The 56502-nt window shown below is 60.2% G+C and carries 52 protein-coding genes, 1 other RNA gene and 2 pseudogenes (1 of these 55 only partly in view); 22 read left to right on the top strand and 33 right to left on the bottom strand.

From position 1 onward, the window contains the following. The 6 genes and pseudogenes from ACR52_RS29660 to ACR52_RS21540 all read right to left on the bottom strand — a co-directional run. Positions 1–153, bottom strand: a pseudogene (locus tag ACR52_RS29660) (putrescine ABC transporter permease PotH); the annotation flags it as partial. Continuing rightward, positions 150–1292 carry an ABC transporter ATP-binding protein gene (locus tag ACR52_RS21520; RefSeq protein ID WP_048729236.1) on the bottom strand — a complete coding sequence of 381 codons (1143 nt, stop codon included), beginning with the start codon at positions 1290–1292 and terminating at the stop codon, positions 150–152. The pseudogene ACR52_RS29660 and the gene ACR52_RS21520, both read right to left, overlap by 4 nt. A gap of 74 nt (positions 1293–1366) precedes the next feature. After that, positions 1367–2461, bottom strand: a complete 1095-nt coding sequence (locus ACR52_RS21525; protein ID WP_048729237.1) for a polyamine ABC transporter substrate-binding protein — start codon at positions 2459–2461, stop codon at positions 1367–1369. Between the two features lie 164 nt (positions 2462–2625). Continuing rightward, positions 2626–3720 carry a polyamine ABC transporter substrate-binding protein gene (locus tag ACR52_RS21530; RefSeq protein ID WP_048729401.1) on the bottom strand — a complete coding sequence of 365 codons (1095 nt, stop codon included), beginning with the start codon at positions 3718–3720 and terminating at the stop codon, positions 2626–2628. A 196-nt stretch (positions 3721–3916) separates the two neighbouring features. Continuing rightward, positions 3917–5281, bottom strand: a complete 1365-nt coding sequence (locus ACR52_RS21535) for an aspartate aminotransferase family protein (protein ID WP_048729240.1) — start codon at positions 5279–5281, stop codon at positions 3917–3919. A 58-nt stretch (positions 5282–5339) separates the two neighbouring features. Continuing rightward, positions 5340–6698, bottom strand: a complete 1359-nt coding sequence (locus ACR52_RS21540; RefSeq protein ID WP_048729241.1) for a glutamine synthetase family protein — start codon at positions 6696–6698, stop codon at positions 5340–5342. A gap of 607 nt (positions 6699–7305) precedes the next feature. Here ACR52_RS21540 and ACR52_RS21545 point away from each other — a divergent pair. Both ACR52_RS21545 and ACR52_RS21550 read left to right on the top strand, forming a co-directional pair. Beyond that, positions 7306–8682, top strand: coding sequence for a glutamine synthetase family protein (locus ACR52_RS21545; RefSeq protein ID WP_003213894.1), 1377 nt, complete (start codon positions 7306–7308; stop codon positions 8680–8682). Between the two features lie 251 nt (positions 8683–8933). Then, positions 8934–9560, top strand: a complete 627-nt coding sequence (locus ACR52_RS21550; protein WP_048729243.1) for a TetR/AcrR family transcriptional regulator — start codon at positions 8934–8936, stop codon at positions 9558–9560. A 122-nt stretch (positions 9561–9682) separates the two neighbouring features. On the opposite strand, the gene ACR52_RS21555 is transcribed toward ACR52_RS21550, so the two are convergent. The 8 genes from ACR52_RS21555 to ACR52_RS21590 all read right to left on the bottom strand — a co-directional run bounded on the left by ACR52_RS21555 (position 9683) and on the right by ACR52_RS21590 (position 16914). Beyond that, the gene (locus ACR52_RS21555; protein ID WP_003213899.1) at positions 9683–9898 is read right to left on the bottom strand and encodes a TOBE domain-containing protein; all 216 of its coding nucleotides are present in this window, start codon (positions 9896–9898) and stop codon (positions 9683–9685) included. Positions 9899–9926: 28 nt separating this feature from the next. Next, on the bottom strand, positions 9927–10733 hold the full coding sequence (ssuB, locus tag ACR52_RS21560; protein ID WP_048729246.1) for an aliphatic sulfonates ABC transporter ATP-binding protein: 807 nt from the start codon (positions 10731–10733) through the stop codon (positions 9927–9929). Beyond that, positions 10730–11518 (bottom strand): aliphatic sulfonate ABC transporter permease SsuC, encoded by a 789-nt coding sequence (gene ssuC / locus ACR52_RS21565; protein ID WP_048729247.1) that lies wholly within the window; start codon positions 11516–11518, stop codon positions 10730–10732. Before ssuC ends, ssuB begins: the two co-directional genes overlap by 4 nt. 9 nt (positions 11519–11527) lie before the next feature. Next, complete coding sequence (ssuD, locus tag ACR52_RS21570) at positions 11528–12676, bottom strand: FMNH2-dependent alkanesulfonate monooxygenase (protein ID WP_048729249.1); 1149 nt, start codon at positions 12674–12676, stop codon at positions 11528–11530. Between the two features lie 25 nt (positions 12677–12701). Continuing rightward, entirely contained in the window at positions 12702–13670 is a 969-nt protein-coding gene (locus ACR52_RS21575; protein WP_048729251.1) for a sulfonate ABC transporter substrate-binding protein, read from the bottom strand. A 93-nt stretch (positions 13671–13763) separates the two neighbouring features. Beyond that, the gene (gene ssuE, locus ACR52_RS21580) at positions 13764–14357 is read right to left on the bottom strand and encodes an NADPH-dependent FMN reductase (protein ID WP_048729253.1); all 594 of its coding nucleotides are present in this window, start codon (positions 14355–14357) and stop codon (positions 13764–13766) included. A 255-nt stretch (positions 14358–14612) separates the two neighbouring features. After that, complete coding sequence (locus tag ACR52_RS21585) at positions 14613–15251, bottom strand: peroxiredoxin (RefSeq protein WP_048729255.1); 639 nt, start codon at positions 15249–15251, stop codon at positions 14613–14615. Positions 15252–15543: 292 nt separating this feature from the next. Beyond that, positions 15544–16914, bottom strand: a complete 1371-nt coding sequence (locus ACR52_RS21590; protein WP_048729256.1) for an OprD family porin — start codon at positions 16912–16914, stop codon at positions 15544–15546. 370 nt (positions 16915–17284) lie between these two features. Here ACR52_RS21590 and tauA point away from each other — a divergent pair. Further along, a pseudogene (tauA, locus tag ACR52_RS21595) lies at positions 17285–18267 on the top strand (taurine ABC transporter substrate-binding protein). A 50-nt stretch (positions 18268–18317) separates the two neighbouring features. On the opposite strand, the gene argA reads toward tauA, so the two are convergent. Then, positions 18318–19616: an amino-acid N-acetyltransferase gene (gene argA, locus ACR52_RS21600; protein WP_048729259.1), complete on the bottom strand. Its 1299-nt coding sequence runs from the start codon at positions 19614–19616 to the stop codon at positions 18318–18320. A gap of 133 nt (positions 19617–19749) precedes the next feature. Continuing rightward, positions 19750–20898: an acetylornithine deacetylase gene (argE, locus tag ACR52_RS21605; RefSeq protein ID WP_048729261.1), complete on the bottom strand. Its 1149-nt coding sequence runs from the start codon at positions 20896–20898 to the stop codon at positions 19750–19752. A gap of 158 nt (positions 20899–21056) precedes the next feature. On the opposite strand from argE, the gene ACR52_RS21610 reads away from it, so the two are divergent. Beyond that, positions 21057–22424, top strand: a complete 1368-nt coding sequence (locus tag ACR52_RS21610; protein WP_048729263.1) for a CYTH domain-containing protein — start codon at positions 21057–21059, stop codon at positions 22422–22424. Positions 22425–22488: 64 nt separating this feature from the next. Here the strand turns inward: ACR52_RS21610 and ACR52_RS21615 are convergent, their stop codons facing one another. Further along, positions 22489–22959, bottom strand: coding sequence for an Lrp/AsnC family transcriptional regulator (locus ACR52_RS21615; RefSeq protein WP_048729266.1), 471 nt, complete (start codon positions 22957–22959; stop codon positions 22489–22491). Positions 22960–23086: 127 nt separating this feature from the next. Between ACR52_RS21615 and ACR52_RS21620 the strand changes: the two genes are divergently transcribed. From ACR52_RS21620 to ACR52_RS21650, 7 genes are all read left to right on the top strand, one after another. After that, the gene (locus ACR52_RS21620; RefSeq protein WP_048729269.1) at positions 23087–23425 is read left to right on the top strand and encodes a hypothetical protein; all 339 of its coding nucleotides are present in this window, start codon (positions 23087–23089) and stop codon (positions 23423–23425) included. Positions 23426–23504: 79 nt separating this feature from the next. After that, a complete protein-coding gene (locus tag ACR52_RS21625) occupies positions 23505–25193 on the top strand; it encodes a GspE/PulE family protein (RefSeq protein ID WP_048729271.1) in 1689 nt (562 codons plus the stop codon). A 77-nt stretch (positions 25194–25270) separates the two neighbouring features. Next, entirely contained in the window at positions 25271–26191 is a 921-nt protein-coding gene (locus tag ACR52_RS21630) for an SPFH domain-containing protein (RefSeq protein WP_027608388.1), read from the top strand. 10 nt (positions 26192–26201) lie between these two features. Continuing rightward, a complete protein-coding gene (locus tag ACR52_RS21635) occupies positions 26202–26648 on the top strand; it encodes an NfeD family protein (protein ID WP_048729274.1) in 447 nt (148 codons plus the stop codon). Between the two features lie 68 nt (positions 26649–26716). Continuing rightward, positions 26717–27034, top strand: a complete 318-nt coding sequence (locus ACR52_RS21640; RefSeq protein WP_041161049.1) for a DUF2388 domain-containing protein — start codon at positions 26717–26719, stop codon at positions 27032–27034. 191 nt (positions 27035–27225) lie between these two features. Continuing rightward, positions 27226–27891, top strand: a complete 666-nt coding sequence (locus ACR52_RS21645; RefSeq protein WP_048729279.1) for an outer membrane protein — start codon at positions 27226–27228, stop codon at positions 27889–27891. Between the two features lie 160 nt (positions 27892–28051). Then, positions 28052–29191 carry a DegT/DnrJ/EryC1/StrS family aminotransferase gene (locus tag ACR52_RS21650; protein WP_048729281.1) on the top strand — a complete coding sequence of 380 codons (1140 nt, stop codon included), beginning with the start codon at positions 28052–28054 and terminating at the stop codon, positions 29189–29191. Between the two features lie 100 nt (positions 29192–29291). Here ACR52_RS21650 and gcvH read toward each other — a convergent pair whose 3' ends face one another. The 9 genes from gcvH to ACR52_RS21695 form a co-directional block, all read right to left on the bottom strand. Further along, positions 29292–29675, bottom strand: coding sequence for a glycine cleavage system protein GcvH (gene gcvH, locus ACR52_RS21655; protein ID WP_048729284.1), 384 nt, complete (start codon positions 29673–29675; stop codon positions 29292–29294). Positions 29676–29726: 51 nt separating this feature from the next. After that, positions 29727–30809: a glycine cleavage system aminomethyltransferase GcvT gene (gene gcvT / locus ACR52_RS21660; protein WP_048729286.1), complete on the bottom strand. Its 1083-nt coding sequence runs from the start codon at positions 30807–30809 to the stop codon at positions 29727–29729. A 156-nt stretch (positions 30810–30965) separates the two neighbouring features. After that, positions 30966–32582 carry an ABC transporter permease gene (locus tag ACR52_RS21665; RefSeq protein ID WP_048729288.1) on the bottom strand — a complete coding sequence of 539 codons (1617 nt, stop codon included), beginning with the start codon at positions 32580–32582 and terminating at the stop codon, positions 30966–30968. Between the two features lie 149 nt (positions 32583–32731). Then, a complete protein-coding gene (locus ACR52_RS21670; protein ID WP_048729290.1) occupies positions 32732–33736 on the bottom strand; it encodes an extracellular solute-binding protein in 1005 nt (334 codons plus the stop codon). 130 nt (positions 33737–33866) lie between these two features. Beyond that, positions 33867–35087, bottom strand: coding sequence for a 2-octaprenyl-3-methyl-6-methoxy-1,4-benzoquinol hydroxylase (locus ACR52_RS21675; RefSeq protein WP_173439316.1), 1221 nt, complete (start codon positions 35085–35087; stop codon positions 33867–33869). A 9-nt stretch (positions 35088–35096) separates the two neighbouring features. Further along, entirely contained in the window at positions 35097–35582 is a 486-nt protein-coding gene (locus ACR52_RS21680) for a DUF4442 domain-containing protein (RefSeq protein WP_048729294.1), read from the bottom strand. Next, positions 35575–36762, bottom strand: a complete 1188-nt coding sequence (gene ubiH / locus ACR52_RS21685) for a 2-octaprenyl-6-methoxyphenyl hydroxylase (protein WP_048729295.1) — start codon at positions 36760–36762, stop codon at positions 35575–35577. The genes ACR52_RS21680 and ubiH overlap by 8 nt, the downstream gene beginning before the upstream one ends. Then, entirely contained in the window at positions 36759–38081 is a 1323-nt protein-coding gene (gene pepP / locus ACR52_RS21690; protein WP_048729297.1) for a Xaa-Pro aminopeptidase, read from the bottom strand. Before pepP ends, ubiH begins: the two co-directional genes overlap by 4 nt. 20 nt (positions 38082–38101) lie before the next feature. Next, positions 38102–38659: a YecA/YgfB family protein gene (locus ACR52_RS21695; protein WP_048729300.1), complete on the bottom strand. Its 558-nt coding sequence runs from the start codon at positions 38657–38659 to the stop codon at positions 38102–38104. Between the two features lie 138 nt (positions 38660–38797). On the opposite strand from ACR52_RS21695, the gene ACR52_RS21700 reads away from it, so the two are divergent. The 4 genes from ACR52_RS21700 (at position 38798) to ACR52_RS21710 (ending at position 40216) form a co-directional block, all read left to right on the top strand. Further along, positions 38798–39007 (top strand): TIGR02449 family protein, encoded by a 210-nt coding sequence (locus ACR52_RS21700; protein ID WP_003177365.1) that lies wholly within the window; start codon positions 38798–38800, stop codon positions 39005–39007. After that, complete coding sequence (locus ACR52_RS21705) at positions 39004–39321, top strand: cell division protein ZapA (protein WP_048729302.1); 318 nt, start codon at positions 39004–39006, stop codon at positions 39319–39321. The genes ACR52_RS21700 and ACR52_RS21705 overlap by 4 nt, the downstream gene beginning before the upstream one ends. Positions 39322–39351: 30 nt before the next feature. Next, positions 39352–39530, top strand: a non-coding RNA gene (ssrS, locus tag ACR52_RS29670) — 6S RNA. Positions 39531–39586: 56 nt separating this feature from the next. Continuing rightward, complete coding sequence (locus tag ACR52_RS21710) at positions 39587–40216, top strand: 5-formyltetrahydrofolate cyclo-ligase (protein WP_048729303.1); 630 nt, start codon at positions 39587–39589, stop codon at positions 40214–40216. Positions 40217–40223: 7 nt separating this feature from the next. On the opposite strand, the gene ACR52_RS30990 is transcribed toward ACR52_RS21710, so the two are convergent. Then, positions 40224–40373, bottom strand: a complete 150-nt coding sequence (locus ACR52_RS30990) for a hypothetical protein (RefSeq protein WP_010207387.1) — start codon at positions 40371–40373, stop codon at positions 40224–40226. Between the two features lie 194 nt (positions 40374–40567). Between ACR52_RS30990 and ACR52_RS21715 the strand changes: the two genes are divergently transcribed. From ACR52_RS21715 to ACR52_RS21730, 4 genes are all read left to right on the top strand, one after another. Then, positions 40568–41017, top strand: coding sequence for an EVE domain-containing protein (locus ACR52_RS21715; RefSeq protein WP_048729305.1), 450 nt, complete (start codon positions 40568–40570; stop codon positions 41015–41017). Between the two features lie 69 nt (positions 41018–41086). Next, a complete protein-coding gene (locus ACR52_RS21720; RefSeq protein WP_048729306.1) occupies positions 41087–42052 on the top strand; it encodes an HlyD family secretion protein in 966 nt (321 codons plus the stop codon). Next, positions 42049–44766, top strand: coding sequence for a ribosome-associated ATPase/putative transporter RbbA (gene rbbA, locus ACR52_RS21725; protein WP_048729308.1), 2718 nt, complete (start codon positions 42049–42051; stop codon positions 44764–44766). The genes ACR52_RS21720 and rbbA overlap by 4 nt, the downstream gene beginning before the upstream one ends. Then, positions 44766–45884 (top strand): ABC transporter permease, encoded by a 1119-nt coding sequence (locus tag ACR52_RS21730; RefSeq protein ID WP_048729310.1) that lies wholly within the window; start codon positions 44766–44768, stop codon positions 45882–45884. Before rbbA ends, ACR52_RS21730 begins: the two co-directional genes overlap by 1 nt. Positions 45885–46038: 154 nt before the next feature. Here ACR52_RS21730 and ACR52_RS21735 read toward each other — a convergent pair whose 3' ends face one another. Next, positions 46039–46455 (bottom strand): flagellar basal body-associated protein FliL, encoded by a 417-nt coding sequence (locus tag ACR52_RS21735; RefSeq protein ID WP_048729312.1) that lies wholly within the window; start codon positions 46453–46455, stop codon positions 46039–46041. A gap of 150 nt (positions 46456–46605) precedes the next feature. Here ACR52_RS21735 and ACR52_RS21740 point away from each other — a divergent pair, with 150 nt between their 5' ends. Continuing rightward, entirely contained in the window at positions 46606–47583 is a 978-nt protein-coding gene (locus tag ACR52_RS21740; RefSeq protein WP_048729314.1) for an NADPH:quinone oxidoreductase family protein, read from the top strand. 269 nt (positions 47584–47852) lie between these two features. Continuing rightward, positions 47853–49190, top strand: coding sequence for a glycerol-3-phosphate transporter (gene glpT / locus ACR52_RS21745; protein ID WP_048729316.1), 1338 nt, complete (start codon positions 47853–47855; stop codon positions 49188–49190). On the opposite strand, the gene ACR52_RS21750 is transcribed toward glpT, so the two are convergent. Beyond that, on the bottom strand, positions 49187–49840 hold the full coding sequence (locus ACR52_RS21750; protein ID WP_048729318.1) for a gamma-glutamylcyclotransferase: 654 nt from the start codon (positions 49838–49840) through the stop codon (positions 49187–49189). The two genes, glpT and ACR52_RS21750, sit on opposite strands and share 4 nt — an antisense overlap. Before the next feature lie 461 nt (positions 49841–50301). On the opposite strand from ACR52_RS21750, the gene ACR52_RS21755 reads away from it, so the two are divergent. Continuing rightward, positions 50302–50784: a hypothetical protein gene (locus tag ACR52_RS21755; protein WP_048729320.1), complete on the top strand. Its 483-nt coding sequence runs from the start codon at positions 50302–50304 to the stop codon at positions 50782–50784. 174 nt (positions 50785–50958) lie between these two features. On the opposite strand, the gene ACR52_RS21760 is transcribed toward ACR52_RS21755, so the two are convergent. The 4 genes from ACR52_RS21760 to rho form a co-directional block, all read right to left on the bottom strand. Beyond that, positions 50959–51927: a CDP-6-deoxy-delta-3,4-glucoseen reductase gene (locus ACR52_RS21760; RefSeq protein WP_048729322.1), complete on the bottom strand. Its 969-nt coding sequence runs from the start codon at positions 51925–51927 to the stop codon at positions 50959–50961. Continuing rightward, a complete protein-coding gene (gene ubiD, locus ACR52_RS21765; RefSeq protein ID WP_048729324.1) occupies positions 51927–53393 on the bottom strand; it encodes a 4-hydroxy-3-polyprenylbenzoate decarboxylase in 1467 nt (488 codons plus the stop codon). Before ubiD ends, ACR52_RS21760 begins: the two co-directional genes overlap by 1 nt. A gap of 59 nt (positions 53394–53452) precedes the next feature. After that, entirely contained in the window at positions 53453–55435 is a 1983-nt protein-coding gene (locus tag ACR52_RS21770; RefSeq protein ID WP_048729326.1) for an acyltransferase family protein, read from the bottom strand. 156 nt (positions 55436–55591) lie between these two features. Next, positions 55592–56502 carry the 3' portion of a transcription termination factor Rho gene (rho, locus tag ACR52_RS21775; protein WP_048729328.1) on the bottom strand. Its footprint extends 349 nt past the window's final position, so only the last 911 of its 1260 coding nucleotides appear in the window; the start codon falls outside the window, past its right edge — the gene reads right to left on this strand; its stop codon occupies positions 55592–55594.

Consider the following 56502-nt stretch of genomic DNA (forward strand, 5'->3'; position numbering starts at 1 on the left):
CGCTACGTCGGCTTCGGCAAAGCTGATTTTCAGGACGATGAAAAACGGCAGTGCGAAAAACATGAACAGCCACAGGAATGGAATCCCAATGACCACCTGCTTGCCATTGGGAATGATGCGGTGCAGGCGCCGCTTGAACTTCTTCATGTTCATGAGCGAAGTACCACGCCGCTGTCGTCTTCCCACCACACGTAAACCTGGTCACCCCAGGTTGGCCGCTGGCCACGGCGCTCGGCGTTGGCGACGAAGGACTGCACCAGCTTGCCGCTCGGCAGTTCCACGTAGAACACCGAGTGCCCGCCGAGGTAGGCGATGTCGTGCACCTTGCCGCTGGACCAGTTGTGCTCGCAGGTCGGCATTTCGGTGGTGACCAACAGTTTTTCCGGGCGGATGGCGTAGGTCACCGACTTGTCTTCCACCGAGGTGGCGATGCCGTAGCCCACGTAGATATCGCGGTCCAGGTCTGGGCACTTGAGCACCGCGTGGCCCTCGGCGTCGTCCACTACCTGAGTGTCGAAGATGTTGACGTTGCCGATGAACTCACACACCAGGCGGCTGGTAGGCGTCTCGTAGATGTCCACCGGGCTGCCGATCTGGGCGATCCAGCCCAGGTGCATGATCGCGATGCGCTCGGCCATGGTCATGGCCTCTTCCTGGTCGTGAGTCACCATCACGCAGGTCACGCCGACGCGCTCGATGATCTCCACCAGTTCAAGCTGCATTTGCGAACGCAGCTTTTTGTCGAGGGCGCCCATCGGCTCATCGAGCAGCAGCAGTTTCGGACGCTTGGCCAGGGAACGGGCCAGGGCCACACGCTGACGCTGGCCGCCGGACAACTGGTGCGGTTTGCGCTTGGCGTATTCGCTCATGCGCACCAGCTTGAGCATCTCGGCCACGCGGGCGTCGATTTCCGCCTTGGGGATCTTGTCCTGTTGCAGGCCGAAGGCGATGTTCTGCGCCACGGTCATGTGCGGGAACAAGGCGTAGGACTGGAACATCATGTTGATCGGCCGCTCGTAGGGCGGCATGTCGGTGATGTCCACACCGTCCAGGTAGATACGACCTTCGGTTGGGCGCTCGAAGCCTGCGAGCATACGCAGCAAGGTGGACTTGCCCGAACCCGAACCGCCGAGCAAGGCGAAGATCTCGCCTTTCTTGATTTCCAGGGACACATCGTCCACGGCAATCGTCTCGTCGAACTTCTTCGTGACCCGGTCGATTTTGACCAGCACCTTTTTCGGTGTCTGGTCGCCCTCGAGGGCTTTCTTATAGGCGCCGGAGGCAACTGCCATTTACGAAACTCCCAACAAAAAAGAGTGCAGTTCGCCCGATGCGGGCGAACTTTGGATAGTTTGAGCTTTAAGCCTTACTTGCCCGTCTTGACCTTGGTCCAGCTACGGGTCATCAAACGTTGCACTTTCGGGGGTAGCTCGAAGTTGACGAATGTCCTGTCGAGAACCGCCTGCGGTGGGTAAACCGCTTCGTCGGTGCGTATCGATTGCTCCATCAGTGTGTCCGCCCCCGGGTTAGGGTTGGCATAACCGACGTAATCACTGACCTGAGCGATCACCTCAGGTTGCAGTAAATAGTTGATGAAGGCGTGGGCCTCTTTGACGTTGGTCGCGTCCGCCGGGACCGCCAGCACGTCAAACCACAGGTTGCCGCCTTCTTTGGGAATCGCGTAGGCGATGTTCACGCCTTTGCCCGCCTCGCTTGCGCGAGCCTTGGCCTGGAACACATCACCGGAGAAACCTGCCGCCACGCAGATGTTGCCGTTGGCCAGGTCGGAGATGTATTTCGACGAATGGAAATAGGTCACGTAGGGCCGCACTTTCAGCAGCTTCGCTTCGGCCTTCTTGTAGTCTTCAGGGTTCTGGCTGTTGGGGTCCAGGCCCATGTAGTTGAGCACCGCCGGCAGCATTTCATCCGCCGAGTCCATGAAGGACACGCCGCAGGTGGCCAGCTTCTTCATGTTCTCCGGCTCGAACAGCACCGCCCAGGAATCGATCTTGTCGATGCCCAGCACTTCCTTCACTTTATCGACGTTGTAACCGATGCCGTTGGTGCCCCACAGATACGGCACAGCGTACTGGTTGCCCGGGTCGTTTTTTTCCAGGCGCTTGAGCAACGCCGGGTCGAGGTTGGCGTAGTTCGTCAGCAATGACTTGTCGATCTTCTGGAACGCCCCGGCCTTGATTTGCTTACCGAGGAAGTGGTTGGACGGCACGACCACGTCGTAACCGGTACGCCCGGCCAGCAACTTGCCTTCCAGGGTTTCGTTGGAATCAAACACGTCATACACAGGCTTGATGCCGCTGGCCTTTTCGAAGTTGGCCAGGGTGTCGGGGCCGATGTAGTCCGACCAATTATAAATATGCACCGTCGATGCGGCCTGCACGCTGACAGCCAGCGTGATACCTGCACCCACCAGCATGGCCTTGCGAAATAAAGAAATTGGCAAGTGGAGGTCCTCTTAAATAGTTGGGCCTGAAGTTGTTACCCGGCAACAAAACCGGCGCGCAACTTACCCTCGATAAACCGATCCGGCAAAACGTTCTGTCATTTAATTATTTCGTTAACCACCGTGCGCATCACGGCAGTTAACGAAACGGCAACCTTCGCTGCTTACTTGCCCGACTTGATCTTGGTCCAGCTGCGCGTCATTTCACGCTGGGTTGCAGCCGGCAAGTCCGCGATGGCGTAGAGCTTGGCTTGCACATCAGCGGACGGGTAGATGCCCGGGTCGCTGGTGATGTCTTTCTCTACGTAGGCAGTGGCCTTCTCGTTACCGTTCGGGAAACGCACGCTGTTGGTGATGGCGGCCATCACTTTCGGCTCGAGCAGGTAGTTCATGAACTTATAGGCCGCTTCGACGTTTTCGGCATCTTTAGGGATGGCGACCATGTCATAGAAGCTGCCAGCGCCTTCTTTCGGAATGTCGTAGGCCACTTTGACTTTGCCACCGGCTTCAGCCGCACGGGACTTGGCCTGCTGGATATCACCCGAGTAACCCACGGCCACGCAGATGTTGCCGTTGGCGAGGTCGGAGATGTACTTGGACGAGTGGAAGTAGCCGATCGAAGGACGGATCTTGAGAAACAGCGCTTCGGCTTGTTTCAGGTCGTCTTTCTTCTGGCTGTCGGTCGGCAGACCGAGGTAATGCAGGGCGATCGGCAACATTTCAGTTGGCGAATCGAGGAAGCTCACGCCACAGCTTTTCAGCTTGGCGATGTTCTCAGGCTTGAACAGGATGTCCCACGACTCGATCTTGTCGACGCCCAGTGCGGCCTTGACCTTCTCCGGGTTGTAGCCAATACCGATCGAGCCCCACATGTACGGGAAGGCGTGTTTGTTGTCCGGGTCGCTGACCGACACGGCTTTAAGCAGGGATTTGTTCAGGTTGTCGTAGTTGGACAGCTTGGACTTGTCCAGCTCCTGGTAGACACCGGCCTTGATCTGCTTGGCGAGGAAGTTGTTCGACGGTACGACGATGTCATAACCCGACTTGCCTGCCAGCAACTTGGCCTCGAGGGTCTCGTTGCTGTCGAAAACGTCGTACACCACTTTAATGCCCGACTCTTTTTCAAAGTTGGCGATGGTGTCCGGTGCAATGTAGTCGGACCAGTTGTACACGTGCAGCACTTTATCGTCTGCCTGGGCCGCGCCCGCCATTGCGCCCATCAGGGACAAGGCGAGGAGAGTCTTGCCAGCGTTCTTCAAACCTAATGCCTTCATTTTGGTAATGCTCCAATTTTTCTTTTTTGGGCCACAAGCTTTGTTATGTTTCGCGGCCCACAAAGGGCAACAAAACAGGGCGACAGTCTGGCAAGTTAGAGGGCCGGCTTTCAACCAAAGCCCCTACATTTGTAACCGTTCAGACGCAGTGCCCGAAGCCACTGCGCACTGAGCCTAGCACTTAGCCCTGCAATGCCGCCAAAGTCAGGTCCAGGCAGTGACGAGCCTTGGTCACCAACTCGTCAATTTCAGCCTTGCTGATCACCAGCGGCGGCGAAATGATCATGGTGTCGCCCACGGCGCGCATGATCAGGCCATTCTCGAAGCAGAAGGTTCGGCAAATCATGCCAACGCCGCGGCCTTCGTAACGCTTGCGCGTCGCCTTGTCCTGAACCAGCTCAATCGCACCGAGCATGCCGACACCGCGCACTTCACCCACCAGAGGGTGATCAGCCAGCTCCCTCAGACGTTTCTGCAAATAGGGTGCCGTTTCATCATGTACGCGCTTAACAATTTGTTCATCGCGCATGATGCGGATGTTTTCCAGCGCCACCGCAGCAGCCACCGGGTGACCGGAGTAGGTGAAGCCGTGGTTGAAATCGCCGCCTTCGTTCAATACGGCCACCACGTCGTCGCGCACAATCAGGCCACCCATGGGGATGTAACCCGAGGTCAGGCCCTTGGCGATGGTCATCATGTGTGGCTTGAGGTCATAGAAATCGCTACCGAACCACTCACCGGTGCGGCCGAAACCGCAGATCACTTCATCGGCGACGAACAGAATGTCGTATTTGGCGAGAATTTCCTTGATGCGCGGCCAGTAGCTGTCAGGCGGTACGATCACGCCACCAGCGCCCTGGATCGGCTCGGCAATAAAGGCGCCGACGGTGTCCACGCCCAGTTCCAGAATCTTCTCTTCCAGCTGGTTCGCGGCCCACACGCCGAACTCTTCCGGGCTCATCTCGCCGCCTTCGCCGAACCAGTACGGCTGCGCGATGTGGACGATACCCGGGATCGGCAAGTCGCCCTGTTCATGCATATAGGTCATGCCGCCAAGGCTAGCGCCGGCCACGGTGGAGCCGTGGTAGCCATTCTTGCGGCTGATGATGGTTTTCTTGTTTGGCTGGCCCTTGATCGCCCAGTAGTGGCGGACCATGCGCAACATGGTGTCGTTGCCTTCGGAGCCGGAACCGGTGAAGAACACGTGGTTCATGCCGGTGGGTGCGATGTCGGAAATAGCCTTGGCCAGTTCCAGCACCGGCGGGTGAGCGGTCTGGAAGAACAGGTTGTAGTACGGCAGTTCTTTCATCTGCTTGGCGGCCGCGTCAGCCAGTTCATCGCGACCGTAACCGATCGCCACGCACCACAGGCCGGCCATGCCGTCGAGGATCTTGTTGCCTTCGCTGTCCCACAGGTAAACGCCGTGGGCTTTAGTGATGATCCGTGGGCCCTTCTCTTTCAATTGCTTGAAATCGCTGAACGGTGCCAGGTGATGATCGCTGCTCAAGGCTTGCCATTCACGGGTTTGCGGGTTGTTGCTGGACATACCAATCTCCTAGACTTTTCAGTGAAGGGCGCGCTGTTCCCACAGCGCGCCCGGCGCATCAGACGGCGAAGAGCAGGAATTCCCGCTCCCACGAACTGATCACGCGCTTGAAGTTTTCATGCTCGGCCCGCTTGACCGCGACGTAGCCTGTGATGAATTTCTGACCCAGGTATTTCTCGATGGTCTTGCTGTTTTCCATGCGTTCCAGGGCATCTTCGATGGTCAACGGCAGGCGCAGGTTGCGGCGCTCGTAACCACGACCCACCACCGGGGCGCTCGGGTTATGGCCTTCGACCATGCCGATGTAGCCGCACAACAGGCTGGCGGCAATCGCCAGGTACGGGTTGGCGTCGGCGCCCGGCAGGCGGTTTTCCACGCGACGGTTCTGCGGGCCGGCATCCGGTACACGCAGGCCGACAGTGCGGTTTTCTTCGCCCCACTCCACGTTCACCGGCGCCGAAGTGTCGGGCAGGAAGCGGCGGAACGAATTCACGTTGGGGGCAAACAGCGGCAGCAATTCGGGGATGAATTTCTGCAGGCCACCAATATGGTTAAGGAACAGCTGGCTCATGCTCCCGTCTTCATTGGAGAAGACGTTCTTGCCGGTGGCGATGTCAATGATGCTCTGGTGCAGGTGCATCGCGCTGCCGGGCTCGCCGGTCATCGGCTTGGCCATGAAGGTGGCGGCCACGTTGTGCTTGAGCGCGGCCTCACGCATGGTGCGCTTGAACACCAGGATCTGGTCGGCCAGGGACAAGGCGTCGCCGTGACGGAAGTTGATTTCCATCTGCGCCGTGCCGTCTTCGTGGATCAGCGTGTCGAGGTCCAGTTCCTGCAGTTCGCACCAGTCGTAGACGTCTTCGAACAACGGGTCGAATTCGTTGGCCGCTTCTATAGAGAAGGACTGGCGACCGGTCTCCGGTCGTCCGGAACGGCCGATCGGCGGTTGCAGCGGAAAGTCCGGGTCTTCGCAGCGTTTGGTCAGGTAGAACTCCATCTCCGGCGCCACGATGGGCTGCCAGCCTTGGTCGGCGTAGAGCTTGAGGACTTTCTTGAGCACGTTACGCGGCGACAGCTCGATCGGGTTGCCTTGCTTGTCGTAGGTGTCGTGGATCACCTGAGCGGTGGGCTCGATGGCCCAAGGCACCAGGAAGACCGCGTTCTGGTCGGGGCGGCAGATCATGTCGATGTCGGCCGGGTCGAGCAATTCGTAATAGATGTCGTCTTCGACATAGTCGCCGGTCACGGTCTGCAACAGAACGCTCTCGGGCAGGCGCATGCCTTTTTCGGCGATGAACTTGTTGGTCGGCGAGATCTTGCCCCGGGTGATACCGGTCAGGTCGCCAATCATGCATTCGACTTCTGTGATCTTGTGGTCTTTCAACCAATCGGTGAGCTGGTCGAGGTTGTTACTCATAAATGCCTCTGGGCTGGGTTTCCTGACATCCATTAAAGGCCAGGCGTTGTTTGACGCAGCATCCGCGTCGTTTTGTGGTTCAGGGTAGGAGCTTACCTGCCATTTGCTGCAGCGTTGCATTCCTCAAGCAAAACCCGTGCAGAATCATGAGCGGCACCTTGGGCTAGAGCTGTCCAGGGGCAGACACGAGGCAAGCGAGGGGGTAAAGAAGAGGTCGTACAAGCCGTCAAGAATATTGGCCGGGTCGCGGGTATTCACGCGGGAGGGATTGACTGATGACAAGACCTGTCTGAAGCAGGTCGAGACGCCGAGTAGCGGCAGGCGAGACATGAAGCACCCCGGTATTATTGCTGTTATGGGTTTGAATCGAGCTTAGCCTTGTTCATTTTTTTACACAACACTCCCGTAAAAAATACAACACGGCCCGCTCAAGCCTGCTAGTCCCAAGCCGATCAAACCTGAAAAATCGCCCCAAAAAGCCCCAAAAAAGCCTTCACGGCGCTTTTTTAGGGCAAAAAAGGCCTCGCTTGACTTCGGCATGCCGTTCGGGTTGACTGAAACCAGAAAGATCAATGATTGATATTTTTAACAACAAAGGTGTTGCATCATGTCGGTACCCCCGCGTGCCGTTCAGCTTAACGAAGCGAACGCGTTCCTTAAGGATCATCCTGAGGTTCTGTACGTAGACCTTCTAATTGCGGATATGAATGGTGTGGTGCGCGGTAAGCGCATCGAACGCACCAGCCTCCACAAGGTTTACGAGAAGGGCATTAACCTGCCTGCCTCTTTATTTGCCCTGGATATCAACGGCTCGACGGTGGAAAGCACTGGCCTGGGTCTGGACATCGGTGATGCTGACCGAATCTGTTATCCGATCCCTGACACCCTGTGCAATGAACCCTGGCAAAAGCGCCCTACCGCGCAACTGCTGATGACCATGCACGAACTTGAAGGTGAACCTTTCTTCGCCGATCCTCGCGAAGTGCTCCGCCAAGTCGTAAGCAAATTTGACGACCTCGGTCTGACCATCTGCGCCGCCTTCGAGCTTGAGTTCTACCTGATCGACCAGGAGAACGTGAACGGCCGCCCACAACCGCCCCGCTCGCCGATCTCCGGCAAACGCCCGCACTCGACACAGGTCTACCTGATCGACGACCTCGACGAATACGTCGATTGCCTCCAGGACATTCTGGAAGGTGCCAAAGAGCAAGGCATCCCGGCCGACGCCATCGTCAAGGAAAGTGCCCCGGCGCAGTTCGAAGTGAACCTGCACCACGTGGCCGACCCGATCAAGGCATGCGACTACGCCGTATTGCTCAAGCGCCTGATCAAGAACATCGCCTACGACCATGAGATGGACACCACCTTCATGGCCAAGCCTTACCCAGGCCAGGCAGGCAACGGTTTGCACGTACACATTTCGATCCTGGACAAGGACGGCAAGAACATCTTTGCCAGCGAGGATCCCGAGCAGAACGCCGCATTGCGTCACGCGATCGGCGGTGTGCTCGAGACCCTACCCGCCCAAATGGCGTTCCTGTGCCCTAACGTCAACTCCTACCGTCGTTTCGGCGCACAGTTCTACGTGCCGAACTCGCCGTGCTGGGGCCTGGACAACCGCACCGTGGCGATTCGCGTACCGACCGGCTCGTCCGATGCGGTCCGTATCGAACACCGAGTGGCCGGCGCCGACGCCAACCCTTACCTGCTGATGGCTTCGGTCCTGGCAGGCGTGCATCACGGTCTGACCAACAAGATCGAACCTGGCGCACCGGTGGAAGGCAACAGCTACGAGCAGAACGAACAAAGCCTGCCAAACAACCTGCGCGATGCATTGCGCGAGTTGGATGACAGCGAGGTGATGGCCAAGTACATCGATCCTAAATACATCGATATCTTCGTCGCCTGTAAGGAAAGTGAGCTGGAAGAGTTTGAACACTCCATCTCCGACCTTGAATACAACTGGTATCTGCATACCGTGTAAGCGGTTGCTTGATTAAAGGAACGCCGCAGGCTTTTGGCCTGCGGCGTTTTTTTATGCCTCTTGTGGCGAGGGAGCTTGCTCCCGCTGGGCTGCGAAGCCGCCCCCATAAGAACACCGAGCTCTTTCAGGCAGAACCGGGGTGCCGGTTTTGTGTCTGCTGCGCAGCCCAGCGGGAGCAAGCTCCCTCGCCACAAGGTATGGATCATCCAGTGGCTCTGCGTACAATGCCCGCTGCCCTGTAGGAGACTTCAATGAATCGCCCCGCCGCCCCTCGCAAACCCCGCGCCCGCAGCCAGGCCCGGATCGACGCGATCCTCGACGCCGCCCGCACGTTGCTGGCCGCCGAAGGCGTGGCCAGTTTGTCGATCTACAGCGTGGCCGAGCGCGCACAAATTCCGCCATCGTCGGTGTATCACTTCTTCGCCAGCGTGCCGGCGTTGCTGGAGGCGTTGACCGCAGACGTCCACGCGGCATTCCGGGCGGCCATTCAGGCGCCCATCGACCATGATTCACTCAAGCACTGGCGCGACCTGTCCTACGTGGTTGAACAGCGCATGCTCACCGTCTACAGCAACGACGCCGCCGCCCGCCAGTTGATCCTGGCCCAGCACGGCCTCACCGAAGTGACCCAGGCCGACCGCCAGCATGATCTGGAATTAGGCGACCTGATGCTGGCCGTGTTCAACCGCCATTTCGAAGTGCCGACTTTGCCTACGGATGTGGATGTGTTCGCCTTGGCGCTGGAGCTGAGCGACCGCGTGTATGCGCGCTCGGTGCATCAGCACGGGCTGATTACGCCGCGCATGGCGGAGGAAGGGATGCGGGTGTTTGATGCGTATGTGGGGCTTTATCTGCCGGCGTATTTGCCTAAGCGTTGAGTCTTATGCTGGCTGGGCCGGCCTCATCGGGAGCAAGCCCCCTCCCACATTTGACTGCATTCCAAGGTTGAAACTCGGTCGAATGTGGGAGGGGGCTTGCTCCCGATAGCGGTCTCAAATGATCACAACTTGGCGATCGACACCTCGGTGGATTTCACGAACGCAATCACTTCACTGCCAATCACCAGCTCCAGCTCTTTGACCGAGCGGGTGGTGATCACGGAAGTGACGATGCCGGACGCGGTCTGCACGTCGATTTCCGACAGCACGTCGCCTTCGACGATTTCCTTGATGGTGCCTTTGAACTGGTTACGCACGTTGATAGCTTTAATAGTCATAGTGTTCTTCCTTCATCGGACAAGTGAGTTATTGCGCCCAACGCAATTGCGTAGGCAGCGGTGAAACAGGTTCGGGTTCCGGCGGCGTGCCGGGCAGCGACAGCACACGGTTAAGCACTTCGGCCTCCAACGCAGCCAGGCGATGCGAGCCACGGGCGCGTGGGCGCGGCAGATCGACGATCAGGTCGAGACCGATTTCGCCGTCTTCGATCAGGATCACCCGGTCGGCAATGGCCACGGCTTCGCTGACGTCGTGGGTCACCAGCAACACGGTGAAGCCGTGCTTCTGCCAGAGATTCTCGATCAATTGCTGCATCTCGATGCGAGTCAGCGCATCCAGCGCACCCAGCGGTTCGTCCAGCAGCAACAGGCGCGGTTGATGGATCAGCGCACGGGCCAGGGCCACACGTTGCTTCTGGCCACCGGACAAAGCTGCTGGCCACTCATTGGCACGCTCGGCCAGGCCTACCGCTTCCAGGGCTTCCAGCGCTTTGGGACGCCAATTGCCTTTGAGACCCAGGCCGACGTTGTCGATGATCTTTTTCCATGGCAGCAAGCGCGCTTCCTGGAACATCAATCGCGTGTCTTCAATCGCTTCGCTCAGCGGCGCGGAACCGGCCAGCAGCTCGCCGCCGCTGGCTTTGTCCAGGCCGGCCAACAGGCGCAGCAGCGTACTTTTGCCGCAACCACTGCGGCCGACCACGGCCACGAACTGGCCGGCAGGGATATGAAGGTCAATCTCTTTGAGCACTTCCCGTGCACCGAAGGACTTGCGCAACTTGCGCACGGCCAGCGGGATGCCCTTGAGCAGGCGTGGCGGTTGTTGAGCTGTCATGCCGCACCTCCTTTATTCACTTGATACGCCGGGTGCCAACGCAGCCACACCCGCTCCAGGCCGCGCGCCGCCAGGTCGGCCAGTTTGCCGAGGATGGCGTACATCACGATGGCCAGTACCACCACATCGGTTTGCAGGAATTCACGGGCGTTCATCGCCAGGTAGCCGATGCCGGAGCTGGCCGAGATGGTTTCCGCCACGATCAGCGTCAGCCACATAAAGCCCAGGGCAAAGCGCACGCCCACCAGGATTGAAGGCAGCGCGCCCGGCAGGATCACTTGGCGGAACAGGCTGAAGCCGGACAGGCCATAACTGCGCGACATTTCTACCAGCGCCGGGTCGACGTTGCGGATGCCGTGATAAGTGTTCAGGTAGATCGGGAACAGCGTGCCGAGGGCGACCAGGAAAATCTTCGCGGTCTCGTCGATGCCGAACCACAGGATCACCAACGGAATCAGCGCCAGGTGCGGCACATTGCGAATCATCTGCACCGAACTGTCGAGCAGGCGTTCGCCCCACTTCGACAGGCCGGTGATAAACCCCAGGGCCAGGCCGATACTGCCGCCGATCACAAAGCCCAGGCCCGCACGCCAGCCGCTGATGGCCAGGTGGGTCCAGATTTCGCCGCTGCGCACCAGGTTGACCCCGGCTTCAATCACGGCACTCGGCGCCGGCAAAATGCGTGTCGACAACCAGCCCGCCGACACCGACAACTGCCACACCGCCAGCAATAAAATCGGCAGCACCCAGGGCGCCACGCGATGGCTCAGTTTTTCAAAATTCATGACGGCGCCTCAGCTCTGTGACGCAGCTTTGGGAAGGATGTCGTTGGCGACCATTTCGCCGAACGGGCTGACGTAGCCGGCGCTTTTCGGCAGCTCGGGACGTTCGATATCCAGGTGGGGAAACAACAACTCGGCGACCCGATACGACTCTTCCAGGTGTGGATAACCGGAGAAGATAAAGGTGTCGATGCCCAGTGCCGCATACTCGTTGACCCGCGCCGCAACCGTTGGGCCATCGCCCACCAGCGCGGTGCCAGCACCGCCACGCACCAGGCCGACGCCGGCCCACAGGTTGGGGCTGACTTCCAGGTTGTCACGATTGCCGCCATGCAAGGCGGCCATGCGTTGCTGGCCGACGGAATCGAAGCGCGCCAGGGAAGCCTGCGCACGGGCGATGGTGTGGTCGTCCAGGTGGGAGATCAGTTTATCGGCGGCCTTCCAGGCTTCATCGTTGGTTTCGCGCACGATCACATGCAGGCGAATGCCGAAGCGCACGGTGCGCCCGAGTTTCGCGGCCTTGGCCCGTACCTGCTCGATCTTTTGCGCCACAGCGGCCGGAGGCTCGCCCCAGGTCAGCACCATTTCCACCTGTTCGGCTGCCAGGTCCTGGGCTGCTTCGGAGGAACCGCCGAAGTACAGCGGCGGACGCGGTTGCTGGATCGGCGGGTAGAGCAATTTGGCGCCTTTGACGCTGATGTGCTCGCCGTCGTAATCCACGGTCTCGCCTTCCAGCACACGGCGCCAGATGCGGGTGAACTCCACCGAGGCCTGGTAGCGCTCTTCGTGAGTGAGGAACAGGCCGTCGCCAGCGAGCTCTTCCGGGTCACCGCCGGTCACCAGGTTGAACAACGCGCGGCCACCGGACAGACGATCCAGGGTCGCGGCCTGACGCGCGGCCACCGTCGGGGAAATGATCCCGGGGCGCAGCGCGACGAGGAATTTCAGCCGCTGGGTCACCGGAATCAGCGAAGCAGCCACCAGCCACGAGTCTTCGCAGGAGCGGCCGGTGGGGATCAACACCCCGCCGAAACCAAGGCGGTCAGCCGCCTGGGCCACTTGCTGCAGATAACCGTGGTCAACGGCGCGAGCGCCTTCGGCGGTGCCAAGGTAATGGCCGTCGCCGTGGGTAGGCAGGAACCAGAAAATATTGAGGCTCATGGAGTTGTCTCCTGAAGAAATCGGATTACGGCGCTTTGGCCACGGCGGCGGGTGGCGTCCAGATCACGTCCTTGATGCTCAAGGGTTTCGGGATCAATTTGAGTTGGTAGAAGCTGTCGGCGATTTTTTGCTGGGCGGCGACCACTGCCGGGGTCAGGAACAGTGCGCCGTAGCCCTGGCGTTTCACCGAGGTGAGGGTGATGTCAGCCGGCAGGCCGAGCAGCGGTGCGACTTGCTCGGTGACTTCCTGCGGGTTGGCCTTGGACCATTCGCCCACGGCGCGCACTTCTTCCACCAGCGCCTTGATCACGTCCGGATGCTGTTCGGCGTAAGGCTTGGTGGCCAGATAAAACTGATGGTTGTCGGCAATGCCGGTGCCGTCACGCAGAGTGCGGGCTTGCAGTTGTTTCTCGGCGGCGGCCTGGTACGGGTCCCAGATCACCCAGGCGTCCACGCTGCCACGCTCGAACGCGGCACGCGCATCGGCGGGCGGCAGGAACACAGTTTGTACGTCGGTGTATTTCAGGCCAGCGTCTTCCAGGGCACGTACCAGCAGGTAGTGCACGTTGGAGCCTTTGTTGAGCACGACTTTCCTGCCCTTGAGCTCGGCTACCGATTTGATCGTCGAATCTTTCGGCACCAGGATCGCTTCACTGGTCGGCGCGGGCGGCTCGTAGGCCACATAGAGCAGGTCGGCACCGGCGGCCTGGGCGAATACCGGCGGGGTTTCGCCGGTGACGCCGAAGTCGATGGAGCCGACGTTCAGGCCTTCAAGCAATTGCGGGCCGCCGGGAAACTCAGTCCATTGCACCTGCACGCCTTGCGACGCCAAGCGTTTTTCCAGCGTGCCCTTGGCCTTGAGCAGCACCAGCGTGCCGTACTTTTGATAACCGATCCGCAGGGTCTCGGCGGCTTGAGCTTGAACAATGGCGCCGAAGGACACAGCCGCAGCAAACAGTGCGACCAGACCACGACGCAAGATGACAGTGCGCATGGCGCTCTCTCCAAAAATGCGATGAGGGGGTTGGCTGCACCTGCTTGGCCGTTAGCGGCTGAGTAAGGTGAGTAGTACAAATTGCAGTAAGGCTTAAATGCTCCAGCGAGCACTCAACAAACGTTCATTCAACACATGGGGGTCCAGCGGTTTCGGACTACGGGCCATGGCGCTATAGAAAGTTTCCAGGGCCTCGTGCAAACGGTGTTCGAGCACAGGCACCAGTTGTGCCTGGGCACTGCCTTCGCCATAAGCGATCTGGCTGTCTTCGGCAAAAATGCCGTGAAGCAATTCCTGGGCTTTCAACGCGGACAGCACCGGCTTCAAGGCGTAGTCCACCGCCAGCATGTGGGCGATGCTGCCGCCGGTGGCCATTGGCAACACTATCTTGTGGGCCAGGGCGCGTTCGGGCAGCAGGTCGAGCACGGTTTTCAATGCGCCCGAGAACGAGGCCTTGTACACCGGCGTGGCGATCACCAGGCCGTCGGCATTGGCGACTTGCTGCAGCAGGTCGATGACCTTGGGGCTGTCGAAGCGTGCGTGCAGCAAGTCTTCGGCCGGGAAGTCCCGTATCTGGTAACTCACTACCTCCACGCCTTTTTCTTGCAACCACTGACGAGTTTTTTCCAGCAAGACCCCGGAGCGGGAACGCTGGCTGGGACTGCCTCCAAGTGTTACGACCAGCATGTAGGGAATTCCTTAAGCAAGTGTCGGCGGTTCGCTGTGTGGCGATAGCGCCAAGATGGAACAGACCTTATCAGCAGATTTATATATCTATAAATCTTATTTTTTCATTTGTTTATTCTTAAAATGCATATGGCGCTTATCAATCGCCAGGCGAAAAAAAAGGCCGTCGAAACGGCCTGAAAACCCCTGCATTGTGAGCCTTGAAATACGGTCAAAATGTGGGAGGGGGCTTGCCCCTCCCACACGGGTTTTGCGTTAACGGTTGGGTTGCGGAGTCAGCCGCAGATACGGCTTCACCGCCCGATACCCCTTTGGAAAGCGCTTCTTGATCTCTTCCTCATCCTTGAGCGACGGCACGATCACCACCTCATCACCGTCCTGCCAGTTGGCCGGCGTGGCGACTTTGTAGTTGTCGGTCAGCTGCAGCGAGTCGATCACCCGCAGGATTTCGTGGAAGTTGCGGCCGGTGCTGGCCGGGTACGTGATGGTCAGCCGCACCTTCTTGTTCGGGTCGATCACGAACAAGGAGCGCACGGTGAGGGTGTCACTGGCGTTCGGGTGGATCAGGTCGTAGAGGTCCGAGACCTTGCGGTCGGCGTCCGTCAGGATCGGGAAGTTGACGACGGTGTTCTGGGTTTCGTTGATGTCTTCGATCCACTTGTGGTGCGAGTCCACCGGGTCCACCGACAGGGCGATGGCCTTGACGCCGCGCTTGGCGAATTCGTCCTTGAGCTTGGCGGTGAAACCCAGCTCGGTGGTGCACACCGGGGTAAAGTCCGCCGGGTGGGAAAACAACACACCCCAGTTGTCGCCCAGCCATTCGTGGAAACGAATCTTGCCGGCGCTGGAATCCTGTTCGAAGTCGGGGGCGATGTCGCCCAGTCTTAGGCTCATGATGTGGCTCCTGGTGAGTGCTTATGGAGCCCACTGTGCATGGATTGCGGATTATTTAAAAAGAATAAATATCGATTTATCTAGACGATAAAGGAATATTAAAAAACTGTTCACTGGACGCGGGAAAGGGCGAGGGTCAACATCCATTTCAAGGTTCGAGAAGGCCTTGAGACGCTGTACAAAGAGGGGTTCAGGAAGGGCTTGCGGGGGTTGAGCCCGACTTGAAAAGCAAGACACCTTGCCCGGGGTTGCGCCGGGCAAGGTTTTACAGTCTTACAACAGCATCACGCTACTAGAACAGTGGCAGCGAGTAGCTGACGATCAGGCGGTTTTCGTCCTGGGAACGGGTGTTCGCCAGGTCGGTACGCCACATTGCGTTTTTCCAGGCAACACCGAGGTTTTTCAGTGGGCCTTCTGGAATCACGTACGCAACAGTGATGTCGCGTTCCCACTCGGATTGACCGGTGGTTTCAGCACGCCCAGCATTGTTGGCGATGGTGTCGATGCTGCTACCTTTGAGGTATACAACACCAGCCGTCAGGCCTGGCAGACCAACTTTGGCGAAATCGTAAGCGTAACGTGCTTGCCAAGTACGCTCGCCAGCGCGGGCGAACTTCTGGATTTGCATGTCGGTTGTGAGGTAGGCCGACGAACCGTCACCCTGGTTCAACCAAGGGAAGTCGCTGCTGCCATTGCTGGCCTGGTAACCGCCACCGAAGGTGTGCCCGGCAACCGTGTACAGGAACAGGCCGCTGTACAGGTTGTTGTCGACTTTACCCTTGCCGGCGTTGAAGCCGTTGTAGTTACCGTTGGTGTAGTAACTGGAGGTATTGCCGTTCAGACCATCATCGGAGCTGTTGAAGTAACGCAGGTCAGACTTCAATACGCCCGGGCCGATCGACCAGTTGTGGGTCAGACCGAGGAAGTGCTGCTTGTAGAAATCTTCCAGGTTGCCGTAGTAGTACTGGGCGGTCAGGTCTTTGGTGAGTTTGTAGTCACCACCGGCGTAGTAGAACTTGTTAACGAATTTGCCAGCGTTGTAGTTAGAACTACCGTTGGCACCACCCAGAGACAAGCCTTCGTTGTTACTGGAGTTACGGCCTTTGGCATGTTCAATCTGACCAGCAACCAGGGTCAAATCCTTGATGTCATTGGTGGTGATCTGGCCACCTTGGAAGGTTTGTGGCAGCAGACGACCATCGTTGGTCACAATAACCGGCAGCTTAGGTTGCAGAGTGCCCAACTTCAGTTCGGTTTGGGAGATCTTGACCTTGCCGGTCACGCCCAGGCTGGCGTAATCGTTGACAGCCTTGTTGCCGTCGCTTGGGAACACGGTGCCGCCGGAAGCGGTGCCGGTGTAGTTACCATGATCAGCGCGGCTCGAATCCAGACGCACGCCGTACAGGCCGATCGCATCAACACCGAACTGAACGGTACCTTGGGTGTAACCCGAGATGAAACGCAGGTCAAAACCTTGGCCCCACTCAGCGTTTTTGCTACGCGTGTTGGACGTAGCGTTTGGGTGACCATCACGGTTATCAGTGTTGATGTAAAAGTTACGCAGACCCAGTGTGGCCTTGCTGTCTTCGATAAAACCGGCAGCGCCTGCTTGTTGGACGATCGCCCCCAAAGCTACAGCCAATGCCAATGCTGACTTCTTCATGTACCGCTCCTCTCATTTCTAATTTTTGTATTTCTTTGGTCTCGGGTCTGACGCCCTCGATCCACAGATGCGCGATTAGCACCGCATAGTGACTGACAAGTCAATCGTAACCTTGTGTGTCTACTACCTTCGTCTAACCGCAGTTGATTTGGTCCCTGCAGGGTAATGAGTTTTTCATACACCCAAAAAGAATTGTTTCATTCTTTTTCATACGATTTGGGAATAAGCCTTTCCATGGGCGGGACAGGTCAGGGTAGACGAACCGTTCCATAAGCTAATTCCTAAAGGGTATTTTTTCGCGTTTTTTTAGATCGCTTAGTGTGGCCGTACGGTTACATACGTCACCCACGATCAAAAAGGCGACGCCATCATGGCCAAACGCACATCCTCCCGTCAATTTGTTACAGTTTTTGTGTCACTAATTCTTTCTTTCGGTGTCAAAGCCGCCAATTTGACCATCGGCGACCAAACGGGCATCGATCCCAGCAAAGCCCCACAGGCCGACGGGCTGTATGAAAAAGCCATCGGCGAAAAGATTGCCTGACGCCGATTCAACAGCGGGCCGGAAGTGGTCACGGCCATCGCATCCGGCGATGTGCAAATCGGCAACCTCGGTTCCTGCCCTCTGGCAGCGGCCGCCTCACGTAATCTACCCTTTGTGGCCTTTATCGTATCGGCTCAAATCAAGAGTTCTGAAGCGTTAGTGGTCCGTAATGGCAGCCACATTGACGCACCCCAGGACCTGATCGGCAAAACCATCGCGACGCTGTTCGTCTCAACCTCTCATTACAGCCTGCTCGGCGCGTTGAAGCATTGGGGGCTGGACACCAAGCGAGTCAAAGTGGTGAACCTGCAACCGGCCGAAATTGCCGCCGCGTGGAAACGTGGCGATATCGACGGTGCCTTTGTGTGGTCGCCGACGCTCGGCGAAATCCGCAGAACCGGAAAACCCTGACAGATGCGGCGCAGGTGGGTCAGTGGGGCGCGCCGACGTTTGAGGTGTGGGTGGCACGCAAGGATTTCGCGGAGAAACATCCTGACGTAGTGGCCAGGTTTTCCAAGGTCACGCTGGACGCCTTTGCCGACTATGCCGCCCATAAAGACAGCTGGACGGTGGATTCAGAACCGGCGCAGAAAATCGCGAAATTGACAGGCTCAAATGCTGCCGATATTCCTGAGCTGTTGGCCGGCACCACATTCCCGGACGCCCAGGCGCAGTAAACCGACGCGCGGCTTAAAGGCGGCACGGCGAAGGCGATTGGGGAGACGGCGAAATTCTTGAAGGAGCAGGGGAAGGTTGAGGCGGTGCTGCCGGATTATTCGGCCTTCGTCACCGACACATTCGCCCGATAACTGTAGGAGCGAGCAAGCTCGCGCCTACAGATACAGACGGTTTACGGGGTTTAGAGAGCCTTTTCGAAAATCTTCGAATTGCGCTGGTAGTTGTACAGCGACGCGCGCGCCGAGGGCAGACGGTCCACGCTGCTCGGCACAAAACCGCGCTCACGGAACCAGTGGGCAGTACGCGTGGTAAGGACGAACAAGGTCTTCAACCCCTGCTCCCGCGCACGGCTCTCAATGCGCTCCAGCAACACATCACCCCGTGCGCCGTGACGGTACTCCGGGTTCACCGCCAGGCACGCCAGCTCACCCGCATCCGAATCCGCGATCTGATACAGCGCCGCACAGGCGATGATCATGCCTTCGCGCTCGACCACGCTGAACTGCTCGATCTCGCGCTCCAGCACTTCCCGCGAACGACGCACCAGAATGCCCTGCTCTTCCAGCGGGCTGATCAAATCCAGCAAGCCACCGACGTCTTCAATCGCCGCTTCGCGCACCAGTTCGAATTGCTCTTGGGCCACCAGCGTACCGCCGCCGTCCCGGGTAAACAGTTCGGTGAGCAAGGCGCCGTCTTCGGCGTAGCTGACGATATGGCTGCGCCCTACCCCGCCACGGCAGGCTTCGGCGGCGGCATCGAGCAATTCGGCCTGGTAGTTGCTGCCCAGGCGCTGCAGGTGAGCCGGCACTTGCTGCGGGCGCAGTTCACGCACCAGACGACCGTTTTCATCGATCAGGCCGAGGTCGGCGCCAAACAGCAGCAGCTTGTCGGCGCCCAGGTCGATGGCGGCACGCGTGGCGACGTCTTCGCAGGCCAAGTTGAAGATCTCGCCGGTGGGCGAATAACCCAAGGGCGACAGCAGCACGATGGAACGCTCGTCCAGCAGGCGATTGATGCCTTTGCGGTCGACCCGGCGCACTTCGCCGGTGTGGTGGTAGTCCACACCTTCAAGCACGCCGATCGGGCGCGCCGTCACCAGGTTGCCGCTGGCCACGCGCAGGCGCGAACCCTGCATCGGCGACGCGGCCATGTCCATGGACAGGCGGGCTTCGATAGCAATACGCAGATGGCCGACCGCGTCGATCACACACTCCAGCGTCGCGGCATCCGTGATGCGCAAGCCGTCGTGGTAAGCGGGGGTGAGGCCACGCGCTTCAAGGCGCGTTTCGATCTGTGGGCGCGAACCGTGGACCAGCACCAGCCGCACGCCCAAGCTGTGGAGCAGCACGAGGTCGTGGACGATATTGCCGAAGTTCGGGTGGTCCACACCGTCGCCGGGCAACATGACCACAAAGGTGCAGTCGCGGTGGGCGTTGATGTAGGGCGAAGCGTGACGAAGCCAATTGACGTATTCGTGCATGGAACCTGGGCCTGTAATAAAAAGCAGCCGAAAAGGGATAAGTCGTGAAAACGCACAGCGGGCTGATGGTTATCGTCGGAACAGGCTTGGCGACACGCTCGCTCTCCTTATGTACGAATGGGCAAAGGGTAATTTATGCAGGTTTCAGGCAGTAGTGTTCGATCAGTTCCCGCAATAGACGCACTGTAGGCGTCAAGCGTGACATTTCGAGGTACTCGCCCGGCTGGTGGGCGCAGGCAATATCGCCAGGGCCCAATACCAGGGTTTCACAACCCAGGCGCTGAAGATAAGGCGCTTCAGTGCCGAACGCTACTGCTTCGGCACGATGGCCGGTCAATCGTTCTGCCACCCGAACCAGCTCGGCGTCTTCGGCCTGCTCGAACGGCGGCACTTCGGGGAACAACGGTGCGTAGTCGATCTTCACCTGATGGCGCTCGGCCAAGGGTTCCAGCTTCTGCCGGATAGCGGCGCGCAGCACCTCAGGGTCCATGCCCGGCAAGGGCCGCAGGTCGAACTCAAGGGAGCACTGGCCGCAGATACGGTTGGGATTGTCGCCACCGTGGATGCAGCCGAAATTCATGGTCGGCTGCGGCACGCTGAATTGCGGGTTGCGGTACTCACGCTGCCAGGCCAGGCGCAGGCCGCGCAGTTCGCCGATGGCGTCGTGCATGGCTTCAAGGGCGCTGTGGCCCAGGCTCGGGTCGGACGAATGGCCGCTACGGCCGAGGATGTCGATGCGTTCCATCATCACGCCTTTGTGCAGGCGGATAGGCTTGAGGCCCGTAGGCTCGCCGATCACCGCCGCACGGCCCAGTGGACGGCCCGCCGCCGCCAACGCGCGGGCGCCGGACATGGAGCTTTCTTCATCGCAGGTCGCAAGGATCAGCAGGGGCTGCTTGAAAGGTTGATCCAGCAGCGGCAACACGGCTTCAATTGCCAAGGCGAAAAAGCCCTTCATATCGCAACTGCCCAATCCTACCCAGCGGCCGGCGACTTCCGTCAGCTTGAGTGGATCGGTCTTCCACAGCGCGGCGTCATAAGGAACGGTATCGCTATGGCCGGCCAACACCAGGCCACCGGGGCCGCTGCCGAAACTGGCGAGCAGGTTGAATTTGCCAGGGCTGACCTGCTGGATGTCGATGGCGAAACCCAAGTCGCCCAGCCAGGTGGCAAGCAGGTCGATCACCGGACGGTTGGTCTGGTCGAGAGACGCTTGGGTGCAACTGACCGACGGCGCGGCAACCAATGCGGCGAATTGCTCTTTCATGGACGGTAATGGCATTCGCGGTCTCCCAACTTCCCGGATGAGTCCCACTATAAAGGCATCTGCACGACACAATAAACCGTTGCGGCACGTTGCCGGGCTCAGTCCTGTACACTGCACGACCTTGGCAGCCACTCTTTTTCCCGGCTGCGCTCCCGATCCTGGATTTTCCGGCCATGCAGAAAGAAACCGAAATCAAGCTCCGCGTCAGCCGCGAAACACTCACCGCGCTGCGTGAGCACCCGTTACTGAAAAAACGCAACAAAAGTGGCTGGGAACGCCGTGAGTTGATGAACCAGTACTTCGACACCCCCGAGCGCGACCTGGCCCAGGCCAAAGTCGCCCTGCGCCTGCGCAAGGACGGTGACGAAGTGATCCAGACCCTCAAGACCCGTGGCCACAGCGTCGCCGGCTTGTCGGAACGTAACGAATACGACTGGAAACTGCCCAAAGCCAAGCTCGACGTGAAAAAACTCGACGGCGAATGCTGGCCCGAGCAACTGGCCGAGTTGGACAAAAAGACCCTCAAGCCGATTTTCACCACCGACTTCGTGCGTGAACGCGCCGAAATCGCCTGGGGCCGTGGCAAGGCCAAGGTAGTGATCGAAGCTGCCCTGGACCTGGGCCATGTGGTCGTCGGCAAGCAGAAAGAAGAAATCTGCGAGCTCGAACTGGAACTGCGTGAAGGTGAACCGGCTGCCCTGCTGGAACTGGCCGCCGAGCTGGCCGCAACCCTGGCGTTGATGCCGTGCGATATCAGCAAGGCTGAGCGTGGCTACCGCTTGTACGATGCCAACAGCTACTCCTTGAGCCTGCCGGCGCCGGTGCTGCACGCCGAAATGCCGTTGGACGATGCCTTCGCCGCGATCATGTGGCACCTGCTGGGCAGCAGCCAGCGCCTGGCCGAGCAATACCGTTTCAATGGCCACTGGCGCCTGTTGCAAGACTGGGTCGACAACCTCGGCGAACTGCGCGCCCTGATCGGCAGCCTCGGGCAAGCAGCACCGCGTCAATCCACCAGCGACCTGCGCAGCGCACTCGATGCCCTGCTGGAAGACTGGCGCCCGCTGGTCCAGGCAGGTGATGACGATGAAGACATTCGTAAAGCCGCGCCGGAGCAGTTCGCCGAAGAACTGGACGACGTGCGCTGGGGCTTGTTCTCACTGAACACTTCCCGCTGGCTGCTGGCCCGCACCTGGACCGCCGACCGCAATGTACGCGGTAACCGCCAGGGTGCTGCGCAAATCACCAACTGGCTGCCCCGCCTGCTGGCCGACGATGCCGTCGCCCTGCAACTGCCACGCTACCAGCAGCAACCGGAAGATCTGGCCGAGCAACTGCCGCGTATCGAACGCATCCAGGCCTGGCTACACCACGCGCGTCAGGTGGTGGACATTCCGGAACTGGATCGTCTGTACGGTGAGCTGAACAAGTTGGTGCTGTTGGCCAATCAGCCGATCACCGACGAGTCGCTGGATGCGCGTATGCATCAGGCGATTGCGGTGTATCAGAACCGTGCGTGGAAGACCCTGCTGCGCCTGTGATATCGCCATCGCCGGCAAACTCGCTCTTGTAGGAGCCTGCTTGCCGGCGATGAGGCCGCCCCTGTCAGCGCAACACTGGCAGGCTGGTAGTCGACTTGATTTCTGACAAGGCCACAATCGAATTGACCTCCTGAATCCCCGGCACCATCGACAACTTCTCGAAGAAAAATCGCTCGTACGCCTCAATGTCCGACGTGACGATGCGCAGCAGAAAATCCACCGCCCCCATCAGCACATAACACTCCAGCACTTGCGGAAACCCGCGAATCGCCTCGGTGAATTCGGTGAAGTTGGAACGGCCGTGGGCGTTGAGTTTGATCTCGGCAAAAATCTGCGTGTTGAGGCCGATCTTCTTGCGATCCAGCAGGGTCACCTGGCCGCGAATCACCCCTTCTTCCTTGAGCCGCTGGATGCGTCGCCAACAGGGCGACTGCGAAAGACCGACCTGTTCGGCGATCTGCGCGCTGGAGAGCGAGGCGTCCTCTTGCAGCAGGGCCAGGATGCGGCGGTCGTAGACGTCCAGCTCACTGTGCATATAAATACCTTTTTTTCTACCCATCTTGAATTGATCGATTCGCCAACCCGCAAATCAAGCCCATTTTAGATAAGAAATCTCCCGTGGCTAATGTAAAAATTTCTCCAGTCGAATCCGGAGAGTTCTCATGCACGCCGTCGAAACCACAACCCCCATCACCCGCGTCGATGCGTGGGCCGTCAATAGCGCTCATTGCCAGGCGCATTATCAGATCGTGGCCGAAGCTGAACCCGACGTGCTGTGCCGGGTGCTCAACTATTTCGCGCTGCAGTTCCTCACGCCATGCCAGGTCAATGTGGAACGCCAGGATGACCTGCTGAGCATCGACATCGTAATGGATGGCCTGAGCTGGCACCGTGCCCAAGTGATTGGTGAAAAGATTCGAAACCTGATCAGCGTGTGCACCCTGGAGATGTGGCGGGCCGATGCCGTGCGGCCTCACGCGGTGATGGCAGCCGCTCAGTAAAAGCCTGCAATACACGCTGGGAGGCGGATATTCAGGGGCTGACTAGCCTGGGATGACGTCCAGCCCCAGGAACATGTTCATGCCCGTTGATCACCGTTTGGAATTGCATCAGTTGTTGCCAGCCCTGGTCGACCAGGGGCTGGTTACACCCGAGGTGGCTCAACGCTTGTCGATGCTGCCCGCCAGCAACAGCCAGCATCCCTTGGCGTGTATCGCGGCTCACGGATCTTGTTTGGAAACCCTCACGCAATGGCTGGCGCGACATGTAGGGCAGCCTTATCTGCGCATCGACCCGCTGAAGATCGATGTGGCGACCGTGGTGCCGCTGATGTCCCACGCGTTCGCCCAACGCCACGCCATCCTGGCGGTGGCCGTGGATGCACAGACCGTCACCATCGCCAGCGCCCAGCCCCATGTCACCGGCTGGGAAGCCGGGCTGGCGCAGGTGCTCAAGCGCTCGATCAAGCGCGTGGTTGCCAACCCCCAGGACATCCAGCGTTGCATCGGTGAGTTTTACCGCCTGGCAAAGTCAGTCAGCAGCGCGGATCAAAAAGTGCCAGCGCCGGGTCATTTCGATCTGCTCAACCTAGGCGCCACCGACCAGGAGCCCGACGCCAACGATGCCCATATCGTCAATATCGTCGACTGGCTGTTGCAGTACGCCTTCGCCCAGCGTGCCAGTGATATCCACATCGAACCTTGTCGTGACCAGGGCCGAGTGCGGTTTCGCATCGATGGGTTGCTGCACGATGTGTATCAATTCCCGCCCCAGGTGACGATGGCGGTGGTCAGCCGCTTGAAAAGCCTGGGCCGGATGAATGTAGCGGAAAAGCGCAAACCCCAGGACGGCCGGGTCAAGACCAAAAGCCCGGCGGGGGCGGAGGTGGAATTGCGTCTGTCGACCTTGCCGACGGCGTTTGGCGAGAAGCTGGTGATGCGGATTTTCGACCCACAGGTGCTGCTCAAGGACTTCGACCAACTGGGTTTGTCTGCCGAGGACCAACAGCGCTGGCAAGCGATGACCCGCCAGACCAACGGCATCATCCTGGTCACTGGCCCTACAGGCTCAGGCAAGACAAGCACCCTCTACGCCACTCTCAAGCAACTGGCGACCCGCGAGGTCAACCTGTGCACGGTGGAAGACCCGATCGAGATGGTCGAGCCGGCGTTCAACCAGATGCAGGTCCAGCACAACATCGACCTGACCTTCGCCAGTGGCATCCGCGCACTGCTGCGCCAGGACCCCGACATCATCATGATCGGTGAGATTCTCGACCAGGAAACCGCAGAAATGGCGATCCAGGCCGCACTGACCGGGCATCTGGTGCTGTCGACCCTGCACACCAACGACGCGCCCAGTGCCATCAGCCGCTTGCAGGAACTGGGCGTTGCTCACTATTTGATCAAGGCCACGTTGCTAGGGGTGATGGCGCAGCGCTTGGTGCGGCTGTTGTGCCCCCACTGCAAACGCGCGGTGAACGGGGAAAGTACCGACCATGAGGCTGTCGGGTGCGCGGAGTGTCGTGACAGCGGTTACCGAGGCCGGGCCGGGGTCTACGAAATCATGGTCATGGACGACGCGCTCAAGGCACTGATCACCCCCGGCGCCGACGTGCAGGCCTTGCGCCGGGCCGCTCTCAAGCAAGGCATGTGCAGCCTGCGGACAGCCGGCACACAAAAGGTAATGGCCGGGCTGACCACAATCGCCGAAGTATTACGGGTGACGCCTGGGGATTCAGAAACAAATCCTTTGATAGATGTGCCGTGAATCCGTTCTTATCGGTGACAACACCGTTACAATCGGCCGAACGTCGTTTCACTGACACCATTAGATAGGGAATCGCAATGCAGATCGGAACCGTACTGCTTCTTTTCGTGGGTTTGGCCATCGCCATCCTCTTCATGGGCTTCAAGGTCGTCCCCCAGGGCTACCAGTGGACGGTCGAGCGTTTCGGCCGCTACACCAACACCCTCAAGCCTGGCCTCAACATCATCATCCCGGTCATGGACCGTATCGGTCGCAAGATCAACGTGATGGAAAGCGTGCTGGATATCCCGCCCCAGGAAGTCATCACCGCCGACAACGCCACTGTGCAGATCGACGCCGTGTGCTTCTTCCAGGTGGTGAACACCGCCCAGGCCGCCTACGAGGTCAACAACCTCGAACATGCCATTCGCAACCTGCTGCAAACCAATATCCGTACCGTACTCGGCTCCATGGAGCTGGATGCAATGCTCAGCCAGCGTGACGGTATCAACGAAAAACTGCTGCGTACCGTCGACGAGGCCACGGCACCGTGGGGCATCAAAATCACCCGGATCGAAATCAAGGACATCAGCCCGCCCGCCGACCTGATGGCCGCGATGTCTGGCCAGATGAAAGCCGAACGGATCAAGCGTGCACAGATCCTGGAGGCCGAGGGCCTGCGGGCGTCGGCAATCCTGACCGCCGAAGGCAAGAAGCAGGCTCAGATTCTTGAAGCCGAAGGTGGACGCCAGGCCGCATTCCTCGAGTCTGAAGCCCGTGAGCGTCAGGCCGAGGCTGAGGCACGCGCGACCCAGGTGGTCTCCGAAGCGATCGCCACCGGTAACGTGCAGGCCATTAACTACTTCGTCGCGCAAAAATACATCGATGCCCTGGGCAAGCTGGCGTCGGCCAACAACAGCAAGGTGATCCTGATGCCGCTGGAAGCCAGCCAGGTGATCGGGGCTGTCGGTGGCATCGGCGAGATCGTCAAAGCGACCTTCGACAACAAGAAAGCCTGAGGCAATCGCCATGTGGGATTTCCTGCAGCATCTGTCGTTCTGGGATTGGCTGGCACTGGGCACCGTGTTGTTGATTCTTGAGGTGTTCGGCGCCGGCGGTTACCTGTTGTGGATGGGTATCGCTGCCGCCGCCGTGGGCGTAATCAAGTTTCTGGTCCCGCCCCTCGGGCTGGAGTGGCAACTGTTGCTGTTCGCCGTATTGTCGATATTGACGGCGGTGTATTGGTGGAAACGCCAACGCAGCAGTGCCAAGGCCAGCGACCAACCGGGGCTGAACGAACGGGGTTCGGAGTTGATCGGGCGCACTTTTGTGGTGCATCAGGCAATTGTGGATGGCCGGGGCAAGATAAAAGTCGGTGACGGCGTGTGGATGGTGACCGGCCCTGACAGCCCGGTAGGTGCTCAAGTACGCGTGGTTGGCCAGGATGGTGTGATTTTCAAGGTTGAAACAGTTTAGGCGGTGATGGAACTCGGTTGGGCTAACGACAATCAAAAGTGCAGATAACCCACCCGGAGTCACCCATCATGCGTCTCAAATATGCTGTCGCAACCCTCGCTGTGCTTTCCCTCCCTGTCGGTTCAGCCATGGCCGACAGTTTCTGGCGCAATGTCATCTCGTCGGGCGCCACTACCGGCTCGACGTACCTGACGTTCAAGGACCACAAACTGGTGGTCGCCGCACAAGACGACGCGGGCAGCTTCGTTGCCAGCGACGGCGGTATCCGCGGGCCGTACCTGGAAGCTGCCATGCAGAAAGTGCGTGCCGACAACCCTGGCCTGAAGGCCACGGATATGGAACTGGCCAATGCCATCCTGGCGAAAAACGCCATCGCTTCCGAGTAACACAGCCCCATGAAGAATGCCGCTCTTTTGAAGCGGCATTTTTTTGCACCTATTTTTCCCACAGCTGATACTGGTAATTCGATGGGTGGTTACGCCTATTTCGCAAACGAATGCGAGAGAAGTCCTGTTCAAGCCAGACGCGCCCCCCAACAAGCTATCGATTCCTTTTAAGTTAACGTGAATCGACGACCATGCAAAAGCTGTCTCTCGCCCTGTTACTCGCCGCGATCGCAACCCCTGCCGCCCAAGCGGAAGGCTGGTACGGCTCGGCAAAACTCAACAGTGCACGCCAGAATCTTTCCAGTTCATTGCTGACCAGCCCACGCGTAAGCGAACGCGTCGACGCCCCCGACAGCACCAAAACCTTCACCAGTTCCTTCGCGGTGGGTTACGCCTTTAGGGAGGGCTGGCGCGTGGAGGGTGAATACACCCTGCCAAGTAACTCGACGTTCAAATCCTATTGGGCGCCCTTCAACGCCAACGTCAACAGCCTGCACACGCAAAGCCAGCGTTTGATGCTCAATGGCTACAAAGACATCCCAATCAACCCATGGCTATCGTTCTACGGGATGGCCGGGGTGGGGGTCGCTCGAATCGCCACCGATGGCTACCAAAGCAACGAGACCCGTCGTTTCGCCAGCAACCGCCAGCACAATCTTGCCTACAGCCTGGGCCTGGGGCTGGACGCCAAGGTCACGGAAGAGCTAACCCTGGGCGTTGGTTATCGCTATGTGGCCATGGGCGATGTTGAAACCGGCTACAACACCTTCGCCAACCGGATAAACGCCCGGGATGAGCAGCTCAAGGGCAAGCTCAAGGAGCAGAACCTGTTTCTTGAGGCCCGCGTTGCCTTCTGATTCATAAGCCAGGAGTGCCGCCCGCCGAGGCGGCATTTTTTTGCCCGCAGGATGACGATTCAATCACAACCGACAGGCTATATTCAGTCGAGCCGTGCAACCATGCCGGTACTGATACGCCTTTTCTCATCGTCTATCTGAAACGGATGCCTTCGTCGTCATGAGCCAACAGCCCTTCCTGCCGTTTTCCAAACCCACCATCGATGAAGCCACCATCTCGGCAGTCGGCGATGTACTGCGCTCGGGCTGGATCACCAGCGGGCCGAAAGTGCAGGCATTCGAGGCACAGCTGTCGGAGTACTTTGGCGGCCGCCCGGTGCGTACCTTCAACTCGGGCACTTGCACCATGGAGATTGCCTTGCGCATCGCCGGTATCGGGCCTGGCGATGAAGTCATTACCACGCCGATCTCTTGGGTCGCCACGGCCAACGTGATTCTGGAGGTCGGCGCCACGCCGGTGTTTGCCGATATCGACCCGGTCACCCGCAACATCGACCTGGCCCAGGTGGAAGCTGCAATCACACCGCGCACCAAAGCGATCATCCCGGTGTACCTGGCCGGTTTACCGCTGGATATGCCGATGCTTTACGCACTGGCGAACAAGTACAACCTGCGCATCGTTGAAGACGCCGCCCAGGCGTTAGGGTCGAGTTGGGACGGCGAGCGCATCGGCGCTACCGGTGACTTTGTGTCGTTCAGTTTCCAGGCGAACAAAAACATTACCTCTTCCGAGGGTGGTTGCCTGGTGTTGAATAACGCCGAGGAAGCACGCCTGGCGGAGAAGTACCGCTTGCAGGGCGTTACTCGCACCGGCTTCGATGGCCTGGATGTGGATGTGCTGGGCGGCAAGTTCAACATGACCGATATCGCCGCCGCCATTGGCCTGGGGCAATTTGCGCATATCGAAAAGATCACCGCCCATCGACAGAACCTGGCACGGCATTACTTCGAGTGCTTCGGCAGTGATTTTGAAGAAAAGTATGGCGCGCAGCTGCCGCCCGCGGACTTTGAAAACAGCAACTGGCACCTGTTCCAACTGGTGCTGCCAGAGCGTCAAGACGGCTTGCCCGCCCGCGCCACGTTCATGGAGCAGATGCAGGCCCACGGTGTAGGCATTGGCTATCACTACCCGCCGATCCACCTGCTGAGCCTTTATCGGGCACAGGGTTTCAAGGAAGGCATGTTCCCGGTGGCGGAGCGTGTTGGGCGTTTGATCGTGTCGTTGCCAATGTTTACGGCGATGACGGAGGCGGATGTCGAGCGGTCGATAGCGGCGGTAAAGGCAGTATTGAAGCGCTAACCCTGTAGGACCCGACTTGCCGGCGATGGCGACCTCAGGGTCGCTGCAAGGCTCGAGGGCCTCATCGCCGGCAAGCCGGCTCCTGCAATGATCGGCGGTGTTATTCGCCGATGGCGGCTTTGTAGCCGGCGGCATCCAGCAGTTTTTCCAGGTCAGCCGGGTTGCTTGGCTTGAGTTTGAAGATCCACGCACCGTAAGGGTCGGTGTTCAGCAGCTCTGGCTCGGCGCTCAGCGCGTCGTTCACAGCGATCACTTCGCCAGCAATCGGCGAGTAGATATCCGAAGCGGCCTTCACCGACTCAACCACCCCAGCCTGACCTTCTGCGGCAAATACGTTGCCAACCTCGGTCAGCTCCACGAACACCACATCACCCAAGGCTTCCTGGGCATGGTCGGAGATCCCAACGGTCACGGTACCGTCGGCTTCCAGACGGGCCCATTCGTGACTTTCGGCAAAACGCAGGTCGGCAGGGATATTGCTCATAGTCTGTGTCCTCAAGAAGTAATGTCAGCGGCCATTGGCCTGCCGGAATAGTTAGATCAAGGTTTTGCCATGGCGCACGAAGGTCGGTTTGACCACTCGAACCGGATACCACTTGCCGCGGATTTCCACTTCGGCCCGATCGGCTGTCGCCGTCGGTACACGTGCCAGCGCAATGGATTTGCTCAGCGTAGGAGAGAAACTACCACTGGTGATCTCCCCTTCGCCAACATTGGCGATACGAACCACTTGGTGAGCGCGTAAAACCCCACGTTCTTCCAGTACCAGCCCGACCAGTTTGAACCGCACGCCGGCGGCCTTTTCTGCTTCCAGCGCCGCACGGCCGATGAATTGGCGCTCGGCGGGCTCCCAGGCGATGCTCCAGGCCATGTTGGCCGCCAAGGGGGAAACGTCCTGGTGGATATCCTGACCATACAGGTTCATGCCGGCTTCCAGGCGCAACGTATCGCGTGCGCCGAGGCCGATGGGGGAAATACCGGCGCCCACCAGATCGTTGAAAAAGCCCGGCGCCTGGTCGGCAGGCAGGACAATTTCAAGGCCGTCTTCGCCGGTGTAACCCGTACGGGCGATAAACCAGTCGCCGTCCGCCTGGCCTTCAAAGGGCTTGAGCTGGTTGATCAGGTTGCCACGGGACTGAGTGACCAGTTCGGCAATTTTCTGCCGGGCATGGGGGCCTTGAATCGCGAGCATGGCCAATTCAGGACGCTCATGCAGCTGCGCCGTGTAGTCGCCCAACTGCGCCTGCATCCAGGCCATGTCCTGGTCGCGGGTAGCGGCGTTGACCACCAGCCGGTAACCGGCTTCGGTGCGGTAGACGATCATGTCGTCCACCACGCCGCCCTGCTCGTTGAGCATGGCGCTGTACAACGCACGGCCGCAGCCATGTAAACGATCGACGTCATTGGCCAGCAGGTGCTGGAGCCATTCCTTGGCCTGAGGGCCGGTGACATCGATCACGGTCATATGAGATACATCGAACACCCCGCAGTCGCGCCGCACCTGATGGTGTTCTTCAACTTGCGAGCCGTAGTGCAGAGGCATATCCCAACCGCCAAAATCGACCATTTTCGCGCCGAGGGCGAGATGCAGGTCATACAGAGGCGTACGCTGTCCCATGGGTTTCTCCTTCCGGGCGTGGCGAAGGTGCGCAGCGTTGCCGTTCGCGCTGAACACCTTGAATTACAAGGCCTGCAGCCACGCACAGCAACCCGATCCGAAAGACGGACCGCACCGAATGCCGCGCATTGTAGCCTCAAGCTGTAGGACTGGCACCTAGCCGATTTGTCGGGCAGAGCGTCGGATCAGCAAGATCACCGGTAACAGGCCAACCAGCACGAGGGTCAGCGCCGGCAAAGAAGCCCGCGCCCACTCCCCCTCACTCGTCATTTCAAAAATCCTTACCGCCAGGGTGTCCCAGCCAAACGGGCGCATGAGCAGGGTGGCGGGCATTTCCTTGAGCACGTCGACGAACACCAGCAGCGCTGCGCTCAGGGTGCCGGGCAGCAACAGCGGCAGATACACTTTGCAAAACAGTCGTGGACCGCTCACGCCAAGACTGCGAGCGGCTTCCGGCAACGATGGACGGATTCGCGTCAGGCTGTTTTCCAGCGGACCGTAGGCCACGGCCAGAAAACGTACCAGATACGCCAGCACCAACGCCGACAGGCTGCCCAGCAACAGGGGTTTGCCCGAACCGCCGAGCCAACCCGACAGCGGCACCACCAGCTCACGATCCAGATAGCTGAAGGCCAACATGATCGACACCGCCAACACCGAGCCGGGCAAGGCGTAGCCAACGTTGGCCAGGCTGATACCGGAACGAATCGCCCGTGTCGGCGCCAGGCGGTTGGCGAAGGCCAGTATCAGGGCCACGCTGACCGTGATCAGCGCCGCGATGCCACCCAAGTACAACGTGTGGACGATCAGGCCCGAATAGCGCTCATCCAGGTCGAAGCGGCCGCGTTGCCAGAACCAGGCGACCAGTTGCAGCATCGGAATGACAAACGCACAGGCGAATACCAGGCCACACCAACCACTGGCGGCTACGGCCTTGAACCCACGCAGGTGGTAAAGCGCCTTGCCCCTTGGCCGTTCGTTGCTTGGGCGACTGGCGCCACGGGCGCGCCGTTCGCCATACAGCACCAGCATCACCACCAGCAGCAACAGGCTGGCCAGTTGAGCCGCGCTGGACAGGCTGAAAAAGCCGTACCAGGTCTTGTAGATGGCGGTGGTGAAGGTATCGAAATTGAACACCGAGACCGCACCGAAATCCGCCAGGGTCTCCATTAACGCCAAGGCCACACCGGCGCCAATCGCGGGCCTGGCCATGGGCAATGCCACGCGCCAGGACGCTTGCCAGGGCGATTGCCCCAACACCCGCGCGGCTTCCATCAAGCCTTTGCCCTGAGCGAGGAATGCGGTACGCGCCAGCAGGTAGACGTAGGGATAGAACACCAGCACCAGCACGATGGTTACACCGCTGGTGGAGCGCACGCGCGGCAAACGCAAGCCGCTGCCGAACCACTCGCGCAGGAGGGTTTGCACCGGGCCTGCGAAGTCCAGCAGGCCGACGAATACGAAGGCCAGTACATAGGCCGGAATCGCGAAGGGCAGCATCAAGGCCCAGTCGAGCCAGCGCCGGCCAGGGAATTCGCAAAGGCTGGTCAACCACGCCAGGCTTACACCCAACACGGTCACACCGGCGCCGACGCCCAGCACCAGGGTCAAGGTATTGCCCAGCAAGCGTGGCATCTGGGTCTCCCACAGGTGGGACCAGATTTGGGCGTCAATGCTTTGCCAGGACAGCAACAACACGCTCAGCGGCAGCAGCACCAGGGCGGCGACGGTGAAGACCGGCAGGTACCAGCGGCGTTGGGCGGGATGGGCCAAAGGTGAGCTCTCTCTAAAAATGATTGTGCCCACGCTCTGCGTGGGCACATAGCCTTTGACGCTCTGCGTCACGCGTCAAGGCGCGACGCGGAGCGTCGAGGGCGGCATTCCTTTGCTACGCGCGGGAACGATCAATCATAACCGGTGAATCAGTTCCAGCCAGCCCGATCCATCAACCGAATCGCCTCAGCCTGACGCTTGCCCGCCACTTCCACCGGCAAGGTATCCGCTACGAACTTGCCCCAGGTCGCCACTTCAGCCGACGGCGGCACCGCCGGGTTGGCCGGGAATTCCTGGTTCACGTCGGCAAAGATCTTCTGCGCCTCAGGCGTGGTCATCCATTCCACAAGCGCTTTGGCGGCTTCGGGGTGCGGTGCGTGTTTGGTCAGGCCGATGCCCGACAGGTTCACATGCACGCCACGGTCGCCCTGGTTGGGCCAGAACAGCTTCACCGCCAGGTCCGGCTTCTGCTTGTGCAGGCGGCCGTAGTAGTAGGTATTGACGATACCCACGTCGCACTGGCCGGCGTTGATCGCCTCCAGCACCGCGATGTCGTCGGAGAACACGTCGGTGGACAGGTTGTTGACCCAGCCTTTGACGATTTCTTCGGTCTTGGCCGCACCGTGGGTTTCGATCAGTGTGGCGGTCAGCGACTGGTTGTAGACCTTTTTCGCCGTGCGCAGGCACAGGCGGCCTTCCCATTGCTTGTCGGCCAGGGCTTCATAAGTGGTCAGGTCGCCCGGTTTAACCCGGTCGGTGGAGTAGGCGATGGTCCGCGCGCGCAGGCTCAAACCGGTCCAGGCGTGGGCCGATGAGCGATATTGCATCGGGATATTGGCGTCGATCACCTTGGAGGTGAACGGTTGCAGGATGCCCATCTGCTCGGCTTGCCAGAGGTTACCGGCGTCCACGGTGAGCAGCAGGTCTGCGGTGGCGTTTTCGCCCTCGGCCTTGATGCGCTGCATCAGCGGGGCTTCCTTGTCAGTGATGAACTTCACCTGCACACCGGTTTTTTGGGTGTAGGCGTCGAACACCGGCTTGATCAGTTCGTCGATGCGCGAGGAGTAGACCACGACTTCGTCGGCCGCCTGCACGGTGGTGGTGCCGATGAGGGTGAGTGCCAGGGCAGTCAGGAGGCGCTTGGGTGCCAACATGGGGCGGTCTCTCATATGCAAATTGAAGGCAAATGATAGGGACTCACATTTGGCAGCGCTCGGTGGAGGCGTTACTAGATGTTGCACGACGCGCAATACCCACTCCCTGCAGGAGCCAGCAAGCTCGCACCTACAATGGTTTGGCGAGATCTGGCAAGTCGCCGGTCAGCCCCAGGGCCTGGCGCACAAACACCGCCTTGGCTTCGGGCATCTGGTCGACGATTTTCAACCCGGCGTTGCGCAGCCAGCGCAGCGGTAGTTGATCGGCCTGGAACAGCCGTTCAAACCCCTCCATTGCTGCCATCAACGCCAGGTTGTGCGGCATACGCCGACGCTCGTAACGGATCAGCACTTTCACATCCGCCAGACGCTCACCGCGCTCGGTGGCCTGCAGCAGCACTTCGGCCAGCGTGGCCGCATCGAGGAAACCAAGGTTCACGCCCTGCCCCGCCAGCGGATGAATGACGTGGGCCGCATCGCCGATCAGGGCCAAGCCTTCGGCCACGTAGCGCTTGGCGTGGCGCTGACGCAGCGGCACACACATCCGAGGGTCAGCGCTGACCACGGTGCCCAGTCGCCCTTCGAAAGCGCGCTCCAGCTCACGACAGAAGCTTTCATCATCCAGTGCCATCAGGCGCTCGGACTCGCTCGGCGTGGTCGACCAGACGATCGAACACCAATCTTCCTGCCCATCGCGCACCAGCGGTAAAAACGCCAGCGGGCCGGTGTCGGTAAAGCGCTGCCAGGCCGTGCGCTGGTGCGCCTGGGTGCTGCGCACGCTGGTGACGATGGCGTTATGCAGGTAGTCCCACTCGCGAGTCGCGGTGCCGGTCAGGCGGCGCACGGCGGAGTTGGCGCCATCGGCAGCCACCACCAGCGGCGCGCGCAGTTTGCGGCCATCGGCCAGGGTCAGCAGCCAGTCATCACCGGAGCGGCGCATCTGTTCCAGGCGCGCATTGGCCAGCAGGCCGAGGTCGCAGTCATGCAGACGGTCGAGCAAGGCATCCTGAACCACGCGGTTCTCGACGATATGCCCGAGCACCTCGGCATGCACGCTGGCCGCCGAAAAGTGGATCTGACCGGTGCCGCTGCCGTCCCACACCTGCATATCGCCATACGGGCTGGCGCGTCGCTCGACGATGCCGTCCCACACGCCGAGGCGCTCCAGGATGCGCTGGCTGGCGGCCGACAAGGCGCTCACCCGCGGTTCGAAGGCGGCGTCACGGTCGAACGGTTTGACGCTCAGCGGGCTGCCGTCGAGCAGCAGCACCTGCAGGCCACTGCCCTGCAACGCCAGCGCCAGGGCGCTTCCGACCATTCCGGCCCCGACAATCAGCACATCTGCGCGCATGTCCATGCTTTAAGCCTGTCTCGCTGGCGGCTTGCGCCGCACGTAAAGGGTTTTTTCGACCCGCGCCACCAGGGCGCCGGAGCCGTCATGAATCTGGACCTTGAGGTGCGGCAAGTATTTCTCACCGCCTTCGGTCTGCCGACGAATCTCATCGAGCAAGGCGTCGTCGATGGAAAATTCGGCATACACCGGGCCTTTGCCCGGCGAGATAAAATCGATGCTCGCGGCCTTGTCCCAAACGATGTAGTCGCGGCCCAGGTTCTCCATCAGCATCAGCATGTAGAACGGATCGACCATCGAATACAGGCTGCCGCCAAACTGCGTGCCGACGTAGTTGCGGTTGTACCAGCCCAAGCCCATGCGCACTTTGACGTGACGAAAATCGGCGCTCATGTGTTGCACACTGACCCCCGCGCCCAAATACGGCGGGTACAGGGTCATGATCCAACGCAACAACCGCGCCTTGCCCAGGCGCTCTATCAGCCACTTACGCATCGGGACGTGTGCCCAGGCCCATGGCCTGACGGGCGAACCAGCGTTTGGCCGGCGGCAACAGGTCCAGGCCCAGCAGGCCCATATTGCGGCCCAGCGCCACCCACGGTTGAGCGCTGCCAAACAGGCGCGTGACCTGGTCGGAGAAGCCCACGGTCAGTTTTTGATCCAGGCGCTGACGCTCGCGGTAAGCCTGCAAGGTCGCAAGATCGCCCGGCACCGCCGGCCCGGCCAACAAGGCCTCGGCCAGGGCGCTGGCATCGCGCAGGGACAGGTTGAAGCCCTGCCCGGCAATCGGGTGCAGGCTGTGAGCGGCGTTGCCGAGGATCGCCAGGTGCGAACGCACTTGTTCTTCGGCTTCCACCAGGGTCAGCGGGTATAGATGACGGGCGCCAACTTGCTTAAGGGTACCCAGGCGGTAGCCGAACACACCCTGCAACTCACTCAAGAAACTGCGCTCGTCAAGGCTGGCCAGGCGCTGGGCGTCCATGCCGATGCGGGTCCAGACCAGCGCGCAACGGTTGTCCGGCAGCGGCAACAAGGCCATCGGCCCTTCATCGGTAAAGCGTTCGAACGCTTCGCCGTTGTGGGCTTCGCTTGGGGTGATATTGGCGATCAGCGCACTCTGGTTGTACGGACGGCTTTTCACGCCGATGCCCAGTTGCTCACGCAAACCGGAGCGGCCGCCATCGGCCAGCACCGCGAGGTCGCACTCCAACACGGTTTCATCGTTGAGGGTCAGGCGATAGCCATCGGGCAACGGCTCCATGCGCGTGACTTCCGCCGGGCAACGCCAGCTGACCACGTCTGTGTCCAGGCCTTGCCACAGGCATTGGCCCAGCCAGGCGTTTTCCACCACATAACCGAGTGCCGGTACGCCCTCTTCCATGGCGGACAAACGCGCGGTGGAGAAGCGCCCACGGTCCGATACATGGATCTGTTTGATCGGCTCGGCACGGCGGGAAATGTCCTCCCAGATGCCGAGGCGCTGGTAAATCTGCCGAGCACCGAACGACAGCGCCGAAGAGCGCGCGTCGTAGCTCGGCTGGTAGCTGTCACCCGGTGCGAACGGTTCGATCAATACGATCTTCCAGCCCCGCGCCTTGGCCCCCGCCTGCAACGCTAACGCCAGGCTGGCGCCCACCAGGCCGCCACCGATAATCGCCAGGTTGACCCGGCTCATCGTGCAGCCGCCATCAGGGCTTCGATTTCGGCGACAGCCTTGGGCACGCCGCCGGTCAGAATTTCACAGCCTTGCTTGGTCACCACCACGTCGTCCTCGATGCGTACGCCAATGCCACGCCATTTCTTCGCCACGTTCTGGTTGTCGGGCGAAATATAGATCCCGGGTTCCACGGTCAACGCCATGCCGACTTCCAGCACGCGCCACTCACCGCCGACCTTGTACTCGCCCACATCGTGCACATCCATGCCCAGCCAATGGCCGGCACGGTGCATGTAGAAGGGTTTGTAGGCTTCGCCGGCGATCAGCTCGTCAACGTCGCCTTGCAGCAACCCCAGCTTCACCAGCCCGGCGGTGATGACCTTTACGGTCGCCTCATGGGCCTGGTTCCAATGTTTATTCGGCGCGATCTCGGCAAACGCGGCTTCCTGGGAAGCCAGCACGATTTCGTAAATCGCTTTTTGTTCGGGTGAGAATTTGCCGTTGACCGGCCAGGTACGGGTGATATCGCTGGCATAGCAGTCGATTTCGCAACCCGCATCGATCAGCACCAAGTCGCCGTCCTTGAGCAGCGCGTCATTCTGCTGGTAATGCAGGATGCAGCTGTTGCGCCCGGCCGCGACGATGGAGCCATAGGCCGGCATTTTCGCCCCGCCCTTACGGAACTCGTAATCCAGCTCGGCTTCCAGGCTGAATTCATGCAAACCGGCGCGGCTGGCCTGCATCGCCCGCACATGGGCCGCACAGGAGATCCGCGCAGCCTCTCGCATCACCTTCACTTCTGCCGCCGATTTATACAGGCGCATGTCGTGGAGCAGATGATCCAGGGCAACAAATTCGTTCGGTGGCTGGGCGCCGAGGTGCGCTTTAGAGCGGATCACGTTGATCCACTCCATCAGGTGCCGGTCGAATTCGGCGTTGCTGCCCATGGCCGAATACACCCGGTCACGGCCTTCGATCAGGCCGGGCAGGATGTCGTCGATGTCGGTGATGGGGAATGCATCGTCAGCGCCGAAGTCACGAATCGCGCCTTCGGTACCGGCGCGCAGGCCGTCCCACAGTTCGCGTTCGGCATTGCGTTCACGGCAGAACAGCACGTACTCGCCATGCTGGCGACCGGGCATCAGCACGATCACCGCTTCGGGCTCGGGGAAGCCGCTCAGGTACTGGAAGTCGCTGTCCTGACGGTAGACATGCTCGACATCGCGGTTGCGAATGGCCACGGCAGCGGCCGGCAGGATCGCGATGCTGTTGGGTTCCATCTGCGCCATGAGCGCCTTGCGGCGACGGGTGTATTCCGCTTTGGGGATATGGATCATGGGCAGATGGGCTTCCTTTCTTAGTGCAACGACGGCTTGGCGGCGGCCGGTTCAGCGGACTTTTTGGTCTCGGCGAACAGCAATAGCGGCGCGACGCGCAGGTATTCCATCACTTCCATGTAGTCGCCTTCGCCGTCTTCGGATTCTTTCAGGGCGTCTTGCACCTGGGAGATGGCAGCCAGGTCCTGCAGCACTTCCTTGGCGTCGGTGCTCAGTTCCAGGCCGCCGGCGTTCACGCCAAAGCCATGGAGGAAACCCTGGCACCATTGGCCCAACGCTGCAGCGCGTTCGGCCAGGGGGGCATCGTCGACAGGCAGCAGCAGGACCACGGTGACGTCATCACCGGTCAGCTCGCCCTTGACCATCTCTTGCAAGCCGATAAGCGCGTTGCGGACGTTCTCGGTCGGCTCGGTTTCGAGCAGCTCGGCCACATCGGCCAGCCAGTTGTCAGCGTCGAAGCCGACACCGGTACAACTGCGGCCCAACAGCACGCCGTGCAGTTCGGCAGGCGAGCAAGGATGACCGCTGGTGCTCAGCAGTTTGGAAAAAGCATCGTACGGGGAGTTCTGAATGGGCATGGTGAGCTAGGCGCCAGACGGCGCAATGTCTAGAATGGAGCGCTGTATCCTAGCACCGGCAGACGTACCAAGACTATCGAGGGCGTCAGATCGTTTATCCTGCAGTTGCCATTCATCAGACAAATCCAGTGGAACCCAATGGAAGACACCGACCTGCAAGCGCTGATGGCCAGACTCGAATTGCTAATTGATCGGGTCGAGCAACTTAAGAGTCAAAACGGACTCCTATTAGCTCAGGAAAAGACCTGGCGCGAGGAACGCGCTCACCTCATTGAAAAAAACGAAATCGCCCGGCGTAAGGTCGAATCGATGATTTCGCGCCTGAAGGCCCTGGAGCAAGACTCATGAGTTCAAGCAATAGCGTTACCGTGCAGATCCTCGACAAAGAATATTCGATCATCTGCCCCCAGGAAGAACGCAGCAACCTGGTGAGCGCTGCCCGCTACCTGGACGGCAAGATGCGTGAAATCCGCAGCAGCGGCAAAGTCATCGGCGCCGACCGTATCGCCGTGATGGCCGCATTGAACATTACCCACGATTTGCTGCATAAGCAGGAGCGCCCTGACGTGCAGGCCAGCGGGTCGACCCGTGAGCAGGTGCGTGACCTGCTGGAGCGCGTTGATCTGGTGCTTTCTACCGATCCCGCGCCACCCAAGGGCTGATTGCTGAGTCTGTTTCGGGTATACTCGCCCCACTCCCTGGCGTGCTTGCCAGTCGGCGATGTCCCGGAGCCGATTCGCACTACCCTGGAAGTTGCACGTTTGGCTGGTGTGCATGTCCGCTAGACGGAAAGCCTTAAAGCCTACTGCTTCTTCCACCTTGAACTTTCGGGTTCAAGGGCTTAGTCGACAGCGGTTCTGTCGGGGAGCCTGATTCCCAAACTCAATGCCAGTCCTAGGACTGGCATTGTTTTATGAGCCGAAAACCATGACCGAACCTGCGCCGCTTTCCCGTCCGCAACTTCGACGCATGTTGCGCAAAGCGCGCCGCGCCCTCACGCCGAGCGAGCAGCGCCAGGCAGCCCTCGGCCTGTATCGGCAACTGGCACAGCACCCGCTGTTTCGCCGGGCCAAACATATTTCCTTATACCTACCGACGGACGGTGAAATCGATCCGCGCTTGCTGCTGCGCGCTGCACAGCGCCGGGGCAAGGCCACTTACCTGCCGGTGCTCAGCGCCTGGCCGCGTACCAAGATGGTGTTCCAGCGCGTACGGTCTGGGGAAAAGTTGCTGCCCAACCGGTTTCGCATTCTTGAGCCACGGGTGAACGCCCGTCGCCAGCGTAAAGTCTGGGCGCTGGATCTGGTGCTGCTGCCGCTGGTGGGGTTCGATGACGCGGGCGGGCGGCTGGGCATGGGCGGTGGATTCTACGACCGCAGCCTCGCCTACCTCGCTCGACGCCAAAACTGGCGCAAACCGACGCTGCTGGGGCTGGCCCATGAATGTCAAAAGGTCGATCGATTGGCGCAGGCAAGCTGGGATGTGCCGTTGGCGGGCACCGTCACTGACAGGAAATGGTATATCGCACAGACGCCACTGGGGTCAGCGGCGCCTTGAAGAAGGGTTAACGCTTGAACGGTTGCGGCTGCTGCTGAGCCAGTTCAACGGGCGCATCGGTCTTGTTCGACCACAAGCTTTGCGCATACCCGGTGGTCACGACGCCCAGACCAAACAAAATAACCAATATCCATAGTAAATCCGGTTTACGTTGCATCGATTGCCCCCCTCCAGGCACCTCGTACACGATGACAACAACGTTCCAAAGTAGTCCGTTGCAGCTGCGTCAAGCTTAAAAGCGGGCATTCTGCGGTAACGTGAACCAACACGCAAACCTTGACGCCAACCGACTGTCGGTTTGTCATGGAATTGCCTGACAACTTGCCCAATGCCTTTTTCAGGAGCCCAACAATGGCCTATTGGCTGATGAAATCCGAGCCCGACGAACTTTCCATCAAGGGCTTGGAAAAGCTTGGCGAAGCCCGCTGGGACGGAGTTCGCAACTATCAGGCGCGCAACTTCCTGCGCGCCATGGCCGTGGGCGATGAGTTTTTCTTCTACCACTCCAGTTGCCCGGAGCCGGGTATTGCGGGCATCGGCAAAATCATCGAGGCCGCCTACCCGGATCCCACCGCGCTGGAGCCGGACAGCCACTATTTCGACGCCAAGGCCAGCCCGGAGAAAAACCCGTGGAGCGCGATCAACGTGGCCCACGTGAAAACCTTTCCCAAGGTGCTGGGCCTGGGCTACCTGAAACAGCAAACCGCCCTCGCCGAATTGCCCCTGGTGCAGAAAGGCAGCCGGCTTTCGGTGATGTCGGTCACGCCTGAGCAATGGGCCGCCGTCCTTAATCTGCTTTAACTGACAGACATCAAAGCACCCAGAGGGGAAACCGGTCACACTGGGACGCTAATGCCGCAGGATGCAGCCATGTCTACGAACCACCGTACCTCCCGCGTTTTCGCCATTGCCTTGGTCGCCCTGTTGCTCGGGGCCGGCGGTTTTGGTTACTGGCGATCCACCCAGGACCGCCTGCCCGAAGGTTTGAGCATGGGCAACGGCCGCTTGGAATCCACTGAGGTACAGATTGCCGCCAAGATCCCCGGGCGCCTGGCCGAAGTGCGGGTGGATGAAGGCGACAAGGTGCTCAAGGGCCAACTGCTGGCGCGCATGGACACCCGCACCCTGGAAGCCCAGCGCGCCCAGGCCGAAGCCGAAGTGATACGCGCCAAAGAAAACTTCGCCGCCGCCGAGGCCAACGTGCAACTGCGCGAGAGCGAGCAACTGTTGGCCCACCAGGAACTCAAGCGCACCCAGGAGCTGTACAAACGCGGCTTCGCCAGCGGCCAGTTGATCGACCAGCAGCAAGCGCGCCAGAACACCGGCAATGCCGCCGTGATCGCCGCGCAAGCCCAGGTCAACTCGGTCAAGGCCGCCATCGCCGCCGCTCAGGCCCAGGTGGTGCAACTCACCAGCGAAATCGATGACAGCAGCTTGCGCGCGCCCATCGACGGCATCATCCAGCTGCGCTTGGCGGAGCCCGGTGAAGTGCTCGGTGCCGGCGGTCGTGTTCTGCTGTTGATCGACCCCGAAGACCAGTACATGAACCTCTACCTGCCCGCCTCCGTCACCGGCCGCCTGACCGTCGGCAGTGACGCGCGGGTGCTGCTCGACGCCCTGCCCCAGCAACCGCTGTCGGCCAAAATCAGCTTTGTCGCCGCCAAATCGCAATTCACCCCCAAGGAAGTGGAAACCCGCGATGAACGCCAGAAGCTGGTGTTCCGCGTCAAACTGCGCCTCACCCAACCCACCGCAGTGCCGCAAGCCAAGCCGGGTATGCCCGGCGCCGGCTACGTGCGCACGGCTGACATAGACTGGCCGGCCAACCTGCAATGACCGGCCTGGCGCTGCACGCCACGGGCATCAACCACCGCTACGGCAAGCAACAGGCACTGATCGACATCGCCTTCAGCCTGCCCGCCGGTACCCGTTGCGGCTTGATCGGTCCGGATGGCGCGGGCAAATCGAGCCTGCTGGGCTTGATCGCCGGGGTTAAAAAGCTCCAGGACGGCCAGCTGGAGGTACTCGGCGGCTCCATCGCCGACCGCCGCCACCGCAACAGCCTGTACCCGCGCATCGCCTTCATGCCCCAGGGCCTGGGCGGCAACCTGTATCCCGAACTGTCCATCAGCGAAAACATTCGCTTCTTCGCCACGCTGTTCGGCCTGTCGAGAGCCGATTGCGACCAGCGCATGCACAACCTGCTACTGGCCACCGACCTCGCACGCTTCGCCGAACGCCCGGCCGGCAAGCTCTCCGGCGGCATGAAACAGAAGCTTGGCCTTTGCTGCGCGCTGATCCACGACCCGGACCTGCTGATCCTCGACGAGCCCACCACCGGCGTCGACCCGCTGTCGCGTCGACGCTTCTGGGAACTGGTGGAAAACGTACGCCGCGAACGCCCGCAACTGACGCTGCTGGTGGCGACGGCCTACATGGAAGAAGCCGAGCAATTCGAACATTGCCTGATGCTCGATCGCGGCAAATTGATCGCCGATGGCTTAAGCAGCGAACTGGCGGCGACCACGCCCAGCGGCAAACTGGATGAAGCATTCACCCATTTCCAGGGCGACAGTGCCCACAACAACCAGCCTCTGGTCATCCCGCCCCGCGAGAGCGACAACACCGATATCGCCATCGAAGCGCACGACCTGACCCTGCGTTTTGGTGATTTCACGGCAGTGGACAAGGTCAGCTTTGCCATCGGGCGAGGCGAAATCTTCGGTTTCCTCGGTTCCAACGGCTGCGGCAAGACCACCACCATGAAAGTCCTCACCGGGTTGATGCCGGCCACCGAAGGCCGCGCGGTGCTGCTGGGCAAGGCGGTGGACGCCAAGGACTTGGCCACTCGCAAGCGCGTGGGTTTCATGTCGCAAAGTTTCTCGCTGTACGGCGAACTCAGCGTTCGCCAGAACCTGGTGCTGCACGCGCAACTGTTCGACCTGCCCAAGGCCGACAGCGGCCCGCGGATCGATGAACTGATCCAGCGTTTCGACCTCGGTGAGGTGGCCGAACAACCCTCGGGCGAATTGCCCCTCGGCCTGCGTCAGCGTTTGTCCTTGGCAGTGGCGGTGCTGCATCGCCCGGAAGTGCTGATCCTTGATGAACCCACCTCGGGCGTCGACCCAGCGGCGCGGGATGATTTCTGGCGGTTGCTGGTCGAGCTGTCCCGCGAACAAGGGGTGACGATCTTTCTGTCCACCCACTTCATGAACGAAGCCCAGCGCTGCGACCGCATCTCGCTGATGCACGCGGGCAAGGTGCTGGCCTGCGACACGCCCGACGCGCTGCAACAGCAGTTCCACGGCGATACTCTGGAAGCCGCATTTGTCACCTGCCTGGAACAGGCCCAGGGCGAGCCGGAACCTGCAGCACCCGCCGCGACCGTCAGCGAACCCACCGCACCACCCGTAAGCAAACGCGGGTTCAGCCTGTCTCGCCTGTTGGCAGTGGCCAGTCGCGAAGGCAAGGAGTTGCTGCGCGACAAAGTGCGCATGGCCTTCGCCCTGCTCGGGGCGATGTTCATGATGGTGATCTTCGGCTACGGCATTTCCCTGGACGTGGAAAAACTCGCCTTCGCCGTCTACGACCAGGACCAGACCCCACAAAGCCGCACCTACCTGGAAGCCTTTCGCAGCTCGCGCTATTTCGCTGAACAGCCGCCGATCCAGGATGCCAACGAATTGCACCGACGCCTGCAACGCTCGGAAATCAAACTGGCCCTGGAAATCCCGCCAGGGTTTGGCCGTGATCTTTACGCCGGCCGCCAACCCACCGTGGCCGCTTGGCTCGACGGCGGCATGCCGTTTCGCGCGGAAACCAGCCGCAACTATGTCGAAGCCGTGCACCTGGGCAATCTCCAGCAACTGGCCGAACTGAGCAGCCTGCCCGTCAATAACCAGGCCGCTGCCAAGCTGGAAACCCGCTTCCGCTATAACCAGGACGTGGTCAGCGTGAATGCCATCGGCCCAGGGGTGATGGCACTGATCCTGGCGTTCATACCGGCCATGCTCACCGCCCTCGGCATCGTGCGTGAGAAAGAGCTGGGCTCGATCACCAACTTCTACGCCACGCCCCTGACCCGCCTGGAATTCCTGCTGGGCAAACAGGCACCGTACCTGGCCGTGAGCCTGGTCAACCTGGCCGTGCTGGTGGCGATGAACCGCTGGCTGTTCGGCGTACCGTTCAAGGGCAGCGGCCTGACCCTGGCGTTCGGTGGCCTGCTGTATGTGCTGGCCACCACCAGCATGGGCCTGCTGATTTCCGCGTTCACCCGCACCCAGATCGCCGCGATCCTCGGCACGATGATCATCACCAGCCTGCCGACCATTCAATTCTCCGGGCTGATCGTACCGCGCTCGTCCCTGGAAGGCGCCGCCGCGCTGATGGGCATGTTGTTTCCAGCGGGACATTTTCTAGACATCGCCGTGGGCACCTTTACCAAGGCCTTGGACGTGCGCCAGTTGTGGCCGCAGTGCCTCGCGCTGTTCGGGTTTTTCGTCGGGTTCACCGGGCTGAGCCTGGTCATGCTCAAGAAGCAGGAGGCCTGATGCACAAGCTCACTCATATCCTGCGCCTGGGCCTCAAGGAACTGACCAGCCTGCGCCACGACAGCGTATTGCTGCTGTTTTTGTTCTACGCCTTCACCGTCGCTATCTACATGCCCGCCGCCGGCTCGGTGATTGGTGTGCACAACGCCAGCGTCGCGTTTATCGATGAAGACCACAGCTCGCTCTCACGGCAGATGGCCGAGGCGCTGCAGCCGCCCGAATTTCAGCCACCCGCGCCGTTGGCCTACGACCAGTTGGACAGGGTGATGGACAGCGGCCAGTACACCTTCGTGATCAACGTGCCGGCGAACTTCCAGGCCGACTTGCTCGCCGGCCGTCAACCGGGCGTGCAGGTGAACGTCGATGCCACCGCCATGAGCCAGGCGTTCATGGGCGCCGGCTACATCGGCAGGATTTTCCAGCGCGAGTTGCTGAGCTACAGCGGCCAGGCCGACACCGCCGCGAAAGCGCCGGCGCTGCTGACCACGCGGGCGCTGTTCAACACCAACCTGGAAGGCGGCTGGTTCCTGGCGGTGATCCAGATCGTCAACAACATCACCATCCTCGCCATCGTGCTGACCGGTACCGCGCTGTTGCGCGAACGCGAGCACGGCACCCTCGACCATCTGCTTGTGCTGCCGCTGACCGCGCTGGAGATCATGCTGGCGAAAATCTGGAGCAACATGCTGGTGGTGGTGCTGTGTACCTGGCTGTCGCTGGAGGTGGTGGTCAAAGGGCTGCTTGGCGTGCCGCTGGCCGGTTCGTTGACGTTGTTTCTGTTCGTGACCGCGCTGTACCTGTTTGCCAGCACCGCCTTGGGCATCTTCCTCGCCACCCTTGCCCGCTCGACGCCGCAGTTTGGCCTGCTGGCGATTCCGGTGATCATCCCGATGCTGTTGCTGTCGGGCGGCAGCACGCCGCTGGACAGCATGCCCGAGTGGTTACAGTGGGTGATGCAGGGCTCGCCGTCGACACACTTTGTGAGCCTGAGCGCGGCAATTCTGTTTCGCGATGCGGGGGTGAGCGTGGTGTGGCCGGATTTGTTGGCGCTGGCGGGGATAGGTTTGTTGTTTTTTGCGGTGGCATTGGCCAGGTTCCGCAAAAGCCTCGCGTCTTGAACGTGGCGAGCGGGCTTGTTGTGGCGAGCGGGCTTGCCCCGCGTTGGGCTGCGCAGCAGCCCCATTAGACTCACCACATTATTTCAGGCACACCGAGGTATATGGTTTTGGGGCGGCTTCGCCACCCAACGCGAGGCAAGCCCGCTCGCCACAGTTACTGGATGATCAGGTTGTTGAACAACAAATCTTCAACCACCGGCTTGCCGGTCTCGTCGTTCATCACTTGCTGGGTTTGCTTCAGGGCTTCCTGGCGCAGTTTTTCCTTGCCCTCGACGGTGCCCATGGCCTCGGTGGTCTGCTGGGTGAACAGCGCCACCAGCTGGTTACGAATCAATGGGTCATTGGCTTTGACCGCAGCCGCCGCTTCAGGCCCGGTCACGCGCAGGGCGATGTCGGCCTTAAAGACCTTGAGCTTCGCCGTACCGTCCAGGCCATAGTTGCCCACGAATGGCGGACTCAGGGTGATATAGCTGACCTTCGGCGCCTCGCCTTCTTTGGCTTCTTTGGCTTCTTCGGCCTGGGCCACCATCGGCAAGGTCAGGGCCAGCATCAACAGGATCCACGCTTTCACAGTTCATTCCTCACATTCGGTTGCCCGGTAGCATAACGCTAGCAAGGCTGAGCACAAGCTTATGGCGACTTATCAGGCCCGGGCATGCTCGTTGACCCACGGGCGTACCCTCCTACACTTATCGGCCACGACGCCAAAAGGAATAGTCCGATGAAAGCTGTGCTGTGCAAAGCCTTCGGCCCCGCCGAATCCCTGGTGCTGGAAGAGATCGCCAGCCCCGCGATCAAGAAGAACGAAATCCTGCTGGACGTGCACGCTGCCGGGGTGAATTTCCCCGACACCCTGATCATCGAGGGCAAATACCAGTTCAAGCCGCCCTTCCCGTTCTCGCCAGGTGGCGAAGCGGCGGGCGTGGTGAGTGAGGTCGGTGAAAAAATCAGCCACCTGAAAGTCGGTGACCGCGTGATGGCGTTGACCGGCTGGGGCAGCTTTGCCGAGCAGGTCGCGGTGCCTGGCTATAACGTGCTGCCGATCCCGTCGAGCATGGACTTCAACACCGCCGCCGCTTTCAGCATGACCTACGGCACGTCGATGCATGCGCTGAAACAACGCGCCAACCTGCAACCCGGCGAAACCCTGCTGGTCCTCGGCGCTTCCGGTGGCGTGGGCCTGGCCGCCGTGGAAATCGGCAAGGCCATGGGCGCACGGGTTATCGCCGCCGCCAGCAGCGCCGACAAGCTCGCCGTGGCCAAGGCAGCCGGCGCCGATGAACTGATCAACTACAGCGAAGCCAGCCTCAAGGATGAGATCAAGCGCCTTACCGACGGCAACGGTGCCGATGTGATCTACGACCCGGTGGGCGGCGACCTGTTTGACCAGGCCATCCGCGCCATCGCCTGGAACGGCCGCCTGCTGGTGGTGGGCTTTGCCAGCGGGCGCATTCCGGAACTGCCGGTGAACCTCGCGCTGCTCAAGGGCGCGGCGGTTGTCGGGGTGTTCTGGGGCTCGTTCGCCCAGCGTCAGCCGCAGGACAATGCGGCGAACTTCCACCAGCTGTTTGGTTGGTATGCCGAAGGCAAGCTCAAGCCGCTGGTGTCGAAGGTGTACCCACTTGAGCAGGCCGCCCAGGCGATCAATGACCTGGGGCAGCGCAAGGCTGTCGGTAAAGTGGTCGTCCAGACCCGCTGACACGAACCCTTGTGGAGCGAGCTTGCTCGCGAAAAACTTGAGTGCGCAGCGTGCATTCAAAATGTCCGCGTCATCGTTGACGGTTTTCGCGAGCAAGCTCGCTCCTACAGGGCGCATACGACCACAACTTATCTATTAGCGACATGTTCATAAGAGAACATTCAATTGCTCGCATTTCCTGTGTTTGAAGATAAGAGGCGATGCTATTTTCGGTAACGAAACTGTAACATTCGCATCCGCAGTCAAAACAAGAAATCTGGAGCTCTTGAATGTTTGCTTTCTTTCGTCCTGCCGCGCACCAGGCGCCCCTGCCTGAAGAAAAAATAGACAGCACTTATCGACGACTGCGCTGGCAGATCTTCGCGGGTATTTTCTTCGGTTACGCCGGGTACTACCTGCTGCGCAAAAACTTCTCCCTGGCCATGCCCTACCTGATCGACGAGGGTTACACCCGTGGTCAACTGGGCCTGGCGATGTCGGCGATCGCAATAGCCTACGGCCTGTCCAAGTTCCTCATGGGCCTGGTGTCCGACCGCTCCAACCCGCGCTACTTCCTGCCCTTCGGCCTGCTGGTCTCGGCGGGAGTAATGTTCATTTTCGGTTTCGCACCTTGGGCAACGTCCAGCGTGACCATGATGTTCATTTTGCTGTTCATCAACGGCTGGGCCCAAGGCATGGGCTGGCCGCCGAGTGGACGGACCATGGTGCACTGGTGGTCGCAGAAAGAACGCGGCGGTGTGGTGTCGGTATGGAACGTGGCGCACAACGTCGGCGGCGGCCTGATCGGCCCGCTGTTCCTGCTGGGCATGGCCTGGTTCAACGACTGGCATGCAGCGTTCTATGTACCGGCGACCGTTGCCCTGCTGGTGGCGGCTTTTGCGTTCATCACCATGCGCGACACCCCGCAATCGGTCGGCCTGCCGCCGATCGAGGAGTACAAGAACGACTACCCGGAAGGCTACGACGCCAGCCACGAAGACGAATTCAGCGCCAAGGAAATCTTCGTCAAGTACGTGCTGCGCAACAAAATGCTGTGGTACATCGCCTTCGCCAACGTGTTCGTCTACCTGCTGCGCTACGGCGTACTGGACTGGGCACCGACCTACCTCAAGGAAGCCAAGCACTTCGACGTGGATAAAACGTCGTGGGCGTATTTCTTCTACGAGTGGGCGGGTATTCCGGGCACGCTGCTGTGCGGCTGGATGTCGGACAAGATCTTCCGTGGCAACCGTGGCCTGACCGGCATCGTGTTCATGGCCCTGGTGACCGTTGCGACCCTGGTGTACTGGCTCAACCCGCCGGGCAACCCGATGGTCGACATGATCGCGCTGTTCTCGATTGGCTTCCTGATCTACGGCCCGGTGATGCTGATCGGCCTGCAGGCACTCGAACTGGCACCGAAGAAAGCCGCCGGCACCGCCGCGGGTTTCACCGGTTTGTTCGGTTACCTGGGTGGTTCGGTGGCAGCGAGTGCGGCCATGGGCTACACCGTGGACCACTTCGGCTGGGACGGTGGCTTTGTGCTGCTGATCGGCGCGTGCCTGTTGGCAATCGCGTTCCTGATCCCAACGCTGTGGCACACCAACAGTGTCAGCACAGCGCGTTAATCGCCTGAGCAATCCTTTGCACAACGCTTGAGCCGCGCCTCCAGATTCTTGTCTGGCATGGCGTGGCTACGCAGGGCGTTCACGGTCTGCTCGACATAATCGCGAGTGGTACCGTAACGCCCGCAAGCGCTTTGCAACACGTGATTCAGCACGATGTCAGGCAAATTGCCGGCATAGCTGGGCAGGTGCCGTTCCAACACAAATCCCAATGCCTGCACCTGGCTGCCATCTTCAAGACGGCAGGTGAGCCAGTGTGGCCGGTAGGAGGGGTACGGCATCTCGCGCTGCCACAAGGCATACAGCGAGGCCTCCAGTTGATCCTCCGGCAAGCGGTAAGCAAACCCGCTGCACGAGCCACCGCGATCCAGGCCGAACACCAACCCCGGTATTTCCGGCGTACCACGGTGCTCGTGAGACCAGAGGTACAAGCCCCGGTGATAACCGTGGACCCGTGCCCGCACCCGTTCTGTCGACGAACACTCAGGCCGCCAGATCAGCGAACCATAAGCGAATAGCCAGACCGGCCCACCCTTATGCCGAGCCATGGTGGCCTGCATCGAGCTCATCAACTGTTCGTGAGTGAGTTGCGGCCCCAGATCGAGCCGCGGAGGGTAAGCCAATTGCAAAAGATCGGATTCAATGGCGGTCATGGCGGATCGCTTAGGTCTCCTTTGTTGTTACGAGAATCTATTACCAGTTGTAAGCAACTTTACCGTAATAGAACGCGCCGCTGTAACCGTACGGCGAAAAAGTGCTGTACGCCAAGTTGCCACCGCTGCCCAGGATGAAAACCCGGCAATCAGACATCAAAGCGTCAGTGCTCTGAGTGTGTACGGTCGATCCGGCTGGCGGGCGGTAGCGGTCAGTATTTAGTTAGTGTGGATAGTTCGGTAGCCCTTCTGGATATAGCTTAAAGCTATCCTTGTAAAAAATTAAATACCTTAAAAGAACAAGCGAAAGCATAAGCAAAGAGCCCCATTCGTCAGGATTGAGGGCAGCAATCTCGCTACTTTCAGCTCCGGTTCAGCCTGGGAGCGCGCCAAACCTTCAAAATAGCGCACACACCACGACCCACTTAGCCGTCCCCAAACCGACTATCGAGGTCGCACCCATGAAAAAATTTCGATTGCCTGGCTTGTTGCTACTGGCCCAGGCAACCACTGCCCTCGCCGCCGAAGCGCCACCGACCGATGATGACAAGGGCTTCTGGTATGCGCAGACCAGCGTCTATACCCGGCACTTCGCGCCCGACCCGGACCACAACAACAACCAGGATTTGATCGGCCTGGAACGCAATGAAGCGTCAGGCCTGTTGTATGGCGGGGCGACGTTTCGCAACTCGTTCAGACAGCGCTCGTACTACGCCTATGCGGGCAAGCGCTATGACATGGCCGATTATCCGGTGTACCTGAAGGTTACGGGCGGGGCGATCCAGGGCTATCGCGGCAAGTACCGCGACAAGATCCCGCTGAACCGTTTCGGCGTAGCGCCGGTGATCATTCCGTCCGTGGGCACCCATTACGGGCCGATGGCGGCGGAATTGGTGCTGCTGGGGTTCAACGCGGCAATGGTGACAACGGGCGTGCGCTTTTAATCGCTCAGGTGGATGCTTTTGTGGCGAGGGAGCTTGCTCCCGCTGGGTCGCGAAGCGAGCCCAAAAGTTACTGTGGTCTTTCAGATAGATCGTGGCGGCAGTTTTGGGGCTGCTGCGCAGCCCAACGGGACGGTGCAGCGATCCGACAAGCTCCCTCGCCACAGGAAATTCGAGTTACGGGCGCGGGGCGTAGGCGAATACATCGGCGCGCATCTGGTGCGCGTCCATGCCAGCGTCGACCAGCGCATCCAAAGTGCCGTAGATCATCGCCGGTGACCCGCTGGCGTAGACATGCACGGCTTTAAGGTCAGTGATGTCTTCGCACACCGCTTCATGCAACAGCCCGCAGCGCCCTTCCCAGCCGCACAGGTCGCTGACCACCTTGTGCAGGAACAGGTTGGGCAGTTGCAGCCACTGGTCCCAATGCTCAATCTCGTAGAAATCTTCCGGACGACGCACGCCCCAGTACAAGTGCACCGGGTACTTGAAGCCGGAGGCGCGGCAATGCTCGATCAGGCTGTGCATCTGCGCCATGCCGGTACCGGCGGCGATCAGCACCAGCGACCCGTCCGGCAGTTCGGCCAGGTGGGTGTCGCCAAACGGCAGCTCGATGCGGGCCATTTGATTACGTTGTAATTGCTCAAGCAGGTTGCGGGCGCTGTCCTCGCGGGCCAGCACATGCAGTTCCAGCTCGCGCCCGGCATGGGGCGCCGAGGCCAGGGAAAACGCCGATTTCTCGCCGCTCTCGCGCTCGATCATCAGGTATTGCCCAGCGTGGTAACGCACTGCCTTGCCGGCTGGGGCGAGCAGGCGCACGCGCCACACATCGCCACCGACGTCCACGCATTCACTCAATTGGCACGACAACTTGCGCAACGGCAACTCTCCCGGCGCCAGCACGCCATCCCACAACACAATGCAATCTTCCAGCGGTTCGGCAATGCAAGTGTAGAACTCACCGTGGTCGCGCACCTCGCCGGCTTGCTGCACACGGCCTTCCACCAACAGCGCCGCGCACACGTGGCACACGCCATTGCGACAGGCCTGAGGGCATTCATAGCCCAGGCGGCGTGCGCCTTCGAGGATTCGCTCGCCGGGGACCAGCTCCAATACGGCGCCGGAAGGTTGCAGGGTTACACGCATCAATCTATTCCCAATTCTTTCCACATCGCATCGACACGCGCCGTCACGGCTTCATCCTTGACGATCACCCTGCCCCACTCGCGAGTGGTTTCACCCGGCCATTTGTGGGTGGCATCCAGGCCCATCTTCGAGCCCAGGCCCGAGATCGGCGAGGCGAAGTCGAGGTAGTCGATGGGCGTGTTGTCGATCATCACCGTATCGCGCTTGGGGTCCATGCGCGTGGTGATGGCCCAGATTACGTCGTTCCAGTCGCGGGCATTGATGTCGTCGTCGGTGACAATAACGAACTTGGTATACATGAACTGTCGCAAAAACGACCACACACCGAGCATTACCCGCTTGGCATGGCCTGGGTACGACTTCTTCATGGTCACAATGGCCATGCGATACGAGCAGCCTTCCGGCGGCAGGTAAAAGTCGGTGATCTCCGGGAATTGCTTTTGCAGGATCGGCACGAACACTTCGTTCAGCGCCACACCGAGAATGGCCGGTTCGTCCGGCGGACGGCCGGTGTAGGTGCTGTGGTAGATCGGCTTGATCCGGTGGGTGATGCGCTCGACGGTGAACACCGGGAAGCTGTCGACTTCGTTGTAGTAACCGGTGTGGTCGCCGTAAGGGCCTTCATCGGCCATCTCGCCCGGGTGAATCACGCCTTCGAGGATGATTTCGGCGGTGGCCGGCACTTGCAGGTCGTTGCCGCGGCACTTCACCAGTTCAGTGCGGTTGCCGCGCAACAGGCCGGCAAAGGCGTATTCGGACAGGCTGTCAGGCACCGGGGTGACGGCGCCGAGGATGGTGGCCGGATCGGCGCCCAGGGCGACGGAGACCGGGAACGGCTTGCCGGGGTGTTTCTCGCACCACTCGCGGAAGTCCAGGGCGCCGCCACGGTGGCTCAACCAACGCATGATCACCTTGTTGCGGCCAATCACTTGCTGGCGGTAGATGCCGAGGTTCTGGCGGTCCTTGTTCGGGCCTTTGGTAACGGTCAGGCCCCAGGTGATCAGCGGGCCGACGTCGCCGGGCCAGCAGGTCTGCACCGGGAGCATGGCCAGGTCAACGTCATCACCTTCGATGACCACTTCCTGGCACACGGCGTCCTTGACCACTTTGGGGGCCATGGCAATGATCTTGCGAAAGATTGGCAGCTTAGACCACGCATCCTTCAAGCCCTTGGGCGGCTCGGGCTCCTTGAGGAAGGCCAGCAGCTTGCCGATCTCGCGCAGTTCGCTGACAGACTCGGCGCCCATGCCGAAGGCCACCCGATCGGGGGTGCCGAACAGGTTGCCGAGCACCGGGATATCAAAGCCAGTCGGGTTTTCGAACAGCAGCGCCGGGCCCTTGTTGCGCAGGGTACGGTCGCAAATCTCAGTCATTTCCAGCACCGGGGAAACCGGCACCTGGATACGTTTCAACTCTCCGCGCTGCTCAAGTTGCTGCACGAAATCCCGAAGATCCTTGAATTTCATTAACCATGCCACCCGTAAAATAGGCGTACATCCTACCTGCTCTGAAGACGGCTGGCAGCTTAATTGGCCGTCAGCCCCCGTGATTGCAACGAACTGAACAGCGGTTCCAGGAACGCCTCGATGTGCCGCGCGCCGACGTCGGAGAGGTGATTATCGTCGGTGTACAGCGCACGGCCATTAAGCTCGACCCGGCACAGGCCATCGGCGCCGCACAGCAGGGCCGCAGGGTCCAGCACCGCCACGCCGCCGTCGGCAGCCGCCAACTCGTCGAACAGCTGGGTGATAAAGGCCTGGCGTTGCTCATGCTCCGCGACAGGCAGCCCCTCACCTTCTACCGAGCGATGCATCATGGCCAGGCGACTGAGACGGTACGGCACGATGATTTCCTGCAGTGGCACTTCCTTGACCAGCCACACCCGGTGCCCGGCGGCGCGCAACCCTTTGATGCGTTCGCGCAGGCCTTCGGCGAAACGCTGTTCCGCCACGGCGCGCACGTACTTGCCGGTGCCGGGGTCCTTGATCGCATGCTCCTTGTCGCCCGACACCTGCCCATAGAGATACAGACTCCAGCGCGCCGCCAGCACCACATCACTGAACGACTGCTCGGCCATGGCCTTCTCGACCCGCTGGTTGAAACGCGCGCAGCGGGCGATATTTTCCAGGCCATCGAGCGGCACGCAGCCGGCAAAACTGGCCTGGACCAAACTGATATCGTGCCGTTTGGCAGCGTCCTCGAGCGCCGGAATCAGCGCGGTGGCATGGCTGTCGCCCCATACCAACGCGGACACCGAGTTGCCTTTAGGGCCGAAGTGACAGAACAGCCGCTCATCGGGAGTGTCCTTGTCCGCCATACAGGCCAGCAGTTCCGGGCTCCATGTCTTCGCCTGGGCATAACGCAACGCCTGTTCGGATAGCCGCGAAGGCACCCCATCTAACTTGCGCAACGCCAGGCCGCTAAAGCCAATGCACAGGATGCCAACGCCGGCAGCAATCAGGATCGCCGTGCGGCCGGCCAGCAAGCGCTTTTCCCGAAACGGTGCTTCTACGAGTCGCCAGGACAAATAGCCCAGCACCAAACTCAGCAGCAACAGCCCTGCCAGCGCCTGTGTGCTCAAGCCATCCACCGCTGCATAGTTGGCGTACACGAACACCGGCCAGTGCCACAGATACCAGGAATAAGAGATAAGCCCTATGCCCACCATCACCTGCGAACTCAACAGACGCCCGACCCAGGTGTACTGCTGCCCATTGGCCCAGATTAACCCGACCACGCCCAGCACCGGCAGCAAGGCGGCGGCACCAGGAAACGGGGTGTGCTCATCAAAACCGAAGATGGCGATCAGGATCAGCGCCATAGACACCAGGCTGACCCCTTGGGCCAGGACGGGCGAGGCGCGCCAGTCACGATTGGGCATCACCGCCAGCACGGCGCCGGCCAGTAACTCCCAGGCACGCAGGTGCAACAGGTAGAAGGCTTTTTGCGGCTGATGATCTACCGCCCAGACACTCATGCCAAAAGACACCAGCAACACACCGAACAATGCCAGGCGCCAGTGTTTCAAACGGCTTGAAAGCAGCGTCAGCAACAGCGGAAAGAGGATGTAGAACTGTTCCTCTACCGACAACGACCAGGTGTGCAGCAAAGGCTTGATGTCGGAGGCGGCATCAAAATAGCCATGCTGGCGAGCAAACAGCAGATTGGAGGTGAATGTCGCCTGATAGTGCGCGGTCCGCCCCAACGCTTCGTAGTCCTTGGGCGCCAGCAGAAACCAGCCCACCACCAGTGTCGCCGCCATCATTACAAACAGCGCAGGCAAGATACGCCGGGCGCGACGGGCCCAGAAGTCGATAAAACTGAAACGCCCTGCCTGGCGTTCGCGCCAGATAATCGAAGTGATCAGGTAGCCGGAAATCACGAAGAACACATCGACGCCAACAAAGCCGCCAGTAAGGCCGGGAACCCCAAAGTGAAACAGCACAACGGCGAGAACAGCGATGGCACGCAGGCCGTCAATGTCTCTTCGGTAAACAAGAGTGGTCATAAATCGAATGTCAGCCAGATTCGGATGGAGATGAGCGTAGCCGCACTCACCTTTTTTGTTTCTTAACTGACACTTGGGGTGCGCAAACCTCCCTTTTTCGACACAAAAAAAATGGCGCCCCTAAGGGCGCCATTTTTTCGGACCTGAAACGTCGTATTACTTACGCTTCATCGACAAGAAGAACTCGTCGTTGGTCTTGGTGGCTTTCAACTTGTCGATCAGGAACTCGATGGCCGCGACTTCGTCCATCGGGTGCAGCAGCTTGCGCAGAATCCACATGCGCTGCAGTTCGTCGTCGGCGGTCAGCAACTCTTCGCGGCGGGTGCCGGAACGGTTGATGTTGATCGCCGGGAATACGCGTTTTTCCGCGATACGACGGTCCAGGGGCAGTTCCATGTTGCCGGTACCCTTGAACTCTTCGTAGATCACTTCATCCATCTTCGAGCCGGTTTCAACCAGCGCGGTAGCGATGATGGTCAGCGAGCCGCCTTCTTCGATGTTCCGCGCAGCACCAAAGAAACGCTTCGGTTTCTCCAGGGCATGGGCATCGACACCACCGGTCAATACCTTGCCGGAGCTCGGGATCACGGTGTTGTAGGCACGGGCCAGACGGGTGATGGAGTCGAGCAGGATCACCACGTCTTTCTTGTGTTCGACCAGGCGCTTGGCCTTCTCGATCACCATTTCGGCAACCTGCACGTGGCGGGTTGGCGGCTCATCGAACGTCGAGGCAACCACTTCGCCGCGCACGGTGCGCTGCATTTCGGTTACTTCTTCCGGACGCTCATCGATCAGCAGCACGATCAGGTGAACTTCAGGGTTGTTACGTGCGATGTTCGCTGCAATGTTCTGCAGCATGATGGTCTTACCGGCTTTCGGCGGTGCGACGATCAGGCCACGCTGGCCCTTGCCGATCGGGGCGCACAGATCGATGACACGACCGGTCAAGTCTTCAGTGGAACCGTTGCCGGCTTCCATCTTCATGCGCACGGTCGGGAACAGCGGGGTCAGGTTCTCAAAGAGAATCTTGTTTTTCGCGTTCTCGGGACGATCGAAGTTGATCGTGT

Origin of the sequence: Pseudomonas fildesensis (assembly GCF_001050345.1) — a bacterium.
GTDB classification, from domain to species: domain Bacteria; phylum Pseudomonadota; class Gammaproteobacteria; order Pseudomonadales; family Pseudomonadaceae; genus Aquipseudomonas; species Aquipseudomonas fildesensis.

What these genes read in the sequence shown, in the direction of transcription:
- ACR52_RS21520 (WP_048729236.1), bottom strand. Translation starts at nt 1,292, where the DNA reads ATGGCAGTTGCCTCCGGCGCCTATAAGAAAGCCCTCGAGGGCGACCAG.
- ACR52_RS21535 (WP_048729240.1), bottom strand. Translation starts at nt 5,281, where the DNA reads ATGTCCAGCAACAACCCGCAAACCCGTGAATGGCAAGCCTTGAGCAGC.
- ACR52_RS21540 (WP_048729241.1), bottom strand. Translation starts at nt 6,698, where the DNA reads ATGAGTAACAACCTCGACCAGCTCACCGATTGGTTGAAAGACCACAAG.
- ACR52_RS21545 (WP_003213894.1), top strand. Translation starts at nt 7,306, where the DNA reads ATGTCGGTACCCCCGCGTGCCGTTCAGCTTAACGAAGCGAACGCGTTC.
- ACR52_RS21550 (WP_048729243.1), top strand. Translation starts at nt 8,934, where the DNA reads ATGAATCGCCCCGCCGCCCCTCGCAAACCCCGCGCCCGCAGCCAGGCC.
- ACR52_RS21555 (WP_003213899.1), bottom strand. Translation starts at nt 9,898, where the DNA reads ATGACTATTAAAGCTATCAACGTGCGTAACCAGTTCAAAGGCACCATC.
- ssuB (WP_048729246.1), bottom strand. Translation starts at nt 10,733, where the DNA reads ATGACAGCTCAACAACCGCCACGCCTGCTCAAGGGCATCCCGCTGGCC.
- ssuC (WP_048729247.1), bottom strand. Translation starts at nt 11,518, where the DNA reads ATGAATTTTGAAAAACTGAGCCATCGCGTGGCGCCCTGGGTGCTGCCG.
- ssuD (WP_048729249.1), bottom strand. Translation starts at nt 12,676, where the DNA reads ATGAGCCTCAATATTTTCTGGTTCCTGCCTACCCACGGCGACGGCCAT.
- ACR52_RS21575 (WP_048729251.1), bottom strand. Translation starts at nt 13,670, where the DNA reads ATGCGCACTGTCATCTTGCGTCGTGGTCTGGTCGCACTGTTTGCTGCG.
- ssuE (WP_048729253.1), bottom strand. Translation starts at nt 14,357, where the DNA reads ATGCTGGTCGTAACACTTGGAGGCAGTCCCAGCCAGCGTTCCCGCTCC.
- ACR52_RS21585 (WP_048729255.1), bottom strand. Translation starts at nt 15,251, where the DNA reads ATGAGCCTAAGACTGGGCGACATCGCCCCCGACTTCGAACAGGATTCC.
- ACR52_RS21590 (WP_048729256.1), bottom strand. Translation starts at nt 16,914, where the DNA reads ATGAAGAAGTCAGCATTGGCATTGGCTGTAGCTTTGGGGGCGATCGTC.
- argA (WP_048729259.1), bottom strand. Translation starts at nt 19,616, where the DNA reads ATGCACGAATACGTCAATTGGCTTCGTCACGCTTCGCCCTACATCAAC.
- argE (WP_048729261.1), bottom strand. Translation starts at nt 20,898, where the DNA reads ATGCCATTACCGTCCATGAAAGAGCAATTCGCCGCATTGGTTGCCGCG.
- ACR52_RS21610 (WP_048729263.1), top strand. Translation starts at nt 21,057, where the DNA reads ATGCAGAAAGAAACCGAAATCAAGCTCCGCGTCAGCCGCGAAACACTC.
- ACR52_RS21615 (WP_048729266.1), bottom strand. Translation starts at nt 22,959, where the DNA reads ATGCACAGTGAGCTGGACGTCTACGACCGCCGCATCCTGGCCCTGCTG.
- ACR52_RS21620 (WP_048729269.1), top strand. Translation starts at nt 23,087, where the DNA reads ATGCACGCCGTCGAAACCACAACCCCCATCACCCGCGTCGATGCGTGG.
- ACR52_RS21625 (WP_048729271.1), top strand. Translation starts at nt 23,505, where the DNA reads ATGCCCGTTGATCACCGTTTGGAATTGCATCAGTTGTTGCCAGCCCTG.
- ACR52_RS21630 (WP_027608388.1), top strand. Translation starts at nt 25,271, where the DNA reads ATGCAGATCGGAACCGTACTGCTTCTTTTCGTGGGTTTGGCCATCGCC.
- ACR52_RS21635 (WP_048729274.1), top strand. Translation starts at nt 26,202, where the DNA reads ATGTGGGATTTCCTGCAGCATCTGTCGTTCTGGGATTGGCTGGCACTG.
- ACR52_RS21640 (WP_041161049.1), top strand. Translation starts at nt 26,717, where the DNA reads ATGCGTCTCAAATATGCTGTCGCAACCCTCGCTGTGCTTTCCCTCCCT.
- ACR52_RS21645 (WP_048729279.1), top strand. Translation starts at nt 27,226, where the DNA reads ATGCAAAAGCTGTCTCTCGCCCTGTTACTCGCCGCGATCGCAACCCCT.
- ACR52_RS21650 (WP_048729281.1), top strand. Translation starts at nt 28,052, where the DNA reads ATGAGCCAACAGCCCTTCCTGCCGTTTTCCAAACCCACCATCGATGAA.
- gcvH (WP_048729284.1), bottom strand. Translation starts at nt 29,675, where the DNA reads ATGAGCAATATCCCTGCCGACCTGCGTTTTGCCGAAAGTCACGAATGG.
- gcvT (WP_048729286.1), bottom strand. Translation starts at nt 30,809, where the DNA reads ATGGGACAGCGTACGCCTCTGTATGACCTGCATCTCGCCCTCGGCGCG.
- ACR52_RS21670 (WP_048729290.1), bottom strand. Translation starts at nt 33,736, where the DNA reads ATGTTGGCACCCAAGCGCCTCCTGACTGCCCTGGCACTCACCCTCATC.
- ACR52_RS21675 (WP_173439316.1), bottom strand. Translation starts at nt 35,087, where the DNA reads ATGCGCGCAGATGTGCTGATTGTCGGGGCCGGAATGGTCGGAAGCGCC.
- ACR52_RS21680 (WP_048729294.1), bottom strand. Translation starts at nt 35,582, where the DNA reads ATGCGTAAGTGGCTGATAGAGCGCCTGGGCAAGGCGCGGTTGTTGCGT.
- ubiH (WP_048729295.1), bottom strand. Translation starts at nt 36,762, where the DNA reads ATGAGCCGGGTCAACCTGGCGATTATCGGTGGCGGCCTGGTGGGCGCC.
- pepP (WP_048729297.1), bottom strand. Translation starts at nt 38,081, where the DNA reads ATGATCCATATCCCCAAAGCGGAATACACCCGTCGCCGCAAGGCGCTC.
- ACR52_RS21695 (WP_048729300.1), bottom strand. Translation starts at nt 38,659, where the DNA reads ATGCCCATTCAGAACTCCCCGTACGATGCTTTTTCCAAACTGCTGAGC.
- ACR52_RS21700 (WP_003177365.1), top strand. Translation starts at nt 38,798, where the DNA reads ATGGAAGACACCGACCTGCAAGCGCTGATGGCCAGACTCGAATTGCTA.
- ACR52_RS21705 (WP_048729302.1), top strand. Translation starts at nt 39,004, where the DNA reads ATGAGTTCAAGCAATAGCGTTACCGTGCAGATCCTCGACAAAGAATAT.
- ACR52_RS21710 (WP_048729303.1), top strand. Translation starts at nt 39,587, where the DNA reads ATGACCGAACCTGCGCCGCTTTCCCGTCCGCAACTTCGACGCATGTTG.
- ACR52_RS30990 (WP_010207387.1), bottom strand. Translation starts at nt 40,373, where the DNA reads ATGCAACGTAAACCGGATTTACTATGGATATTGGTTATTTTGTTTGGT.
- ACR52_RS21715 (WP_048729305.1), top strand. Translation starts at nt 40,568, where the DNA reads ATGGCCTATTGGCTGATGAAATCCGAGCCCGACGAACTTTCCATCAAG.
- ACR52_RS21720 (WP_048729306.1), top strand. Translation starts at nt 41,087, where the DNA reads ATGTCTACGAACCACCGTACCTCCCGCGTTTTCGCCATTGCCTTGGTC.
- rbbA (WP_048729308.1), top strand. Translation starts at nt 42,049, where the DNA reads ATGACCGGCCTGGCGCTGCACGCCACGGGCATCAACCACCGCTACGGC.
- ACR52_RS21730 (WP_048729310.1), top strand. Translation starts at nt 44,766, where the DNA reads ATGCACAAGCTCACTCATATCCTGCGCCTGGGCCTCAAGGAACTGACC.
- ACR52_RS21740 (WP_048729314.1), top strand. Translation starts at nt 46,606, where the DNA reads ATGAAAGCTGTGCTGTGCAAAGCCTTCGGCCCCGCCGAATCCCTGGTG.
- glpT (WP_048729316.1), top strand. Translation starts at nt 47,853, where the DNA reads ATGTTTGCTTTCTTTCGTCCTGCCGCGCACCAGGCGCCCCTGCCTGAA.
- ACR52_RS21750 (WP_048729318.1), bottom strand. Translation starts at nt 49,840, where the DNA reads ATGACCGCCATTGAATCCGATCTTTTGCAATTGGCTTACCCTCCGCGG.
- ACR52_RS21755 (WP_048729320.1), top strand. Translation starts at nt 50,302, where the DNA reads ATGAAAAAATTTCGATTGCCTGGCTTGTTGCTACTGGCCCAGGCAACC.
- ACR52_RS21760 (WP_048729322.1), bottom strand. Translation starts at nt 51,927, where the DNA reads ATGCGTGTAACCCTGCAACCTTCCGGCGCCGTATTGGAGCTGGTCCCC.
- ubiD (WP_048729324.1), bottom strand. Translation starts at nt 53,393, where the DNA reads ATGAAATTCAAGGATCTTCGGGATTTCGTGCAGCAACTTGAGCAGCGC.
- ACR52_RS21770 (WP_048729326.1), bottom strand. Translation starts at nt 55,435, where the DNA reads ATGACCACTCTTGTTTACCGAAGAGACATTGACGGCCTGCGTGCCATC.